This window comes from Pseudomonas imperatae, from assembly GCF_057128625.1.
The window spans coordinates 111,077-168,610 of record NZ_JBSKHP010000014.1; the positions used below are offsets into that span (position 1 = coordinate 111,077).

Here is a 57,534-nt window from a genome sequence, read left to right on the forward strand (position 1 = left end):
GCTGGGGTAGAAGTTCGGGCTGACATAGGCGTCGGCACCGCTGAATATCACCAGCGCTTCGCTGCCATTGGCCAGGTCTTGCCATTGCGGGTTGGCCCGGGCCAGGTGGCCGCGCAAGGTGCCGAACGGGCCGGCGGCACGGTCCAGCAGCAACGGCACGTGGCTGGCCTGCAGGCCGCTGTCGCCGTGAGTGACAACAATCGCCAGGCGGCAGTCTTGCATCTGCTGCTGCAGACGTTCGATGTCCTGGTCGTGGAAAGCGGCGGGTAGATACATGGCTCGAAAATCCTCGGCGTGTGTGCCTATCCTAGGCAGTGGATTGGACCTTTGTAAGATCCATTACCTGTCATTTTCATAGGACCATTAGCGTGCCAATCACCTCGCCAGCGTTGCCCTTCGACCCGGCCGGCATCCATCTGGACGCGGCCCGTGGCCTCAGCCGCGGGCTGTACCAGGCCCTGCGCGAACGGGTGCTGGATGGCCGCCTGGCCAGCGGCACGCGCATGCCTGCTACCCGCGACCTGGCCAACGCCCTGGGGGTGTCGCGCAACACCGTGGTGCGTGCCTACGACCAGTTGTACGCCGAAGGCTACCTGGAGGGCAGGGTAGGGGACGGCACCTACGTGGCGGTGTTGGAGCATCCGCCAGAAAAACTATCCACAAAACTGTCCACAGGGTTATACCGGGGTATATCCACAGGGTTATCCACAAATTCGCCTGAAAATACTGGCTTTTCATCCAGTAAAGTTATCCACAGTGAGGCCTTAAAGCTGTTGGATGAACACCACTTGTCGCCCCTGCGCAGCGGGCCGCCACGGGCGTTTCGGGTAGGCGTACCAGCGTTCGACCTGTTCCCGTTTGCCACGTGGGCCAAGCTTTACGCGGCTTTCTGGCGTGCACCCAACCCCGAGTTGCTGGGCTACGGTGATCCAGCCGGTGACCTCACGCTGCGTGGGCTGATAGCCGCCTACCTGCGCAGTTCCCGCGGCCTGAACTGCAGCGCTGAACAAATTCTGATCACCACCGGTGCACAGGAGGCCATAGCACTTTGTGCACAGTTGCTGGTGAACGCGGGCGACACCGTTGCCATCGAAAATCCAGGCTACCGGGCTGCTGGGCATGCCTTCGCCAACGCCGGTGCCAGGCTGGCCGGCGTGGCGGTGGATCAGGAGGGCCTGGTGTGCTCGGCACTGGATGGCATCGAGGGCTGCCGCATGGTCTATGTCACCCCCGCGCACCAATATCCCACGGGGGTAACCCTCAGCCTGGCGCGGCGCCTGGCCTTGCTGGAATGGGCCGAACGCACCCAGGGCTGGATCGTCGAGGACGACTACGACGGTGAGTACCGCTACAGCGGAGCGCCCCTGGCGCCGTTGGCGGCGCTGGACCGCAGTGGCCGTGTGCTCTACGTGGGCACCTTCGGCAAGGTCGCCTTCCCGGCGTTGCGCCTGGGCTACCTGGTGGTGCCGCCAGCGCTGGTGGATGCGTTCTCGCGCAAGCGCGGGGTAACGCTGCGGCACTCGGAAATTGGCACCCAGCGGGTCATGGCCCGCTTCATCGCCGACGGCCACTTCCAGCGCCACATCCGCCGCATGCGCCGTGCCGCGCTGGCGCGCAGGGACGCATTGCTGAACAACTGGCCTGTGGATATCCCCGGAATCGGCCCGCTGCCGGCTGTTTCCGCTGGCCTGCACCTCACTATCCCGGTGGATACGCTGGCGCGGGAGCAGGAGTTGGTGGCGCAAGCGGAAGCGGTGGGGGTGGAGGTGAACGCCCTGAGCCATTACTGGCTGGAAGATTCGAACGGGCCGGTGGATAACCGGGCGGGGCTGGTGCTGGGGTTTGCGGCGGTGGATGAGGCGGCCACCGTGACCGCCCTATCCCGTTTACGCCAAGCCTGGGCCCCGTAGCAGCGGCCCTGGGCCGCGTCCCAGGCGCCGCAGTGTTGGCAGTTATTGCGCGTCACGGCCGGACGCCGCCTGCGGCAGCTGCTACGGGGCTTGCTTGCGTAGCAGCGGCCCAGGCGCCGCGGTGTTGGCAGTTATTGCGCGTCACGGCCGGACGCCGCCTGCGGCAGCTGCTACGGGGGCTTGCTTGCGTAGCAGCGGCCCTGGGCCGCGTCCCGGGCGCCGCGGTGTTGGAAGTCATTGCGCGTCGCGGCCGGACGCCGCCTGCGGCAGCTGCTACGGGGGCTTGCTTGCGTAGCAGCGGCCCTGGGCCGCGTCCCAGGCGCCGCGGTGTCGGCAGTTATTGCGCGTCATGGCCGGACGCCGCCTTCGGCAGCTGCTACGGGGGTGGGGTCAGGTGCCCGACTTGATCTTGGTCCATGCCCGTGTGCGCGCCCGTTCCGCGTCGTGGGGCAATGGCTTCAGCGTATACAGCTTGGCCATCATCTCGTCAGTGGGGTACAGGTTCGGGTTGGTGCGGATGGCCTCCGAGACCTTGGCAGTAGCGTCTTTGTTGGGGTTGGGGTAGCCGACAAAGTCGCTGATAGGCGCAATCACCTGGGGCTGCAGCAGGTAGTTGATGAATTTATGCGCATCCTCGGGGTTGGCCGCGCCCTTGGGGATGGCCAGCATGTCGAACCAGATCGGCGCGCCTTCCTTGGGCAGGCGCATGTCCACCACCACACCATTCTTGGCATCGCGGGCGCGGTTGGCGGCCTGGGAGAAGCTGCCCGAGTAGCCCACGGCCACGCAGATGTCGCCGTTGGCGATGTCAGCCATGTACTTGGATGAATGGAAATAGGTGATGTACGGGCGGATCTTCATCATCAGCGCCTCGGCCTTCTTGTAGTCGGCCGGGTTGCTGGAGTTGGGGTCCAGGCCCAGGTGCTGCAAGGCCAGCGGCAGAATCTCCGAGGGCGAGTCGAGCATGGCTACGCCGCACTGCTTGAGCTTCTTGATGTTGTCCTCGTTGAACAGCAGGTCCCAGCTGTCCACCGGGGCGTTGTCGCCCAGCACCTGCTTGACCTTGGCCGGGTTGAAGCCGATCAGGATGGTGCCGTACATATACGGCACGGCGTACTTGTTGCCCGGGTCATTGAGCTCCAGCAGCTTCATCAGCTTGGGGTCCAGGTGTTCGAAGTTGGTCAGCTTGCTGCGGTCCAGCGGCTGGAACACCCCCGCCTCGATCTGCTTGGCCAGGAACACGTTGGACGGCACCACCACGTCGTAGCCGGAATTGCCGGTCAGCAGCTTGGCTTCCAGGGCCTCGTTGGTGTCGAAGATGTCGTACACCAGCTTGACGTTGTCGTCCTTCTGGAAGTCCACCAGCGTCTGCGGGGTGATGTAGTCGAACCAGTTGTACACCTTCAGGGTGCGCGGTTCGTCGGCGTGGGCTGCACCACAGGCCAAGGCCAGGGCGCACAGGGCTTGCTTGAACTTATGCATGTTGGCGTTCCTTGAGGGCGCGTTCGAAACCTTCCAGCACGTTCACGGCGTTGATGCCGATCTCTTCCACGGCATAGCCGCCTTCCATCACGAACAGCGTCGGCTTGCCCAGGGCGGCGATACGGCGGCCCATGTTCAGGTAGTCGGGGCTGTCCAGCTTGAACTGCGAGATGGGGTCATCCTTGAAGGTGTCCACGCCCAGGGACACGATGATCACGTCCGGCGCGTAGTCGTCGATGCGCTGGCAGGAGGCATCCAGGGCCGCGCCCCAGACGTCCCAGGCGCTGCCGGCGGGCAACGGGTAGTTGACGTTGAACCCTTCGCCGGCGCCTTCGCCGACCTCATCGGCATAACCCAGGAAGAACGGGAATTCGAACTCCGGGTGGCCGTGGATCGAGGCGAAGAACACGTCGCTGCGCGGGTAGAAAATGGCCTGGGTGCCGTTGCCGTGGTGGTAGTCGACATCGAGGATCGCCACGCGCTGGTGGCCCTGGTCGAGGAAGGCCTGGGCGGCGATGGCGGCGTTGTTCAGGTAGCAGTAGCCGCCCATCACGTCGCTGGCGGCGTGGTGCCCCGGTGGCCGGCACAGGGCGAAGGCGCTGTAGGCGCCGGCCTGCATGGCGGCCTGGGCGGTCAGTGCGACCTGGGCGGCGCTGTAGGCGGCTTGCCAGGTGCCGGCGGTGATCGGCGCGCCGCCGTCGAAGGAGTAGTAGCCCAGCTCGCCCAGCAGGGTGGTCGGCTTGATGGCGCGCAGGGTACGGGCCGGCCAGGTGAACGGCATGATGTCGTCCTCGCGGCCCAGCTCGGTCCAGCGCTGCCAGGCACCCTGGAAGAAGTCCAGGTAGCCCTTGTCGTGAATGCGCTCGATGGGCGCGCGGCCAAAGTCCTTGGGTGCCTGCACCGGGCCCAGCTCACGGTCCTTGACCCGCTGCAGTACATGGTCGGCGCGCGAAGGCATCTCGAAGCAGGGCATCAGTTGCCCGTCGATCAGCTCGCAGCGGCCGTGGTGCAGGTGGTGGTCGTCCGAATAAATCGTCAGCATTTTCTTGTTCTCCGGTGGCTGAATCAGGGCTCCATTCTTGATGTGCCAACGGTGAATCGGGAACGTCGGGAACGGCCAAAAGGGGATCGATATGGCCAAGCGTGCTGACCGGATTTCGCCCCCGTTTGACGCAAAGCGCACCAATCAGGCGCGGAAATGGCTCGGCGCCACGCCGCTCCAGCGTACGAACGCGTGGCGGAAACTGGCGGTTTCGCTGAAGCCCAAGGTCTCGGCAATGCGGTAGATGGGGAGCTGCTTGTCGGCCAGCAGATGCTTGGCGCGCTCGAAGCGCAGTTGGTCGAGCAGGTCCTGGTAGCTGCTGCCCACGTCGCTGAGGTGGCGGCGCAGGGTGCGCGCCGAGCAGTTCATCTGCCGCGCCAGGCCGTCCAGGCCAGGTGCATCGGCCAGCTGTGCTTCCAACAGTTGGCGAATGCGCCCCAGCCAGGCCTGGCGGCCGGTGAACTCCAGGTTCTGCACGCGGCAGCGCTCGGCCATGGCGCGGTGGGTGACCGGGTCGGCCAGGGGAAGTGGCTGGTCCAGCCAGGCCTTGTCGAAGGCAAAGGCATGGTCGCAGGCCTCGAAGTGCATCGGGCAATCGAAGGTCTCGGCATAGCCGTGGTGGTAGCGGGGGGCGGCATGGGCAAAGCGCGCGGCCAGCAAGGGCAGGGGGTGGCCCAGCAGGTCGTCGCAGATCACCTTCAGCGAGGTCATGCACAGCTCGGCGTTGAACACCGCCAGGGCGGGGCTGTCGGTGTAATGGCTGGCGCTGAACCAGATGCGTTCGCCATCGTCCTTGAGTTGCAGGTGGAAAAGTGTTCCCAGCAGTGCCGGATATTGCAGCGCCAGGCGCAGGGCGTCACCGAAAGTGGCACTGGATAGCAGTGCATAACCGAGCATGCCGTAGGCGGAAACGTGCATGCGCTGGCCCAGCTCCAGGCCGATTTCCTCGCGCAGGGCCACGGCGTTGGCGCATACCTGCATTTCCTGGCTGGTGGTGATGCGTGGGTCGGCGCGGCTCAGGTCGGCGGGGCTGATGCCGCTGCCGGCCAACAGCGCCTCACTGGTCAAACCTTCGGATTTGAAGGTGTTGAGCACCAGGGAAACTGCGTTGAGGGTGGTGAGGTGGGAATGGAGCATGCTCGATATCCGACGGGAACCTGGCGGATACCGAGCAAGGAGCGTGCCTCTCGTTACCGGTTAGGCCAACTCACCGCACAGATCCAGCTCCACCAGGCGGCGCACCTCGGCCACCGGCAGGCCAGCGCCCAGCAACGCATGCAGCTTGCCGAACGCCGCTTCGCGGGTCATGCCGCCACCTGCCAGCACGCCGGCGGTGCGCAGGCCGCTGCCGGCCTCGTAGACGTCGAACTCCACGCCGCCTTCATGGCACTGGGTCACGGCCACGATGACCACGCCGTTGGCCTGGGCGGCCTGCAGCGCGGCAATGAAGCCTGGGTTGTCGCACGGGCCGGTGCCGCTGCCGTAGCACTCCAGCACCACACCCTGCACGCCGCTGGCCAGCACCGCGTTCAGCGGTTCGGCGCCGAAGCCGGGGAACAGTGGCAGCACCGCTACCTTGGCCAGGGCCTTCGGCTGGTTGTAGCCCAGGGCTGCTGGCAGCTGCCCGGCAGCAGCCACGCCACCACGGCGCTTGAGGGCGGCGAAAGGGTTGCGGCCGAAGCTGCGGATTTTCGCGCAGCGGGTCGGCGCCAGCAGCTCGCCGTGGAAGTACAGCTGCACGCCGGCTGGCAGGCCCTGGCCCAGGGCCAGCAGGGCGCCGTTGATGTTTTCCCAGGCGTCGCTGTCAGGCACGCCGGCGGGCAGCATGGAGCCGGTGAACACCACCGGCGCCGGCAGGCCCAGCAGCTGGAAGCTCATGGCCGCCGCGCTGTAGGCCAGGGTGTCGGTGCCGTGCAGCACCAGCACTGCGTCGCAGCCATCCGCTTCCACGGCCTGGACCACGGCTTCACGCAGGCGCTGCCAGTAGTCGGGGGTCATGTTGGCGCTGTCGATCAGTGGCAGCAGCTCGCGGAAGCGCCAGGCCGGGATGGCCAGCTCGGGGTGGCCGGCCAGTTGCTCGCGCAGGCGCTGTTCGAAGCCCGAGGCAGGTGCCAGGCCGTTGGCCGTGGCCTGCATGCCGATGGTGCCACCGGTGTAGAGCACCATCACTTGACGGGCGGGTACTGCATGGGGCGAATTCATGTGCCCGGTCTCCTAGCGAATGAGGCTGTGGTCGAGCATGGCTTCGGCCACCAGCTGGGTGACATCGACCAGTTGCTTGTCGGTGTCGATATCGGCGATCAGGGGCAGCTCGGTGCACGCCAGCAACACCGTGTCCGACTCGATGCTGTCCAGCAGCCGGGCGAAACGCGGTCGCAGCTCGGGGTGCTTGGGCCCCAGCGCCTTGATGTCGTAGATCAGTTGATGCAAGGCCTGGGCCTGCACCGGTTCGAACGCCACGTGCTGGCGCAGCGAGCGGTACGGCGACCACTCGCCCAGCTCGGCCACCGGGCGTGCGCCCAGCAGGCACACGCGGGTCAGGCCGCGGCTGCGCAGGTAGTGTTCGAGCACGTCGCAGAACGAGACGAACACACTACGCAGGTTCAGCTCGCGAATGCGCTCGGCAAATAGGTTCAAGGTATTACAGGCAATGGCGAAGGCAGCGACGGTGCCGTCCAGAGCGAGGACGTCCTGGCGCAGGGCGTTCCACACTTGCTGTTCGGTCTTCTGCAATTCCATGGACAACCCCAGTTCGGGGTCGGAGATGATCGACACCGCGGGGGCATCGAGGTCGCCGCGAAACGCCTGGCCCAGGCGGCGACGGTTTTCTTCCAGCAGCTTGGCCCACATGTCCATCCCGGCTTCTGGCCCAGAGCCGGTGATGATCCCGAGCCTGGGCCGGGCGACATAGTCGCCCGGGGCCAGGTGGGTGGGCATGAATGCCCCGGCCATTTAGCGTTGTGCCTGGGCCAGGTTCACAGCCTTGTCGGCTTCGGTGCCGGCAGCCACGGCTGGCCACGACTTGGCGTCGATGTCCAGGTCCGGGAACTGGCTGGCGTCGAACACCGGGGTCTTGATGCCGGCCTTGCGCTGGGCATCGTAGTCCGCCAGCAGGCGCAGGCCGATGTTGAACAGCATGGCCAGGGCGATCAGGTTGACGAACGCCAGCATGGTCATGGTGATGTCGGCGAAGGCGAACACGGTGCTCAGGTCTTCGACCGCGCCCCACACGATCAGCGCCAGTACCAGTGCACGGTAGCCAATCAGCGCCTTGCGGTTTTCACCGACCAGGAAGCGCAGGCTGTTCTCGCCCAGGTAGTAGTTGTAGAGGATCGAGGTGAACACGAACAGCGCCAGTGCCACGCTGATGAACATGCGGCCCCAGTCACCGACCACGGCGGCCAGCGAGTTCTGGGTCAGGGCAATGCCGTCACCTTCGAAGCCCGGGGTGTAGAAGCCCGACAGCAGGATCAGCAAGGCGGTGCAGGTGCAGATCACGAAGGTGTCCAGGAACACGCTGAACGCCTGGACCACGCCCTGGGCAACCGGGTGCTCGACCTGGGCCACGGCGGCCACGTTCGGGGCGCTGCCCAGGCCGGCTTCGTTGGCGAACACGCCGCGCTTCACACCCATCACAATGGCGCTGCCCACCAGGCCACCGAAGGCCTGGTCAAGGCCGAAGGCGCTCTTGACGATGGTTTCCAGCATGGCTGGCACGTGTTCGAACTGCAGGCCGATCACGTACAGGGTCACGCCGATGTACACCAGGGTCTTCACCGGCACCAGCAGGTCCGCCACCTTGGCGATACGCTTGATGCCGCCCACGAACACCAGGCCCAGCAGCACGGCCAGGGCGATGCCGGTCTTGTGCACGTCGAGGCCGAAGGCGTTGTTCAGCGAGTGGGTCACGGCGTGCGATTGCAGGCCGTTGAAGGCGAAGCCGAAGGTTACCAGCAGCAGGATGGCCATCAGCATGCCCAGCTTGCGCTTGCCCAGGCCGTGCTGGATGTAATACGAAGGACCGCCGCGGAACTGGCCCTCGGAGTCGCAACGTTTGTACAGCTGACCCAGGGTGCACTCGAAGAAGCTGCTGGACATGCCCACCAGCGCGGTGACCCACATCCAGAACACGGCGCCAGGGCCACCCAGGGTCACGGCAATGCCGACGCCGGCGATGTTGCCCGCGCCCACGCGGCCAGCCAGGCTGAGCATCAGCGCCTGGAACGAACTCAGCTGGTCCGAGCTGCTCTTGAGGCTGTCACGGAACACCGCGAACATGTGGAAGAAGTGTCGAAGCTGGACGAAACGCGAGCGGATCGTGAAATAGCTGCCGAGGCCGACAATAAGCACGATCAGTACTTTGCCCGAGAGGAAGTCGTTGATGACTTCAAGCATGGAGTAATCCTCGCTGTTTTTTTTTTGATGGCGAATTTGACTGGTCCGGGTGCAACACGCCGCACCCAGTTACCGGGGCGCAAATGGTTGGCGATTGACCCGTGCGGAGCAATTTCGCGGGTTGATGGAAAATGACGCTACTTGATGCTACCTTCGCGCTCCTTGGCGCCATATCGACGAGCTGCACATGCGTGAATATCTCCCGGCGAACCTGCAGTTGCTGTGTCGGCACTATCCGTCCATTGCCGAGGTGTGCCGGCGGCTGGACATCAACCGTGCGCAGTTCAACAAGTACCTGAGTGGCCAGAGCCTGCCGACGCCCTACAACCTCAAGCGCATCTGCGACTTTTTCGGGGTCGAGGAATACGAGATCGGCCTGCCGGCCGAGCAATTCACGCGTCTGATCGGCGTGCGTCACCGCCACACCGTGGAACAGCCGGAAATGACCGGGCCGCAACGGGCCCTGGAGCATCTGCGCCAGCGTTCATCCCCGGACCTGGCCGCCCACCTGGGCTATTACTACGAGTACTACCACTCGATGTCGGTTCCGGGGCACATCCTGTGCTCGCTGGTACACGTGCACGAAGAGGGCGGGCACTATACCTATGAGCGCAGCGAACGTCTGCAAACGCCGGGTATCAAGGGTGAAGAATACGAGCGCTACCGCTACCTGGGGGTGGCCTATAGCCTGCAAAACCGGCTGTTCTTCGTCGATTACGAATCGCTGACCTCGAATGAAATCTGCCAGACGGTGCTCATCCCCAGCTACAAGGCGCGCATCAAGCGCCTCAATGGCCTGAAGATCGGCGTGTCTTCCGCCGACCACCGCGCCCCGGCCTGCACCCGGGTGGTGTGGGAATTCCTGGGCAAGGACATCAACCGCGTCGACGCCTACCGCCGCGTGCGCTTGTACAAGCCCGACGACCCCGAGATCGACACCGACCTGCGCGAACGCCTGGCGCAGACGCAGGTGGTGGATGGGTTGTTCCAGATCGGGTGAGCGTGCGCGGACCGCGTCGCCTGCATCGCGACCAAGGTCGGCTCCTACCACGTACCTCGTAGGAGCCGACCTTGGTCGCGATGGCGTCACCGCCGTACCTACATCAGAAGTAATACCCAATGTTCACGTTGGTCCGGTAATACCACTGGTTACTCCCGCTCGATGACGTGCTGGTCCACCCCGTGCCGTTTTCTGCCCCTCCGAACGGGTTGGCGTTCTTCGCCCAGGTGAAGTCCACCCACGCCATGATCGGCATGGCGATGAACTGCGCGCCCACGGTGAACATCTGCGAGTCGTCCCAGCCGCTCTTGTCTTTCATCATGCGGCTGTAGTCGTTGTACAGCTTGATCTTCTTCAACTGCCCCAGGCTTGGCGTATAGATGTCATAACCAACGTTGAGCGAGGCGAGGGTGGCCTTGGCCGCGATCAGGTAAGCGGGCGTCAGGCCGTTGCCGCCCATCAGCACCGAGTCGTTGCTGACGCCGGTGGGGTTCTTGGGATCGTATTCGTAGCGGATGCCCTGGCCTGTCACGGTCCACGGCCCGGTGTTGAAGATGGCGTGTACACCGGCGGCCCAGTAGCTGCCGTTGTCATCGGTGGTGGCGTTGTACAGCTGCGAGGCGGCCAACGAGGCGCCGATCTCGCTGCTCCAGTCGCTGCCACTGAACGTACGCGCCACCCGCGCGTTGACCTGGTTGCGCTTCTCGTTGTCCTGGCGCGACTGGGTGATGGCCACGGCGTTGTCCTTCAGGTCGGAATAGCGGCCGATCTCCGGCGAATAACGGATATCGGACGGCAACATGCGCGGGAAGTAACCCAGTTGCAGGTCCCAGTCCTTGTCCTTGTAGCTGTACTTCAGGCCGGTGCCGGCGCTTACCCCGTAACCCATGAAAAAGGGAATGTGGTAGCTCCAGCCGAACTGTGGATAAGGTTCCAGGCCGAACGGCTTGAACGGCGCGCCCAGTTGCAGGCTGGAGTTGCTGGTGAATTTGTAGCCAACGAAACCGTGGTCCACCGAGTGCTTGCCATCGTCCTGGAACCAATAGCCCACATCGCCATACGCCTGTTTATAAGTGGCTTTCACGTCGAGGCGGAAGGTGTCGAACAGGAAGCGCCCGTTGTTCTCGGTAGTCTTCCAGTGCTCGTCGCGGTAGTTGGTGCGCAGCGCACCGCCGATGTCCAGGCTGCTGTCGCCATCGTCACTGCGCCAGGCGATATGCGGGAACGGTTTTTTAACGTCACTGGGTACGTCGGGTGCAGCCGGGCCGGGTTCGGCGGCCAATGCGGCACAACTGCTGATAATCAAACCCAGGCCAATCACAGACTTTTTCATTGCTATCCCCAACCCTGCAAAGTTGCTGCGGTTAAAAACAATGGGCAACAGTTTTCCGTGGCTCGAATGGGCGAGCGCGGTGTTGAATCATTGAGTGACAGGGTCCACTGTTTTAAGGATGGAACGCTGTGTTATGTGTGAACCCACGATGGATTTAGCAGGAAGTGTGCCAGTGATTTAATTATGGTTTGGGCTAAATAAAACCAGCTAATTCAATGCTTTATATATAAAACAGGTTGTTTTGTGCCGCCCTTGAAACACCGCGATAGCCCGGTAACAGCGGTGTGCTTCCTTAGTGCACGGCCACCTCAATATGGGGCGCTGGGCTACGTTCATAAAAAAGCCGGCATATTCGCCGGCTCCTGGAAGTTATATATCCAATATCAATCGTCGGCTCTTGCAGCCCGATACACACACCATCATCGACTTGTTGGTCGCGCGTTCTGCCTTTGTCAGTACACCATCACGGTGATCAACATCACCTTCCACAACTTTGGTTTCACAAGAACCACACACACCCTCGCGGCAGCTGTAATCAATATCGCAGCCGGCTTCCAATAATACATCCAGCAAGTTCAACCCAGGTTCTACATTCAATGTTTTGCCCGACTTGCTGAGTTCCACGCTATAGCTGCTCTGCGCTTCCTCGCTCGGTGCGACTTCTACCGCCGCGAAGCGTTCGATGTGCGCATGTGGATAACCCAGGCTTTCGCAGGTGCTTTCAAAGGCATCCAGCATCGGCGTCGGCCCGCAGCAGTAGAAGTGCGTGTCCGCCGGCTGGCCCGCCAGGTAGTGGGCCAGGTCCGGTGGCACGCCTTTCTCGTCGTTGAAGTGGTAAACCACCTTGGCGTCCAGGCCGCCCAGCGACTCGACCAGCGCCGCCTCCTGGCGTGAGCGCGCGCAGTAGATCAGCTGCGCCGATTTACCCAGGGCCAGCAGCTGGCGGAACATGCAGTAGATCGGCGTGATACCGATGCCGCCGGCTACCAGCACGCTGTGTTTCGCGTTCAGGTCCAGGGTGAAGTTGTTGCGCGGCTGCGAGATCTTCAGCTGCATGCCCACGCGCAATTGCGCGTGCACGTATTCCGAGCCGCCGCGGCTATTGCGGTCGCGCAGGATGCCGACCACGTAGCGGCCCTGGTCGCTGGGCGCGTTCAGCAGGGAGTAGCTGCGTACCAGGCCGTTGGGCAGGTGCAGGTCAATGTGCGAGCCAGCTTCGAACGGCGCGAACACGGTGTCGCCCCACGGGCGCAGTTCGACGCTGATAATGCCTTCGGCTTCGTAGCGCAGGGTGTGTACCAGCGCGTTGATGGTGTGGTTAACGGACATGCTTGGGCTCCCCGGCGCGCTTACAGTTGCTTGGCTTCGATCAGCTCGAGTTGCGCCTTGGCCTGGCTTTTCAGGTAGCGGCGCAGGCGCACCACGCCCAGGTCATGCTGGTAGAGGTTTTCGCGCTGGTTGGCGTCCGGCTCCATGAACTCCAGCAGCACCCGATCCTGTTCCAGCACGGCCCAGTGGCGGGCTTCCAGGCGGTTCTTGTAGAGGAAGCGCCAGGTGTCGCGCTGCCAGCCGGTGAGCGGGCGGGCGCGCCAGTGGAACACCGCAGCCAGCGCGCGGCTGCTGGGGGTGTAGCTGCCGATGATGGTGAAGTTGCCGCCCGGGCCGCCGGTTTTCGGGTAAGGAATTTCCAGGCGCAGCCAGTGGCAGCCGTTGTCGAGGAACTCGGTCCAGTCGAAGTTGACGCCGCGCTGGCCTTCCTTCTCGAAGAAGAAGCCCTGGTCGGTGTCACGGGTGACGAACTTGGCGGTGGCTTCGCCTTCGCTCATGGAGTGGGACATCTTGTGCAGGTAGGTGCCGTGCATCGGGTCCATGACGTTGTCGAGCACGTAGCGGTAGTCGCCTTTCCACTCGGTGTAGCAGAGGAAACTGCTCCACTCGGGCGAAGTCAGCTGCTCGGGCAGCACCAGCGCCGGCGGCGTGTCCAGGTGCGGGTCAGTGGCGTTGAACAGGAAAATCGCGCCAGCGGCCTCGCGGGTGTGGAACATGCGGGTAGGGCGGGCGCCCTCCAGTTTGCAGCCGGGGCTGCCGGGCACCTTGGTGACGGTGCCGTCGCAGCGCACTTCGATGCCATGGTACGGGCACTGCAGGCGGTCGCCCAGCACCGGGCCTTGGGACAACGGCGCGCCACGGTGCGGGCAGTGGTCTTCCAGGGCATGAACCTGGCCGTCGTTGTCGCGCCACAGGGCAATCTTGTAGCCCAGGCGGCGCACCGACAGCGGCTTTTCGCCCAACAGTTCGGAAGGCAATACGGGGAACCACAGGTCTTTCAGGCCGTTGGCCAGCAGGTTCTCAACAGGGTCAGCGGTCACGTGCATATTCATGTTCTTCTACCTCGGGCGTCTTACGCGCCCAGCCGGGCCATCAGGGTCTTGTAGGCTTCTTCGGTCCACTCGCCGGTGGTCAGCGGGCAGGGTGGGCCGGCGTGGTTCAGGTGTGCCAGCAACGCCGGCAGGTCGGCGACGCCGCTGCCGTAGGCGCGTTCGATGGAGTCGCCCAGCAGGTCTTCGAAGGGCGTGTTGGGGCGTTTGCGCGCCTGATGGGGCTGCAGGTACGGTTCGGTGTTGTTCATGTCATTGGCCTTTGAATAGGGGAATAGGGCTCAGCGCTGGCCGCTTTCCTTGGGCTTGTCGGTGAGGAATTTGCCCTGGGGCGCTTCCACGTGCTGCTGGCGCCGAGTGTTGCCGTCGATGCCGCCGGCAATGGCCCATTCGGCGAACACCGTGGGGCCCGGTTCGAACTCCCGCGGCTGCCATTCGCCGGTCAGTTGGTCTTCGTCGGCGTAGTACTCGATCAGCGCGCCGGCGGGGTTCTTGAAGTACCAGAAGAACGCCGACGACACCGGGTGGCGGCCCGGGCCGATCTCGGTGGCCCAGCCGCTGCGCGAGATGTGCATGCCGCCGCCGAACACTTCGTGCACGTCGCGCACGGTGAAGGCCACGTGGTTCAAGCCGGCGCGCGGGGCGGGCAGTTGCAGCATGAACAGGTCGTGGTGGCCGCCTTCTTCGGCAGTGCGCAGGAAGGCGCCGCGGTTGGGGTAGCGGTCCGAGGCCTGGAAGCCGAAGCGCTCGTGGTAGAAGGCTTCGCAGGCGTTCACGTCAGTGACGAAGAACACCACGTGGCCCACTTCGATCGGCGTGGCGCGCTCGTAAATGGGTGCTGGCTTGTTGATGCGGCCCTTGGTTTGCCAGGTGTTATGGCCGCTGCATTCGATGTCCAGCTCACGCTTGCGGGTGACCTGCAGGCGAATCGCCAGGCCATTGGGGTCGGTGCAGCCAATGCGGCCGTTGCCTTCCACAAAGCCTGGGTCATTGGCGATACGCTCGCTGTACAGCGCCAGGTCAGCTTCGTTCGCCACGCCCCACACCACTTCGCGCACGGTGGAACCGGCTTCGATGGCGGGCGGCAGGCCGGGCTTGTCGATGGCGGCCAGCACTACGCGGCAGCCGTTGAGGGTTTCAAAGACTACTTCGTCGGCCTGCTCGCTGACCTTCTCAAGGCCCCAATCGCTGAAAAAGCGCGCGCAGGTGGCCAGGTCCTCGACGCCGTAGGTGACTTCATCAATACCTAAAACGCTCATCACGCTACCTCTCAGTGGCCGTTGGCCCAGGCCAATGGCTGTTCGTTCATGCCCCAGTAGAGGCTCTTCTGTTCCATGTACTGCAGAATGCCCAGACGGCCCTTTTCACGGCCCAGGCCGCTGTCGCGCCAGCCGCCGAACGGCGTGGAAATGGAGAACTGCTTGTAGGTGTTGATCCACACCGTGCCCGCCTGGATCTTGCGGCCCAGGGCCCAGGCGCGTTTGTAGTCGCGGGTCCAGATACCGGCCGCCAGGGCGTACAGGCTGTCGTTGGCCTGCTCGACCAGTTCGGCTTCGTCGTCGAAGGGCATGGCCACCAGCACCGGCCCGAAGATTTCTTCCTGGCAGGTCTGCTGGCTGTTGGTCAGGCCCTCAAGGATGGTGGGCGGGAAGAAGTAGCCATTGTCATAGATACCGCCGGTGGGGCGCTGGCCGCCCAGGCGCAGGCTGCCACCTTCGGCGAGCCCCAGGGCCACGTAGCGTTCCACCGACTCGCGGTGGCTGGCGCTGATCAGCGGGCCCATCTGCGTGCTTTCGTCCGCCGGGTCGCCCAGGCGCAGTCTGGCGGCGCCAGCCACCAGGCGTTCCATGAACGGCTCGTACAGCGAGCGCGCCACGAACAGCCGCGAACCGGCGATGCAGGCTTCGCCCGACGAACTGAAAATGCCGTACAGCACCCCGGCCACGGCGTGGTCCAGGTCGGCGTCGTCCAGCACGATGGTCGGCGACTTGCCGCCCAGCTCCAGTGACACCGGCATCATCTTGTCGGCGGCAATGTGGGCGATGTGCTTGCCGGTTCTGGTGCCGCCGGTGAACGACACGCGCTTGATCAGCGGGTGCTGGGTGAGGGCGTCACCCAGCAGCGAACCCTTGCCGGGCAGCACGCTGACCAGCCCTTTGGGCAGGCCGGCATCTTCGCAGATGCGCGCCAGTTGCAGGGCCAGCAGCGGGGTGATTTCCGCTGGCTTGATGACTACCGCATTACCCGCTGCCAAGGCTGGCGCGACTTTCTGCGCCTCGCTGGCGATGGGCGAGTTCCACGGTGTGATGGCGGCAACGACGCCCATGGGCTCATAGACGCTCATGGTGACGAAGTCGCCGCGCGACGGCGTGATGGTTTCTTCCAGGGTTTCGCAGGCCGCTGCGAAGAACTGGAACGTGCCGGCGGCGCTGGCCACCAGCGCGCGGGTCTCACCGATGGGCTTGCCGTTGTCCTGGCGTTGCAGCTGCGCCAGTTCTTCGCTGCGCTCGCGAATAAGCGCGGCGATGCGGTACAGCACGCTGGCGCGCTCATGGGGTTTGCGCTGCGCCCAGCCGCTGTGCAGGAACGCTTCATGGGCGCCGCGCACGGCGTCTTCAACATCGTCCAGGCTGGCGGCGTTGAGCCAGGCCACCGGCTCGCCGGTGGCGGGGTAGCGGGTGGCGTAGCGTTCGCCACGGCCCAGGCGCCACTGGCCGGCGATGCAGATGGGTAAGGTCTGTTCCAAGGTCATGTTCATCCCCTAGATGGAAATCGCGTGGGCGTGGTTGCCGAGGGCGCGGACCACGCTGTACACGGTAAGGGCCGAGGTCTTCGGGTTGGCCTGCAGCGGCTTGCCGCGCAGGCTCAACTCGAAACCACCGAAGGCGCCGCGGGCTTCGAACTGGTGCACGTTCTCGTCGCTGTGCGGGTCGGCGATCAGCGTCACGTGGGTGCGGTCCAGGCCGATGCCCGCCAGCGACAGGGTGGCGGCGACGTTGGCATTCTTCGGATAAAGCTGCGCGGCTTCGCGGGCGCTACCCTGGAAAATCACCGTGGCTTCGGTGATAGCGTCCAGGTCGCAGGCCAGTTCGCCGGGCGTGTTCTTCCAGGCGCGCGCCGGCTTGCGGCCGGTGTAGTTCACCGCGTCCAGGCCGCCGACCTTGGCGGCCGACAGCGCATCGATGCCGCCGATGGCGCCGGGCAGCAGCTCGATGCGCGTGTGCCCACGCTCGGCGGCCGCTTCCAGGCGCTCCACCAGGCCCACTTCCGACAGCGCGCCCACCGACACAATCAGGCAGGCGATGCCACGCTCCAGCGCCGGCAACACGTGTTCCTCGATGGCCCGGTGGCCGGCGCACTCCACCAGCAGGTCCGGGCGGGCATCAGCTGGCAGGGCGGTGAGCACTTGTGGTGGCTGGCTGAAACTGGCCAGGCGCTGGCGCACCAGGTCTTCGGAACCCGCCGAGGCGATGACGTGGTCAACGCACAGGGTCGGGTCCTTCTCCAGCAACTCCAGCACGCCGACGCCAATGGCGCCGCAGCCGATCATGGTGATATGCAGCATGGCGCGGTCCTCAGGCAGTGGCCTTCTGAGCCTTGGTTTCGCTGTTGGGCGGGCCGGCGAACTGGGTGGCAAAACCACCGACGGCAAGCATGTCCACTTCCAGCAGGAAGGGCCCCGGCTCCGCCAGCGCACCTTCGATCACACCGCCGAAGTTTTTCAGGTCGCTGACCAGCGCGTGGCGCAGGCCCATGGATTCGGCCAGCTGCGCGTAGTCCGGTGTGTGCAGTTCCACGTAGGCGTGGCGGGCGCCGTAGATGGCGTCCTGGATGTTGCGGATCACGCCGTAGCGCTGGTCGTTCATCAGCAGGATCACCACATTGGCTTTTTCCTGCACCAGGGTCGCCAGCTCACCCAGGTTGAGAATGAAGCCGCCGTCGCCGGCCAGGGCGAACACCTTGCGCTCCGGTGCGGTTTCGGCAGCCGCCACCGCTGCGCCAATGCCCATGGCCAGGGCCTGGCCGATACCGCCGCCCAAAGCGTGCACGCCGGCGCGCGGGTGGAACAGGTTGATCAGGCGGTTGCCCCAAATGCTGTTGGACAGGGTCACGTCGCGCACCCAGGAGAAGTTGCGGCCGGTGACGGCTTGCAACTGCTCCACGAGGGCGGTGTAGGGGCCCAGGTCGCTGTTGAGCTGGGCGCGGGAGTTGGTGCGCACCGCAGATAGTTCCACGTGGAACATTGGGTCTAAATTCAGGCGACCTTCCAGTCGGTTGGCCAAACCGTCCAATGCCAGCGCCGTATCACCGCACACGAACTGGTCGCTGCTGTAGCTGCGGCCTTCGATGGCCGGGTTAGCGTCGATACGCAGGGTGGTCTGCGGCAGCTTCAGTGCGTACTTGAACGTCTCGTTGGAGCGCAGGCGCGAACCGGCCACCAGCAACACGTCGCACGATTGCATGAACTGTTCCACGGCGCGGTTTTGCGAGAACGCACCCAGGCAACGCTCGTCGTCCTCGTTCACTACGCCGCGGCCTTGGGTAGAGGTGATGACACCCACGCCCATGGCCATCAGGCGCTTCACCTGCTTGCCCGCATGGCGCGCGCCACCACCGAGCCACAGCATCGGGCGCTTGGCCCCGGCCATGCGTTCGGCCAGTGCGTCTAGCGCTTCAGGTGCCGGCACCGCGACCGGGATTGGCAGCGGCGCCAGGTCAGTCGGCATGGTGATGAAGGTGGACTGGATGTCGATCGGGATCTCGACGCTGACCGGGCCGGTGGGCGCGGTGAGGGCGGTCTGCACGGCCAGCTTCATGGTGCTGAGCGCGGTCTCGACGCTGCGCACACGGAAGGCAGCTTTCGACACGGCCTTGAGCATGGTCAGCTGGTCGCGGGCCTCATGGATGTAGGCGAATTCCTGGTCCAGGTACTGGGTCTCGATTTGCCCGGTGATGTGCAGCAGCGGCGTGCCGGCGGTCTGTGCTTCCACCATGGCGCCGGCAGCGTTGCCGGCGGCAGTGCCGGTGGAGGTCAGGCACACGCCCAGGCCGCCGGTGGTGCGGGCGTAGGCGTCGGCCATGTTGGTGGCGCCGGCTTCGCCGCGGGCCATGACGAAGCGGATGTTGCCGCGCACGGCGAAGGCATCGAGGATCGGCATGTTGTGGATCGAGATGACCCCGAACGCGGCCTTCACGTCGCACTGTTCGAGGAACGCAGTAATGGCAGCACCTACGGTGACTTGGTTGTCGTTACGCATGGCGGGACAGGCCTCCAGAAACGTCGATATGGCTGCCTGTGGTGTAAGCCGACAAGGGCGAAGCCAGGAACAGGATCGCGCGGGCTGCCTCGACGGGCAGGCCCAGGCGGCCCAGGGGAATGTGTTTGCGTTGCGCCAGTTGCGCGGTCCATTGCGACCAGTCCAGGTGGCGCTCTTCACGGGCTTCGAAGCGGCGGCGCCACTGGCCCGACTCCACCAGGCCGATGAGGATGCCGTTGACCCGGATGCTCTTCTCGGCGAACTCGGTGGCCATGGAACGCACCAGGTTTTTCAGCCCGGCGCGGGCGGCGGAGGTGGCGACCATGTGCGGCTCGGGCTGGCTGGCCAGCAGCGAATTCACGCAGACGATGGCCGCACCTGGGCAGCGTTCAAGCTGGGGCATGAAGGCGCGCACCGGGTTGATCACCGAGAAGAACTTAAGGTTCAGCTCTTCGGTCCAGGCCGCGTCGGTGGTGTCGGCGAAGGTCGACATCCGCCCTTGGCCGGCGTTGTTGATCAGCATCTGCGCCGGGCCGAAGGCGGCTTCACTGGCGGCGGCAAACGCCTGCACGCTGGCGGCGTCGAGCACGTCGCACACCTGGGCCAGCAACTGAGCATGAGGAAAGCGTGCGCGCAGGTCGGCTTCGGCGCTGCGCAGGCGGTCTTCGTTGCGGCCACAGAAAGCCACCTTGGCGCCGGCTTCCAGCAGCAGTTCGACGCAGGCCAGGCCGATGCCGGAAGAGCCACCGGTGACGATCGCGGTGCTGCCTTGAATCTGATAAAGGCTCATCTCAATCCCTCATCAGCGCAGTGACGCGGCTGCCATGGCCGGGGGTGTAGTTGAGCAGGCGCGACAGTTCGTCGGCGCTGCGGCGCACCTGGGCCAGGGTTTCCTCGAAGTTGACGTGGCCGATCTGCGTGGTCGGAATGGTCACGCCCAGCGCTGCCACCACGCAGCCACTGTGGTCACGCACGGGCGCGGCAACGGTGGAGATCGCCGATTCGAAGAAGCCCTCACCGCTGACGTAGCCACGCTGGCGGTCGGCCTGCACCAGGTTGAACAGGTCCAGCACGGTCTTGGGCGTGCACAGCGAATGCTGCTCCAGGTGTTCTTCGGGGTATAGCTCGCGCAGCTCGGCCAGGCTCAGGTCTTCCAGCAGGATGCGCCCCAGCACGGTGGCGTGGGCGGGCAGGCGGGTGCCGACATTGACCGCGCTGGAGAACACCGACGGCGGCGAGACCTTGGCCACGTAGACGATGGAGCGGCCGTCGCGCACCACCAGGTTGCTGGGGTAGTTGAGCTTGTCGCACAGGCGCGCCAGCAGCGGCTGGCCCAGCTCGGTCAGTTCCAGCGACGCCAGGTATTCAAAGCCCAGGCGCAGCACCGACATGCCCAGGCGGTATTCGTTGCCGCTGCGGTTGACGAAGCCCATGGTTTCCAACGTGGTGAGCAGGCGGAAAATGGTCGAGCGCGGCAGCTCCAGGCGGCGCGCCAATTCCGGCGCCGTGAGGGTGCGGTTCTGCCGGCTGAATTCGCACAGCAGCAACAGGCCGCGCTCCAGGCCCGGGACAATGTATTTGTCCTGGGCGTCCTTGTTCAGATCTGAGTCGTTCATTGGGCACTACCTGTCAAAGATTCCTTGAGGGCGAAGGCCAGGCGGCCTGCCACCACGGCGGGTTGTTCTATAGGGCTGGCGTGGCCGGCGTCGGCGATCAGGTTGAAGCTGGCGCCCAGGGCCTTGGCCAGGGTCAGGCAGCCTTCGGGGGCAGTGATCGCGTCGGCCTCGCCGCAGTGCACTTCGCAGGGCACTGGCAGCGGGGCGTGGCGCAGCAGGTCGTCGCCGCACAGCAGCTCGATGGCCTGGCGATAACCATGTTGATTCAGGCGTGACATGTTCCAGCACACCCAGGCCAGCGCCTTGGCGGTGGGCCGTGGCGAGAGCATGGCGCTGCTGCGTTGGGCAGCCATTTGCGCGATGCCCAGGGATTCCAGGGTGCTGATGCGTTTGCTGCGGATCTGCTGGCGCTGGATTTCGCGGGCAGGGTCGCCGTAGCCGCGCGCCGGGCTCAGCAGCACCAGGCGGCTGACGCGCGTGGGGTGCAGGCGGGCAAACGCGGCGGCGGTGATGGCCCCCAGCGAATGGCCCACCAGCACGCAGCGTTCGATGTTCAGTGCAGCCAGGGTGTGCAGCAGGCGCTCGGCATAGGCTTCGGCGCGCGGCGCGGCAGGCGCCAGCGGCGTGGACTCGCCATAACCAGGGGCGTCCCAGGCGATAACCCGGGCGCCCTGGCCCAGTTGCAGCGCCACTTCCAGCCAGGAGCCCGCGCCCGAGCCGATGCCGTGCAGCAGCACCACGGCCGGGCCACTGCCGGTTGTGCGCACCGCCTGTTGGCCGCCGGGCACGCTCAGCAGTTGTTGGGGGAAGCGGCTGGCCAGCAGCCCTTGCAGTTCGGTGCTGGGGTCGAGCTGTTCAGTGGCGTGCAACATGGCGTCAACCGCGCTTGATCGAGGCCAGAGGATGCTCTGGCGGGTAGGTCGGGGTGATCGGCTTCTTGGCGCCGAGCATCACGCACATCAGCGCGTCTTCGTCGCCGATGTTGATTTCCTCGCGGTACACGCCCGGCGGCACCGAGATCACGTCGCGGTCGGTGAGGATGGTTTCGTAACGCTCGCCGTCCTTCTCGATCACCACCTTGAGCTTGCCGCGCAGCACGAAGAACACCTCTTCAACGTCGGTGTGCAGGTGCGACGGGCCTTCGTGGCCGGCAGGAATCACCATGGTGGAGAAGGTGAAGTTCTCCGAGGGAATGGTGTTCATGTCGGTGCTCACCCCGGTGCCGCCGGTGCCGATGTAGCGCATTTGCGCGCGGCGGTACTTGGGGTCGTAGTCGGCCTGGAATTTCAGCGCGTTCCAGTCGTACTTGCGCGTCTCGTAACGGGCAATGCGGGTTTGCATCCAGGCTTCCAGGCTGGCGCCTTCAGGACGTTCCCAGCTTTTCGGGGCTTGTTGTTGTGCGGCTAGATCAGTCACGGCTGTCTCCTTCTCAGGGCATGACGAACCCGCCGTTGACCGGCAGGGTTTGTCCAGTAATGAAACGGGCAAGGTCGGAAAGGGCGAAGATCACCGCGCCGCTGACGTCCTCGGGCAACTGCGCGCGCTGGATGGCGCGCTGCTCGGTGTACAGGCGGTGGCGTGCCTCGGGCACGTAGGCGGTGGCTTCCACCAGCACCAGGCCGGGGGCGATGGCGTTGACGGTGATGTTGTCCTTGCCCAGCTCGCGGGCCAGGCTGCGGGTCATGGCGATGACGGCGCCCTTGCTGGCGACATAGGCCAGCAGGTTGGTGGCGCCCCACAGCGGGGTGTCGGAGGCCAGGTTGATCACCGCGCCGTGGCCGCTCTGGCGCAAGGCCGGCAGGCAGGCCCGGGTCATCAGCCAGGTGCCGCGCACGTTGACCTTCATCACCGTGTCCCAGGTGTCGATGTCCAGCTCTTCGCAGGTCTTGCCGCCGGAGTTGGTCACCGACGCGTTGTTCACCAGGCCGTCCAGGCCGCCCAGTTGTTGGGTGGCGGCGGCCACGCAGGCGTCGATGGACGCCGGGTCTGCGAGGTCCACCACCAGGCCGGTGACGTCCAGGTCCATGGCCTGCAGCTCGGCGGCGGCCTGCTGCACGCGGTCGGCAAGAATGTCGGCGATTACCACCCGCGCGCCGGCGCGGGCAATGGCTTCGGCAAAGGCCAGGCCCAGGCCGCGGGCGCCACCGGTGACCAGCACGCGGCGGCCCTCAAGCAGTCGAATGGAAGGTTTCATCATTTGGTACTCAGCATGGCTTTGGGCAGGTAATGCAGCACGCGCTTCTCGGCCCATACCACCGCGCCGTAGGCCAGCACGCCGATCAGGGTGAGCATGACAATGGCGACGAACACGCCACTGGTGTTGCCCTGGCCTTCAGCGTCCACCAGCAGGAAGCCCAGGCCCTGGTTGCCGCCCACCAACTCGCCGACGGTGACGCCGATGACGGCCAGGGTGGAGGCGATGCGCAGGCCGGAGAACAGCGCGGCCATGGCCGAAGGGAACTCCACCAGGCGGAAGATCTGCCAGCGGCTGGCGTTCATGGTGCGCACCAGGTTGATCATGTCCGGGTCCACGGTGCGGATCGCCGACAGCACGTTGATCATCACCGGGAAGAACACGATCAGGATGGCGATCAGGATCTTGGGGTAGATGGTGTAGCCCAGCCACATCACGAACAGCGGCGCGAAGGCCACCTTCGGCGCAATCTGCAACGCCAGGATGTACGGCGACAGCATCGCCTCGGCCGACGGCGACAGGCCCAGGGACACGCCGATCATCACGCCCAGCAGCGCGCCCAGGCCGAAGCCGACGATGATTTCGAAGGCGGTGATCAGGGTGTGCTTGAGCAGGCTGCTGCTGCCCCACATGGCCAGGCTTTCCTGGGCCACGCGGCTCAGCCGGGGCAGGACGAACTCGGGCATGCCCAGCAGCCCGGGGCCGAACTGCCAGGCCAGCAAAAACACAATCAGCAGGGCGAAGCTGCCCAGCACGGAGGAATTCAGACTTCTCATCAAGGGCTACCTGTGTTTATCCCGCGGCTACTTGGCGGCCGTCGTGGTATCGATGAACTGGTTGGTGTAGAGGTCTTCGAGCTTGGGCTCCTTGGCGACGATGCCTTCGCTCACGTAGAACTGGCGCACCTTGTCCAGGCGGGCCGGGTCGACCTGGCCGAGCACGGCCTGGTGGGCATAGACGTTGTCGACGTACAGCTTGAAGGTGCGCTCCAGCGCCGCTTCCTTGCCGGCGTAGGCGGGCACCGCCTTGGCGAAGGTGACGGCGGCGGCGTGCGGGTCCTGGATGATGTCGCGCATGCCTTCCAGGGTGGCCTGCACCACGCCGCGCACCACGTCGGGGTGGTGCTTGATGGCGTCGTCAGAGGCGAGGATGGCCTGGGCCATGCTCTCGAACACCTGGTCCTGGGGGATCATCTTCACCTTCACCCCGGCGTCCTCGGCGTCCACCACCCAGTCGGCGACACCGGCCATGGCGTCGGCCTTCTTCGCCGAGAACAGCTGCCACACGCCCGCCGGGCCGGCCGCCTGCACGTCGACGTCGTCCTTGCCCAGCCCGGCCTTGCGCAGTGAGGCGAGCAGGGCGTAGTAGGTGGTGTCGGAGTAGGACATCACCGTCAGGGTCTTGCCCTTGAGGTCGGTGATCGAGTTGACGTGGGCGTCGGCGTTGGTGGCGATCATGGTCACGCCGCCCGCGCCCAGCACCGCCACCGCACGCACCGGAATGCCGTTGGCGCGCACCACGATCGGCGTATCGCCAATGGCGCCGCCCACCAGCGCGTTGCCGGCGCCGATCTGCTTGGCCACGTCGACCCCGCCCTTGGCGGCGATGAAGGTGACGTTCAGATCCTTGCTGCTGTAGTAGCCCTTTTCCTTGGCAATCACCCAGGGGGCGAAGGCTGGCAAGGTCGGCGGCGCCGGCAGCAGGTAGGTGACGTCCGTCTGCGCCTGGGCCAGGCCCGCAAGGCCCAGCCCGGCGGCGAGGATCGTGGTGGTGAACAGGGACTTGAACATGCGTGCTCCTGAATCGGGTGATGGCCGTGAGGCGTTGATCAATGCAGTTCGGTGTCTTCGCCGACCTTCAGCAGCTCCATCAGCCGCCCGGCCAGCGGGCCGATCTCCGGCAGCTTGCGGCGCTCCAGCGGATTGTTGCGGAAGGGCAGGTCCACCACGATTTCCTCGACGATGGTGCCGGGGCGGGCGCTCATCACCAGCAGGCGGTCGGACATGGCGATGGCCTCCACCAGGTCGTGGGTGATGAACAGCGCGGTCTTCTTCTCCTGGTAGAGCATCTGCGCCAGGTCCTGCTGCAGGATCATCTTGGTCTGCGCATCCAGGGCCGAGAACGGCTCATCGAGGAACAGCACCTGCGGGTCGATGGCCAGGGTGCGGGCCAGCGCCGCGCGCTGGCGCATGCCGCCCGACAGCTGGAAGGGGTAGTGGTCGGCGAAGCCTTGCAGGTGGCAGCGGTTGAGCAGATCTTCGGCGATGACCTTGCGCTGCTCCTTGGCCATGCCCTGAATCTCCAGGCCCAGCTCCACGTTGCGGCGGATGCTGCGCCAAGGCATCAGCAGGTCCTTCTGCAGCATGAACGCCACCTTGCGCACCGGCCCGGTCACCGCTTCGCCCCCCACGAAGACTTCGCCTTCGCTGGGGCGGTACAGGCCCGAACCCATATTGAGGATGGTGCTCTTGCCGCAGCCGGACGGCCCGATGATCGACACCACCTCGCCACGGCGAATCTTGAAATTCACCTGGCGGATAGCGAACGGCGCGTCAGCCTTCCCCTTGGCCGGGAAGCACTTGCCGACCTGGCGAAACTCGATCTCGGTCGGCTCCAGGTCTTCCTTGGGAGCTTGCTGGTTCCATTGCGGGGTAACGGCGTACATCTCTTTCACAGCCATTGGGGAAGCTCTCTGGTCTGTTTTATAGGTGATACGACGTTTAGTGCATGAACAATGCCAGCAGCGTTTCCCCACTAGATTTTTGAAAAAACCGTTATTTATTAGATTGTTAGATGCGTGTGGTTAATTTGTGAGCGTTCCACAGGTAAAACACGGTTTTCTATATGGCACGGATCTGCACACTGGCTGTGCGCGCGGTGTGTAACTGCGAGAAAAGAGTGCTTTTTCCGGTAACGTCGGCGATAGCGGCGTTTTGATGGCTTGTTTCGCTAATGAAATGCCGTGGCTATGGCCTGCTCGGATCGACAATTTTTGACTTGAAAATCTTCGATCAAGCTTACGTACTGGCCCTTAGAATCTTGTCGGGGCAGGCCGCAGTGGCCTGCTCATGACCGCCAAGGACGGCTTGATAAGGACAGGTAGTGCACGCATTCCAAAACCATCCCGCGCCTTTTACCCATGGAGGCGCGACCTATGATTTTGCTCATCTGGCCTCAACGGTCCTGAAATTGAATCTGGCCGACTGCCAACACATCGTTGCGGAGTGTCGTTTCAAGAGCCACTGCTACAGGCGGAAACCTGGGCATGATGAGTCGCTGGCTGGTCTCGTACCTATCCATGATGAAAGAGGCGAGTTAAGGGTCCTATGTCCCGTCCGGTACCATCTGAGTTTTTTGCTGGTGGCATGGATTTCCAAGTGGCGAGCGCAACCATGCGTTTTCGGTAAAAATTTCCGCCATGGGGTGGAGAACTGGATCGTTGTGGAGTGGCGTGAGCACCAAAGGATCAAGGTCGCTTTCAGCGTCGATAAACATGAATTGCTCGTGCCCGGAATCATGATGTGGATCAAGACCGTGCATCCCTATGACCGAAGTCGTCCCCCTGTAGCAGGAAGGGTCAACAGCATCCCATTTCAGGTGCTGGTCAAGACGGTGGCCTACACAGGGCAGTTGCCGCGCGTGAAAACCAGAAAATGAGGCATACAAAAAAGCCACTCCGAGGAGTGGCTTTTCGCAGAAGAAAGTTTCGGGTGCTCTTTAAACCAGTGGTGTCTGGAGCCCCCCGTAGGGGTCGGCCAATAGAATTCCTTGCATGACTGAGCAGCAAGTCCCCGGGCACATCTATCTGCACGCAATCCTACGGGTGGACGAAAAATAGTCAAGCCGAATCGCAATAGCGCCTCGCCGAAGGAGTAACTGACAGTTTCAACGGTCAAGCGCACGTTCCACGTGGAACACTCCGGTCTAAATCCCAAATCCCAGGTAAAGAAAAGCCCCCAGCCGCTGAAGCAGCTGGGGGCCTAGGTCTAGCCTGCGTCAGCTCAAGCCTTGCAGCTGTCCGGTGCCCAGTCGCCCATGTCCGGGCTGCTGCACACTTTGGCCATCAGGCTCTGGCCATTGGCGGCCACTTGCTTGCCTTCAGCCTGTTTGGCCTGGGCGTTCTGCAGGCTCTTCTCGGTGCTCACGGCCTGGGTAGGCACGTTGCTTGGAGCGGGCTTCTTCACTTTGACCTTGGTCTTGGCCTTGGTCGGCACTACCGAGGTGCTGTCGGCGGTGGCCACGGTGACCACGTCCTGGCGCTGCACGCCTACCTGTTGCAGGTCTTTCTCATAGGCCTGGGAGTAGGAGTCGACGTCCTGGGTGGCCTTGCCGTTGGCGGCCACGATCAACTGGTTGCTTTCACGCAGGCCCGAGACGATCTCGGCCAGGCGACGACGGCCTTCGGTGTCGCTGATGGTCTTGGCCTTGCGAGCCGAAATCAGGCGATCGAACTCGGCCTGGTAGCAGGTCTGCGAGGCCTTGGCGTAGGCGATGTTGCGGTCCAGGGATTGGGTGCTGCTGTCGACGTCAGTGGCGTAGGAGCCGATGCGCTGCTTGTCGTCGGTGATCTGCTGTTGCTTCTGGGTGTAGTAACCCACTGCGCCGCCGGCCAGTGCACCGCCGGCCACGCCGATGGCGGCGTTGCGGCCCATCTTCTCCTTGTCGCCAGCCAGGGCGCCGGTCACGCCGCCCAGCAGGCCGCCCACCACCGCGCCGGTTGCTACCGACTTGGTCATGTCCGAGTTGGTGCTGCGCAGGTGTTCTACCGGCTCGTAGCAGGTGGGGTAGTACTCGACCTTGGTGGTCTGCGCCACCTTGGAGGTTGGCGCGCTGGCGCAGCCGCCCAGTACCAGAGTGAAGCTGGTGGCGATCAGCAGTGCACTGCGGCGGGCGCTGGCGGCAGTAAAGGTGTTGAGGGTCGAACGCATGATAAGTGTCTCTTCCTTTGGTTTAGCTGTTGCGGCGGGCTGCCACCATGGCTGCCCACCCTTTGTTCGCTCGCTCGTGGGCCCGGCTTACTTCTTGCCAGCCTGGGCGAGCAGTTCCTTCAAAATCACCTCGGGGTCAGCCCGCTGTTGCTTGCGGTACTGGCCCACGTGGGTGACGAACAATGTGGCGCGTGCTACCAGGCTCTTGCCCAGTACCGGCTTGCGCCCCAGTTCTTCCTTGACTCGTTGAAACTGCGCCTGGATTACCGCGTCGGTGTAACGGGTGCCCGTGGCCAGGTTGTCGATGTAGATCGCCACGGCGCCATCCAGCGCGCTGCGGCCGTTGTCGATGGCCGAGCCGAGCAGGTCGGCGCTGGCCTGGTCCTTCATGGCCAACGCCTTTTCACGCGTGGTGCGCAGGTTGGTCAGGCGAATGTTGTAGTTATTGATGGTCTCGGCCACCAGGGCCGAGGACTGGATCAGGTTGCCGGCGGCTTCCTCGCGCTGCTTGGCGATCAGCGAGACGTTGCGCTTGAGCTCTTCGTTGACCAGCCCCAGCTCAGCCTGCAGGCGAGGGTCGACACTGGCGGCGATGATGCTGTCCAGGCGCTTGGTCGGGTCCTGGGCGTCGTCGATGGCGTCGGTCAGCGAAGCCAGCCGGCCTTCTTTTTGCCACTGGGCAAACAGCTCGCTGTAGCGCGAACGCGGCGCGGCGAGGGCGCCCAAGGCCACGCGGAAACCGGTGGTCTCGTTGCGCTGCTCGGTGCCGTCGGCGGCGAACAGCGGGTACTCGCGGCGCATGCCGGTGAACAAGGTCATCTCGCCTTCGAGGTAGTTGCCACCCTTGACCACGAAGCCGCCGTAGGTGCCCTGGCGGCGTCCGGCGCTGACCAGCTGGAAGGACTCCTGGACCATTTCGGCGGCGTTGCCGATCACATCGAACAGGCCGATGGGGTTGGGCAACTTGGTGCCAATCGGCATCAGCCGCGCGCCTTGCCCGGTGCCGCCAGCGACCTGGCTGAACACGGCATAGTCAGAAAGCGGGCCATCTTCATCGCTGCCTTCGGCGTGGCGGGGGAACAGCCGCCCCTCCAGTTCCTGGCGGCTGACCGCCTGGCCGCCACGGGCGGCATACTCCCATTCCACCTCGGTAGGCAGGCGCACGAAGCCCAGGCCGCCGTCTTCGGCGCTGGTACCGCGACCGCTCACAGGCAGCAACTCGCGGTGGTATTTCATCAGCCACGCGCTGTACACCGCGGCGAAACGTTCCGCTTCGAAGTGCGACAGGCTGACCTTGGGCAGGCGCCCGGTCATGGCAGCATCGGCCTCGCAGGCTGGGGGCGCCTCGCCGCTGGCCAGTGATTGCGCCTGTGCCATTACCTGGGCGTACTGGCGGGCAGTGACCTCGTACTTGCCGATGAAATACAGCATCGGCTTCAGCGGGTTGCCGGGGCCGTTCCTGGGCAGTAGCGGGGTGAGAGTCTTGCGCCAGTCCGCCGCCAGGTCATTGAGGGTGAACTGGCCGTTGATGTAGTCGCGGCGGTAGCCGGAAATGAACGACTGTTTGTAGCCGGCCTCGCCCTCGCTGAACGGGTAGCCGAGGTTGATCTCGCGGTCGTCCAGCGGCCCGTTGGCCAGCACGTAGACATAACGGAACACCATTTCGCCGTCGCAGGGCAGCGGCAGGCTGACGTCATCGGGCAGCGGCTTGGGGTTGTCGAACTTGTTGTCGTCGGCCATGGCTAGCGAACTGGCCACCATCAGCGCCGCGAAGGCCCAGTGTCTAAACATCGCGAATTCCTTGTGCGGCCTGCAGGCGGGTCACGCGCCAGCCGCCGGCGGTGGCCGCGAGCAGGCTGACCAGCACAATCGCCAGCAGGGCGACGGCCAGGTGGGCTGGCAGCAAGTGGCTGGCCAGTTGATCGAAAAGGTGGTTGAGCAGGCTGGCGCCCAGGCCGTAGAGCAGCGCGGCGAGCAGGGCGGCCAGCAAGGCGCTGTACAGCGCCTGCGCCAAGACGAAACCGAGCAACGCGCCGGTGCGCAGCCCCAGCAAACGAAGGACCGACAATGCCCGGCGCTTGCGCTCCACCGCTGCCAGGGTGCCGGCAGCGATGGCGGCAAAAGCGCCGGCGCAGGCGAGCCCGGCAATCAGCCAGAACACCGTGGAGAGCCGCTGGCTCAGTGCCTGGACCTGCTCGATGGCGCTGGCTTGAGTTGCCACGACCAACCCCTGGCGGGCGAAGAACTGGCGTAGCGGCTCGACGGCAGCCAGGTCCCGGGCGTACAGGCGGAACGCCGGGTAAACCCGGGCGTTGCCTGCCGCACTGCCGGGCCAGCCGAGGGCGGGCGCGGCGCGGCCATCGCGGTAATCCTCGGCGGCTTCCAGCAAGGCCAGGGGAGCAAAAATGGCGTCACGCTGGAAAGCGCTGATGGGCAGCACAGCCTTCACCAGCAGGGTCAGGCGGCGGACCTGCACCTGGCCTGCGTCCTGGCGGGTGATCAAGGCATCGACCGCTTGCCCGGCATGGACGCCGAGTTTTTGCGCGGTGGTCTGGCTCAGCAGGACATCGGTCAGGCCTGCGGGCGCCGCGATGCTGCCCAGCAACGGATCGCCCGCGCCGGTAGGGATCATCTCCACCGGCAGTGTCTTGCCCTGGGGATCAAGCAGGTCGGCGGTGGCGGCGATCTGCCGGGTGCGCGGCAAAGCGAACGCCACGTCGGGGCGCGCAGCCAGCGCAGCGATGTCCGCCGCGCTGAAGCGGCCACCGGCCAGCGGGATAATTTCGCGCGTGGCCGGGTCTTGTTGCAGGCGCTCGGTGAGCCCGCCGATCAGGCCGAACTTGAGGCCGAACAACAACAGCAAGGGGGCGATCACGGCCACCAGCGCCAGCACCGCGCACAGCGACAGCCGCCACTCGTCGCGGAAGTCCTGCCAGGCCAGCGTCATGATCAGGGCGGCGCGCATCAGCCGTGCTCCAGGCGTGCGGTCACGCCGCCGTCGCTGTCGCGCACCAGCGCCAGGCGCAACATGGGCAGGCCGCAGCGTTCGGCCAATTGTTCGTCGTGGGTGGCAATCAGGCGCGTGGCGCCTTGTGCACTGGCCTGGGCCAACAGCAGTTGCATCACCCGCTCGGCATTGAGCGGGTCGAGTGCCGCCGTCGGCTCATCGGCCAGCAGCAAGCGAGGGCCATGGGCCAGGGCGCGGGCGCAGCTGACCCGCTGGCGCTGGCCCACGGACAATTGCGCCGGCTTCTTGCCCAACTGCTCGGCAATGCCCAGCTGCTCGGCCAGGCGCTCGACGCTGCCGTCCTCGGGCAGCCCCAGCAGTGCCCGCGGCAGGCTGATGTTGCCGCGCACGCTGGTGAAGCCCAGCAGGCCGCCGGTCTGCAGCACATAGCCCAGGTGGCGGCTGCGCAGGTCTGCCAGGCGGTCCTGCTGGTTGGCGCGCCAGAGGCCGCGCACGTCCTGCCCGCAGAATTGGAAGCGCGCAGCGTGCTCCGGGGCCGCCACCAGGGCCAGCAGGTCGAGCAGGGTGCTCTTGCCGCACCCGCTGGGGCCCACCAGGGCGAACTGCTCACCCGCAGCCAGCTGCAGCCGCTCGATTTCCAGGCTGTAGCGCTGGGCGCCCTGGCCGCGCGTGGTACGCACCTCGTGCAGGTCGAGCATCATCATGGCAGCGTCGACAGTGGCACGCGGTACAGCGCGTCACCCGGCTCGGCGTCGCCGAAGCGCACCCAGTTGGCCAGGTCGTTGTGGAAGGTTTCGTAGAGCTGGATCTTCGATTCCAGCTCGTCGATGAAGTCCTGCTGCTCGGCCACCGACAGCGACAACCACAGATCCTGGGTCATGGTCAGGGCTTTGCTGCGGTAGGGCAGGCCTTGCAGGTACTCGCCCAGCACGCCGCCGTCGGCCAGGTTGGCGCCGCTGCGCAGTGCCGAGGGGTCGCGGCTCATGTAGGCGCTGGCGCTGGCGATCTCCTGGAAGAAGTCCTTGGGTGAAGTCTGGGTCTTGCGCGCAGCGTCGACGATCAGCTTCAACGACTGTTGCAGGTCGTTGAGCTGCAGCTTGGTCAGCAGCACGCACACCTGGAACGCCGGCAGCGCCGGGTTGGTCAGGTCGCGGTCGGCGGTCCAGGCGCTGACCAGCTGGGGGGCGCGGTTGGCGGCGCGGTGGCCAAGGAAATCCATGTGCATGGCGTAGCCGATGGCGGCGGATTTATCGCTCAGGCTCGGTGACTTGGCCAGCAGCGGCACTGCCGGCGATTCGCTGCGCACCTGATGCACCAGTTGCGCGAACACCGAGCCGATCTCGCTGACGCGCTCGCCGAAGCGCTGCACGTCGCCACCGGGAATGGGCACGTAGAGATCGCCGATCTGCGGGTTGGCGTCGGCGGTCAGCACCCGGTACTGCTGCTCGGCGGAGGCGTGGTTGTTCTTGCCGGCGTCGGTGCGCAGGTGCAAGGCAAAAATCTTGATCTGCTTGTTCAGCGCTGCCTGGCGGACTTCGGCCTCGTTCATGTGCGTGCTGCTCAGCGGGTCGGCCTTGCGCAGTGCGCCGGCGTCGCTTACCAGCAGGATCAGCCGGCCGCCGTACGGCGCCCAGTCCATGCCCTGCACGGCCTGCATCACCCCGGCAAAGGCGTCTTCGTTGAACGACTGGCTGGACACCGTGGTGGCTTTCACCTGCCGGGCCAGGTCCAGGAAGCGTTGCGGGTCACGGCCCTGGTCCAGGGGGATCAGGGTCTTGGCCAGATACTCCAGGCCCGGGGTCTTGCTGAGGTTGTTGCGGAAGCCCACCAGGCCGAAGCTGACGTTATCCAGCTCGCCGCGCTGGGCAATCTGGCTCTGCAGTTCGTGAACCACGGCGGTGACCTGGTCGATGTAGGGCTGCATCGACACCGAGGTGTCCACCACCAGCACCACGGCCGTGCGGAAGGCGTCGGTCTTGGCCGTGGCCGCTGGCCCGTCGTTGGTGCCCGGGTCGATGGAGGCGACGTTGAGCAGTTGTACCGGCTGGCCGTTGTCATCGAAGCTTTCCTTCGAGTCGAAGATGGGCAGCAGGTAGAACTTGTCCTGGGGGATAGCACTGGCGCCTGGCTCCAGGGCCAGCAGCAACTTGCCATCGCCCTGGCCCGCCTGGGCCTGCGTGAGGGCGCGGCGGGCGGCAGCAGGGTCGGCCAGCAGGCGTTCAACGCTGCTGGCAGCGTTGAGGAACATCACTGGCGCGCGGCCCGAACGCTCGGTGAACTTGAGCACCAGGCTCTGCTTCCAGTCGCTGACCTGGCCGGCGGCCAGCCAGCCTTCGCTGTGGCCTTCGGTGCCTGCGCCCACCCGCAGCCATTCAACGCCATCGACAGCCTTGCGCTGGTACACATAGAGCACCGAGAACGCTGGCAGCGCCTTGCCGCCCTTGGCGCCGGGTTCGGCTGCCAGGCTGGCGCCAGGCTTGCTGAGAATGCGTTGGAACAGGGTTTTCTTGCCCGCCATCAGCAGCGGTCGGTTGCCACCGTCCTGTTCGGCGGCAACGGCCGGTGGCGGGGGCGCCACCTGCGCGGCGGGCTCGGCGGCCGCCTTGGTCTTGCCGCCACCCAGCAGGGCGTAGCCACCGCCGCCGATGGCCAGCAGCACGGCCACGGCGATGGCACTCAGGGCCAGCACCGGGCGCTTGCTTTTCCCTGGCAACACGGCAGGTGGTTCGGCGGGGGCAGGGGCAGGAGCAGCCTGGGGAATGTCGATGCTCACCGGCTCCAGGCCGGCCAGCGAAGGTGCGCTGATCACCGGGCGGATGCGCGTGGCGTCGTTATCCGGCTGCCGGTCCAGTTCGTCCAGGGCGGCCAGCAGCGCATGGGCATCGGCGAAGCGCTCGGCGGGGTCCTTCGCCAGCAGGCGGCTGAGGATCGGCTGGTAACGGCCTTGGGCGATGGGCAATTCCGGCAGCGGTTGGGTCAGGTGCGCGAGCGCCGTGGACAGGGCATCGGTACCCACGTACGGCAGCTTGCCCGCCAGCATTTCATAGAGCACCACGCCCAACGCGTAGAGGTCGGCGCGGCCGTCGATCTCCTGGCCGCGCGCCTGCTCCGGGCTCATGTAGCTGGGCGTGCCCACGGCGAAACCGGCCTGGGTGAACTGGGTGCGGTCGTCCAGGGACTTGGCGATGCCGAAGTCCGAGAGCACTGCCGTGCCGTCCGCGCGGAACAGGATGTTGGCCGGTTTCACGTCGCGGTGCACCAGGCCCTGGGCGTGGGCATAGCCCAGCGCCGAGGCGATCTGGCGCAGGTACGGCAAGCCCTGCTCGGGCCCCAGGCCTTGGGCCAGGCGGTCCTTGAGAGTGCCGTTGGGCAAGTATTCCATGGCCATGTAGTACAGCTCGCCGACATTGCCGATGTCGTGGATGGTCACGGTGTTGGGGTGGGTGAGGCGTGCCAGGGTGCGGCCTTCGCGCAGGAAGCGCTCGCAGAAGGTGGCGTCGGCGGCCAGTGCCGCGGCCATGACCTTGAGCGCCACCTTGCGCTCCAGCGAACGCTGGGTCGCCAGGTACACGCTGGCCATCGCGCCTTCGCCGATTTCGCCGTGGATGTCGTAGCCAGGAATAGTGATCTGCATGGTTCAGGGTTCTTCAGCTGGCCTTGATGACGACGGCGGTGATGTTGTCGGGGGCGCCGCGGGTCAGGCCCAGGTGCACCAGGCTGCGGACCACGGCGTAGGCGTCGCTGTGGCACAGCACGTCGCGGATCTCGTGGTCTTCGGCGGTCTTGGTCAGGCCGTCGCTGCACAGCAGGTAGGTGTCGCCGGGCAGGATGTGCAGGAAGGCACTGTCCAGCTCCAGGTCATTGGCCACGCCCAGGGCGCGGGTAACGATGTTGCCGCGCGGGTGCAGGCGCGCCTCGGCTTCGCTGAGCAGGCCGCTGTCCACCAGCGCCTGCACGTAGCTGTGGTCGCGGGAAATACTGCTCAACTGGCCACCGCGCAGGCGGTACAGGCGGCTGTCGCCAGCCCACAGGCACATGCCCTGGCTACCACGCATGGCCAGGGTGACGACGGTGCTGCCCATCATGCCCACGCCACGCAGCTGCGCCTGGTCGCGCACCAGGGTGTTGACCTCGGCCAGTGCCTGGCGCAGGGCGTTGCAGTACACCGGCAGCGATGGCGAACCGGGAATGCGCCGCAGGGCGTCGATGATCAGGCTGCTGACATAGTCGCCCGCGGCGTGGCCACCCATGCCGTCGGCCACCGCCCACAGGCCACTGTCGGGCAGGTCCAGGCAGGCGTCTTCGTTCACCTGGCGCACCATGCCCACATGGCTGTAGCTGGCGCTTTGAATGTGCTGGACGGGAAGGGCGGCCATCTACAGCGCGCCTCCCTGGCTGTGCAGGAAGCGGGTGAACACCTCGCTGGCCGGCATGCCCTGGCAGCGCAGCAGGCCTGGGGCCACCCGCTGCGAACCGTTGCCCCACCACAGGCTGGCGCCCAGGCAGGCCCATTGCCCGAGCGTGGCCTGGCGCGCCTGCGGCGTGTCAGCGTGGCTGCGGCGCAGGCCGGCGAAGTCGTTGTCAGGCAGCGACGGGGTCAGTGCCAGTGGCGGCAGTGCGGCCAGCGCGGCTTCGAAATGCTGCGGTTCCGCGTGCGGTTCCAGGGTGTCGAGCAGGGCGTTTTCCACCTGTTCATGCCAGCCCTGCTCGCCGCCGACCACGGCGGCCAGGTCGGTATCGCCGGGCAGCGCCATGGCCACCGTCAGCGGGAAATAGCGGCCTACGCGGTCGACGCTGGGCATCAGCACGCCGGTCATTGCCTGTTCGCCACACACGCCGGGCGCCAGCAGGAAGCGCCACAGCGGGCTGACCAGGTACGCGTCCAGCCAGCCTTCGCCCAGCTCGGCCTGGCTGGCGCGCAGGCCAGCGGCCAGCCACGCGTCCCAGGCGCTGATGAAAGCGGGCGGCAGGGCGCGGCTGATGAAGTCACCGCGGCTGGCCAGCTTGCCGTAGAAGCCCACTGGGTTCATAGCCGCTCCGGCAGGTTGAAGCCTGCGACCAGGCGGTTGTTGAACGGGTTGAAGGCGCTGTTGGCGCGCAGTTCATAGGAGATGCTGGCGCCGTCCACGCGCAGGCGCAGGGTGAAGCGGTCGGGCGAACCGGCGCTGCTCAGGTCCGATTGCTCCAGCAGGCGGAACCACGCCCATGGCCCGTCCAGGGTCATGCCCGAACGGCCGCTGGCGGCAGGCGGCTCGATGGCCAGGCGCACCACGCCAACGCTGTTGGGGTTCGGCCATTGCAGCGCGGTGGGGCGGCTGGGGCCGTGGTCGTAGCTGAGCTGCTGGCCATCCAGGTCGAGGTTGAACTGGGTGATGCTGCTGTCCATGGCCACCGGTTTGAGCTCGAAGCGCACCACCGGCTGGGTGCCGCCGGCGCGGAAGTAGGCATCACGAATCGACGCCGCGCGCTGGAAGGTCTGCAACACGCCCGGCGTGATGCCCAGGCGCTGCGCCGCGCCCGGCTGCCAGCGCCAGGTGGCTGCGGAGGTGTCGACGTAGGGTTGCAGGTACTTGCGGAAGTAGCTGTCCATGACCCCGCCGACGCCGAAGAACTGGCCGAAGTCGTCGAGCGTGGCGTCGCGGCTGCTGGCGGTCACCAGCGGGTAGCGCCCGGCCAGGGACTGGCGGTACACGTTCACCACCTCACTGGCCCAGGCGGCGTTGAGTTGGTTGCGCACGCCACCCATCATGCTGTTGGTGGTGGCGCTGACCACCGACTTGACCAGCCCCTGTACCACCGGCGGCTCACGCTCGGCAGTCAGGCTGACCCGTGCGGCCGCAGCGCTGGCCTGGTTCTTGGCCTCGCCCAGCAGCGCGTCGCCGCTGGCGCCGACCATGGCGCTGACCTGCACGTACAGGGCGTTGAGGTCGGCCAGCAGGACATCGATGGCGGCGGGGTCGCCATTGCCCTTGCCCACCAGGGCATTGAGTTCGGCGAAGTGCGCGGTCACCAGGTCTTCCTGTGCCGCGGGCGCTTGCGGGGTCGTTGCAGGTGCCTGGCCCACCAGCGAGCCGAGCTTCTGCTTGAGCTTGTCGACGTTGTTTTCCACCGGTGCGGCCTGCGCGGCCACGGCCTTGTCCAGCTGGCCGAGGTCGGTTTCACGGGCTACGGCCTGCAGCAGCTTTTTCAGTGGCGAGGTAGGCCCCGAGATCACTCGCAGTACGTCTGCGGCCTGGGCGACGTTGGTCACCGGCACGAAGTCGATGTCAGCCAGCAGGGCATCCCATTGGCGGATGTAGTCCTGCAGGTACAGCCGGCGCACCTCGCCGGCCAGGCCGATGGCGTCCTGCTGCTGCCCCGGGTCCAGGCCCAGCACCCATTGCTCCTCGGCCAGGGCATTGGACTGGTTCAGGCTGCTGAGCAGGAAGGCCTGCTGGTAGCCCTTGGCGGTGAAGAACCCGCTCAAGGGCTCGCCCAGGGGCTTGCCGCTCTTGCGCACCAGCACCAGGGCGGCATCGCGCCCGGCCGCATCACTCAGGCGGAAATCACTGACCCCGGCAGGCAGTGGCTGGCGCTTGACCCGGTCGTACACGCGCTGGGCTACGGGCAGCTGTTGCAGTTGGCGACGCAGGTCGTCGATCAGTCGCGCGTCCAGGCGGGCATCGGGCGGCTGGCGCTCGAACAGGGCTTGCAGGTGCTCATTGAGCGCCTGGCGCTGGTCGGCGGCCAGGTCGCGTGGCAGGTGCTGCTCCCAGTCCAGGCTGACCCAGGCCTTGATGAAGGCAGGATCGTAGTGGGCATGGTCGCCCAGCATCAGGTAGGCCTTGAGCCCCTCGTAGAGAAAGTCTGAAGTGCCGCCGCTGCGCAGTTGCTCTTCAACCCGGCTCACCAGGCGCGGGGCGAACACCGCGACCATCAGCTTGCGGTAGAGGCTGCTGGCTTCGCTTTCCAGCATGTCACCCTGGTACAGGCCAAGGCCACGCGCCCAGTTGGGTGGGTCGTCGGCCAGGTGGCGCGTGGCGTTGAGCAGTGGCAGCACCGCCAGCACCTCGCGTTGTGCCGGTGTCAGCGCCTGCACGGCCTGGCCCAGCGGGGCCACGCGGGCATCGACCTGGGCGATGTAGGCCTGGTTCGCCCGGTAGCTGGCAACCCACAGGCCGCCTACCACCAGTACCAGCGCCACGCTGGCGGCCAGCGCACCACGGGCCAGCCATTTGCGTCGTCGTTCCACGGCCGGGTTGCTGCCGACCAGGCCGCGCTCGGCAAAGGCCACGTCGGTGAACAGGCGCTGGATGAAGTAGCTGCGCCCCGTGCCGGTCTGGCGCGCCAGATGCTGGCGGTCCAGGTTCATGCTCTGGGCCATGGCGCCAATCAGGCGGTCGATGGGGCTGCCTTCCTGGGTGCCGCTGGTGAAGTACACGCCGCGCAGCAGCACGCGAGCTTCGTAGGGGTTGGGACGGAACACCGCCTGCAGGAAGTCTCGCAACGTAGCCTTGAGCGCACCGAACTGCTGGGGGAAGCCATAGATCAGGTCGCGGCGCGCGGGGTCGCGTTCTTGTTGCAGGCGCTCCACCAGGCGCTGGTTCAGGCGCAGCTCCAGGCCCTGGAACTCGCTGTCCAGCTGGCTCAATGGGCCGTCGCCGCTGCTGCCGTCGTCCAGCGCGAAAGTCATGCCCCACACCTGGGTGCGCTCTTCCTTGCTCAGGTTGTCGAAGAACTCCATGAAGCCCGGCACCAGGTCGAGCTTGGTCAGGGTCAGGTAGATGGGCAGGCGCACGCCCAGCTGGCTGTACAGCTCCTGGATGCGCGTGCGAATGGCCGCGGCGTGGGCGGCGCGCTCGGCCTCGCTGGCCAGCAGCAGGTCGGACAGGCTGATGGCAATGAAGGCGCCATCCACCGGCCGCCGTGGCCGCTGGGTCTTGAGCAGGTCGAGGAAGCCCAGCCAGGCGGCCTTGTCGACCGCGGCGTGGCTGTCCTGGGTGGTGTAGCGGCCAGCGGTGTCCAGCAGCACGGCCTGGTCGGTGAACCACCAATCGCAGTTACGCGTGCCACCCACACCCTGCACAGCGCCGGCGCCCAGCTGCGCGGCCAGGGGGAAATTCAGCCCGGAGTTGAGCAGGGCGGTAGTCTTGCCCGAGCCGGGCGGGCCGATGATCACGTACCAGGGCAGCTCGTACAGGCTGCGCTTCTCGTCGCCGCCCAGGCGAGCTTTCTTCAGCAGCGCCAGGGCTTCGGCCATGCGCGCCTTCAGCGTCGCCAGTTCTTCGGCGGTGGCCACGCTGGCCGGGTCTGGCGCGGTGTCGGCGGCCAGGCTGGCAAGCACCTTGGCGGCCTGGCGCCGGGCCTGCACCAGGCGCCAGGTACGGTACGCCAGCCACGCGGCAAACAGCAGGATGATCAGCGCCCAGCGCCGGCCTTCAGGCACCAGCCACTCCAGCAGCGGGCCGACGAACCAGATCACCAGGCTCAAGGCCAGCAGGCCCAGCACCGGGATGACCCAGCGCACTACAAACGCAAGCACGGCCTTCACTCGACCCCCTCCGCAAACACAGTGATTTCTACCCGGCGGTTACGCGCTCGGCCCTCGGCGGTGGCGTTGGAGGCCAGCGGCTCGGTGTCGCTGCGGCCTTCGGCGCTGAAGCGTTCGGGCTGGCCGGTGCGCGCGGCCAGCAGTTGGCGGACTTCTTCGGCACGGGCCTGGGACAGCTTCCAGTTGGATGGGAAGCGCAGGGTAGCGATAGGCCGGTTGTCACTGTGGCCGGTGACCAGCACGCGGCCCTTGACCTTGCCGATGGCCTCGGCGATGCGCAGCATCAGCGGCTGGAAATCGTCCTTGATGCTGGCGCTGGCCGACGGGAACAGTTCGTCGCCGCGAATGGTGACGATGGAGCGGTCTACCGCATCCTCCACGGCCACCCGGCCGGCGCGCACGTCGTCGGCCAGGAAGCCGGCCAGGCGCGGCCGTTCCACCACCTTGGGCTGCTGGGCCGGGCGGTCGATGGCCTGCACCGGGATTTCGCCCAGGGCGTGGATATGCTTGAACACTGGCTCCGCGTCGGCGGCTAGCATCAGGCGCAGGCCCAGCAGCAACAGCAGCAGCACGGCCACGGCAATGGCCAGGCCCACCCACGGCGGCAGGAACTGCGCCAGACGGTCGCGGCTGGCCGGGGCGCCGCGCCAGTGCGGCGACAGCTCGCGCTCGTGCTCGCCACGGGCGCTGCGGATGGCGGCGCTGGTGCGCTCGCGCAGGGCGTCGAGCTGGCTGCGCCCGTCATGCATCACCCGGTAGCGGCCTTCGAAACCCAGGCACAGGCACAGGTACAGCAGCTCCAGCAGCGGCAGGCGCTCGCGCGGGCTTTGCAGGCAGTGGTCCAGCAGCTGGAACACCTTCTCGCCGCCCCAGGCTTCGTTGTGCACGGTGATCAGCAGGCTCTGCTTGCCCCAGTCACTGGCGCTGCCCCATGGCGTGCTCAGCACCGCTTCGTCCAGCGCCGTGCACAGCACGTAGCGGGCCAGCAACACGTCGTTGCGCGGCACGCCTGCCGCTTGCGCGCGCTCTTCGAATTGGCGCAGGCAGGTCAGCAGCTGCGCGCGCAGGCTGGCGGGCGCCGGGTGGGCGATGGTGTTGCGCAGGCGCGTCAGCAGCGTCAGCAGCGGGCCGGCGGCCTGCTCCAGGGGGTTGAGCCCCTGGGCCTGGGCGTCGAGTATCGGCGCGCTGGGCACTTGCAGCGCCGGCGGTTCCTGGCCGCCTGCGGGCGCGCCGCGGCCACCGGGGCGCGGCATGATCATGGTGCGGTCGTCGTGCATGGCCGGTTAACCTCGAATCGCCCAGAAGGCCAGGTCCAGGCCAGGGAACTGCCCGGCAATATGGAACGCGAAGCCGCCCGACTGGCGCAGTTGCTGCCAGTGCTCGCTGCCACGATCCAGTTCGTAGTAGGTGGAACCGGCGTGGTAGGGCAGTTGGCGTGGCGCCACCGGCAACGGCAACAGGCCGATGCCTGGCAGTTGCAGGTTGACCAGGTCGCGGATGTGCTCCACCGAGCCCACCTTGCTCTGTTGGGCGAAACGTCCACGCAGGGTCTCGCCGGGTACGTCGGCGCGCACCACCAGGATGAAGCTGGCGTTGTCGATCAGGGTGCGGTCGGCCAGCATGGCCACGTGCACGCCGTAGGCTTTCTCGACGATCGGGATAGGCGTGGCCTTGCTGTCCATCAGCATCGACAGCGCCGCGCGCAGCGCCTGCATCACCGGCTCGAAGCTCAAGGCCAGGTTGTCGTGCTGGTACAGCGCGAATTCCTGCGGGCGCCGGGCCTCGCTGGCGAAGGTGGCGAACTCACCGGCCAGGCTCACCAGTTCACTGAACAGGCGCTCGGGGTGCAGCGGGCTCAGGCGCGCCAGGTGGGCAATCAATGGCTGGGCGCGGTTCACCAGTTGCAGCAGCATGAAGTCGGCGATTTCCGAGGCGCCGCCGGCGTTGCTGGCCACCACGCGGCCGGCCAGGGCTTCGGCGCGCTGGTGCAGCAGGCCCAGCAACTCGCGGGTGAAGCCGCCCAGCACCTTGCTGGCGGCCACGTCCAGCACCGGCGGTATGTAGCGCTCGTCCAGCACCAGCGCGCGGTCGGCGCGCTTTTCCACCACGCGCACCACGCCGATGGCGGCATGGTCGTCGAGGCCGTCCTGGGCGGTCAGCAGGCGCAGGGCACGGCTGCCCACGGCCACCGGGGCGCGGTTCTCGAACGGCGAGTTGTCGTCACGCACCTCGCGCACCTGGCTCTGGTAGCGGGCCGCCACGCTGCTCTCGCCTTCGTCGACAGTGTCGCGCACGCCGGCGCGCTTGAGTGGCAGGGCCAGGTACACGAGGCCGTCGCGCAGTTGTTCGTCGATGTCCAGCGGCGCCGGGGCCGGGTCATCGGCGGGTATGTTGAACGGCGTGCCGTCGGGCAGCAGGCCGCGGGCACTGAGGATTGCCAGCTTGCCCTGGCCCAGCAACGCTTGGTCCACCAGCAGTTCGGAAAAGCCCCAGCTGCCTGCCACGAAGGGCCGGCTGCGGGCGTCGATCAGGGTTTCCAGGTAGCGGTCGTGCTGCTGGAAATGCTGCGGGCGCAGGAACATCCCCTCCGACCACACCACTCGATTGTTCCAGGACATGGGTACTCCTTCGGATTAAGGGACGACGGCGGCGCTGCGCACCGCGTTGACGTCGAGGCTGATCTGCAACTCGCCGCCGGCGCCGGGCGCCACGGCGATCACCTCGCGCCATTGCGCCTGGTCGAGCGCGCGGTAGCCCACCACCAGGCCGAGCTGGCGGGTTGCAGGGTTGAGCTGGCGGGTCACCTTGCGGTATTCACCGGGCTGCACCAGCACCTCGTCCTGGTCCAGCAGGTCGCCACCCAGGGTGGCCTGGGCGCGGTCGGCGAGCGCGAAGTAGTCGGCACGGCTGAACACCGCGGCGTTTTTCAGCTCGTACAGGCGCACGCGGACCGGCGCGGGCGTACCGTCAGCACCAGGGTTGAGCACGGCGATGGCCTGCAGGTGCAGTACCAGGGGCGCGGCAGCCTTGTCCGCAATAGCGGGGGCGGGGGCCGGGTCCCTGGCACAGGCCGCCAGCAGCAAGATCGCCGCAGCAGCCAGTAAAACGCTGATCCTCATCCTGTGTCCTCAATGACAACGTCGTATCCGTGTGATCCTGGTGTTGCTCAGCGCCGACGCGAGCGGCTGCTGTGTTCCTCGTAGGCGCGGCTGAATTCGCGGCCGAACAGGTCTTGAAAATCGTCCTCGGCCTCGCCGGCAATCTGCTGGTAAAGCTCGGTGAATTGCTGCCAGTAGCGCGCCTGCCGCGAGCCCGCCAGCAGCCCCGCCAGGCCGCCGGGATTTTCCAGGCGGGCCTCCAGCGCGGCAGGTTCGAAGCGTTTGAGCAGCTGGCTGATAGCCGCCTGCACGCCGGCCATCACCGCCAGCTGGTGGGCGCGCAGGTCGTCGAAGCTGTCGGCGATAGCCTGGTCCGGCGCCATGAACGCTTGGTTGCCGTGGCGCAGCAGCAACAGCAGCGCCTCGTCGGCGTTGGGGGCGAACTTGAGCGGGTTGTTTTCCAACGGCTGGATCAGTGTCTGCTGCATGCGGAATTCGCCCTTGAGGCTGGCCCGGGCGCGCAGCACATCGATCAGGCCTTCCACCATCAGGCGGTAGCTACGGCCCAGGCTTTCCATCTGCGCTGCGGCTTGCTGGGGGTCTATGCGCAGGTGGGCCAGGCCGGCGCCCTGCAGGAAGGCTTGCAGCAGGTCAGAAGCGGTGGCCGGCGCAACGTCGTTGTTCGGTACGGGGGCTACAGCTTCAGGCTGTGGCGCGGGTGCAGGCGCCGTGCCCAGCAGATCCCAGTCCTCGGGAATCAGCGCCGCCGGTTGTGCAGGCGCTGGTGGCGTGGGGGCCGGGGGGCGGAAGTCATGCTGCTGGGCCGGTACATGGTCCGGTTGCGTGGCCGCTGCCACCGGTGCCGGTGCAAGAAAATCGAACAGGTCGGGCAAAGTGTCGCTGGCTGCCGCATGCTCGAATTGCGGCGGCACCCGCACGGCTGCCGCAGGCTGCGCCTGGGCGCCCAGCAGGGCCTCAAAGCTCAGTGGCTCGGCACCAGGGGAAACACTTCCACTGTTCCGTGGAGGTTCATGGGTGATAGTTGCCAGTATTTCATAGTCACCAATACGGATAACTTCGCCATCACTCAGGCGTTCACTGTTTCCTCTGCGCAAACGGATGGATGAGGTTGCAAGTTCCACTCCGTTTGTACTGTTATCAGTGATGAAGTAATGGCCCTCTCTATATTGCACGCAGCAGTGGCTAGATGATATCAGTCGCTCGGGGTCCGGTAATATCCAGTCATTATCTACTGCGCGGCCAATCTTCAAGACGCCACTGTCCAGCATCACTTCCGAACATTGTCCCGGCGTGATCTTGTGATAACTGGTAATAGTTAACCGTAGTGGCATTATGGCTCCATGCTGCCGTGCGCGCTGCATCCGTGCGTTGGGAAAACGCGCATTTTTCGGCGAAAAAATCGCTTTATTGCGCGAAAAATCCGCATTTTGTGTCAGTTTTGATTCTTATCGGCCCTGCCAAACTGCATGACGGCTAGTAGCGAGGCGCCATAGCTTACCTTGACAACGCCTATTAACTACACCAAAAATGTCGGACTTTCTACAATGTGGTAGTGGCTCGGTGATATCGCCGAGTTCATATTGGTGCAGAACAGTTCGATTTCGATACTGGAACTTCCGTGCCATTAACCCGCACACCAGCGGGCGATAAGGAGATCAAACTTGGTGGATGTCGCGCGCCTGCTCACCCCTGTTTCCGAGGAATTCCCCTGTGGGGAAGACCTGGAGTACGACCCGCAATTCCTGCAATTGGAACGGGCCGCACTTGGGCAACCCGAGCGCATCATGGGCGACGCCGTACTTGCCGCCGAGCCGCCTCAATGGCGTGAACTGAGCCAACAAAGCGAACAACTTCTGCAGCGCAGCAAAGACCTGCGCATCTGCCATTTCCTGCTCCAGGGCGCGCTTGCCGTGGAAGGGCTGCGCGGCCTGGCCGACGTGCTCGAACTGGTGCAGCGGCTGCTGGCGGACCACTGGCTGCAACTGCACCCGCTGCTGGACGCCGACGACGACAATGACCCCACCCTGCGCCTGAATGCGCTGATGGGGCTGGCCAGCGACACCACCCTGAACCTGCTGCGCGATACCCCCCTGGTGCGCTCCCGCGCGTTCGGCAGCATCAGCCTGCGCGCCGCCGCCAATGCCAGCGGCCTCCAGCATTTCCAGGGCGAGAGCCTGGGCGCCGACCAGTTGCGCGGCGCCTTGCAGGACAGTGATGCCGAACAGCTGCAGGCCACCCGCCAGGCGCTGGATGATGCGCGCCAGGCCCTGGCTGGCATCGAGCAGCAGGTAGCGGACCAGTTGGGCGTGGCCCAGGGTGTCGACCTGGGCGCCCTCGATCGGCCGCTGAAACTGGCGCAACAGATTCTGGGTGGCACGCCGCAGCAAGCGCCAGACGCCGCTGAAGCGGACGGCCCGGCCACCAGCGCCCAGGTGCATCACCTGCCAGCGGCGCCTCGCGCCAATGCCGACATCACCACCCGCGACGACGTGCTGCAAAGCCTGCAGCGCATCCTCGACTACTACGCCCGCCATGAGCCTTCCAGCCCGGTGCCGGTGCTGTTGAACCGTGCGCGGCAGCTGGTCAGCGCGGACTTCGCGGCCATCGTGCGCAACCTGATTCCCGACGGCATGTCCCAGTTCGAAAATTTGCGCGGTCCCGACGCCGAGTAGCGTCGTCGACCTCGTCGTATCGTCAGTGGCCGGCTGCCTTGGCAGGCCATGACCTCAACACATCGCCCAGGCGACCAGGAGGAGCAACGTGGCCACTACCAGTTCCCAGAAGTTCATTGCGCGCAACCGCGCCCCGCGCGTGCAGATCGAATACGACGTCGAGCTGTACGGCGCCGAGAAAAAGGTCCAGCTGCCGTTCGTGATGGGCGTGATGGCCGACCTCGCCGGCAAGCCCGAGGAACCCCTGGCGCCGGTCGCCGAGCGCAAGTTCCTGGAAATCGACGTCGACAATTTCGACTCGCGCCTCAAGGCCATGAAGCCGCGCGTGGCGTTCCACGTGCCCAACGAGCTGACCGGCGAGGGCAACCTGAGCCTGGACATCACCTTCGAAAGCATGGATGACTTCAGCCCCGCCGCCGTGGCGCGCAAGGTCGATGCCCTGAACCAGCTGCTGGAGGCCCGCACCCAACTGGCCAACCTGCTGACCTACATGGACGGCAAGACCGGCGCCGAAGACGTGATCATGAAGGCCATCCAGGACCCGGCGCTGCTGCAGGCCCTGGCCAGTGCGCCGAAGCCCAGCGACTCCGAGCCCAACACCTGATCAGGAAGATCCCCATGTCCGAGTTGATGAAAGACAGTCAGCCGCAGCCGGCGGTGACCGAGCAGGCCAGCGAGTTCGCCAACCTGCTGCTGCAGGAATTCAAACCCAAGACCGAGCGCGCCCGCGAGGCGGTCGAGACCGCCGTGCGCACCCTGGCCGAGCAGGCCCTGGCGCAGACCAACCTGGTGTCCAACGACGCCATCAAGTCGATCGAATCGATCATCGCGGCCATCGACGCCAAGCTGACCGCCCAGGTCAACCAGGTCATCCATCACCCTGAGTTCCAGAAGCTGGAAAGCGCCTGGCGCGGCCTGCACTACCTGGTCAACAACACCGAATCCGACGAGCAACTGAAGATCCGCGTGCTCAATATCGCCAAGCCGGAGCTGCACAAGACCCTGAAGAAATTCAAGGGCACGGCCTGGGACCAGAGCCCGATCTTCAAGAAAATGTACGAGGAAGAGTACGGCCAGTTCGGCGGCGAGCCTTACGGCTGCCTGGTGGGCGACTACTACTTCGACCAGTCGCCACCCGACGTGGAGCTGCTGGGCGAGCTGTCCAAGGTGTGCGCGGCCATGCACGCGCCGTTCATTGCCGCCGCGTCGCCGACGGTGATGGGCATGGGTTCGTGGCAGGAGCTGTCCAACCCGCGCGACCTGACCAAGATCTTCACCACGCCCGAGTACGCCGGTTGGCGCTCGCTGCGCGAGTCGGAAGATTCGCGCTACATCGGCCTGACCATGCCGCGCTTCCTGGCGCGCCTGCCGTACGGCGCCAAGACTGACCCGGTGGAAGCCTTCGCCTTCGAGGAGAACACCGACGGCGCCGACAGCAGCAAGTACACCTGGGCCAACGCCGCCTACGCCATGGCCGTGAACATCAACCGCTCGTTCAAGCACTACGGCTGGTGCTCGCGTATCCGCGGCGTGGAGTCGGGCGGTGAAGTGCAGAACCTGCCGGCACACACGTTCCCCACCGACGATGGTGGCGTGGACATGAAGTGCCCGACCGAGATCGCCATCTCCGACCGCCGCGAGGCCGAGCTGGCGAAGAACGGCTTCATGCCGCTGCTGCACAAGAAGAACACTGACTTCGCCGCATTCATCGGCGCCCAGTCGCTGCAGAAACCGGCCGAATACGACGACCCGGACGCCACCGCCAACGCCAACCTGGCCGCGCGCCTGCCGTACCTGTTCGCCACCTGCCGTTTCGCCCATTACCTGAAGTGCATCGTGCGCGACAAGATCGGCTCGTTCAAGGAAAAGGACGACATGCAGCGCTGGCTGCAGGACTGGATCCTGAACTACGTCGACGGCGACCCGGCGCACTCCACCGAGACCACCAAGGCCCAGCACCCGCTGGCCGCCGCCGAGGTGGTGGTGGAAGAAGTGGAAGGCAACCCGGGTTACTACAACTCGAAATTCTTCCTGCGCCCGCACTACCAGCTCGAAGGCCTGACCGTCTCCCTGCGCCTGGTTTCCAAGCTGCCATCGGCCAAGGGCGCCTGACCCCGATACACAGCGATGCGGCGCCCCGGGCGCCGCGTCATCGCCACTAACGCATTCCAGGAGGAATCATGGCAGTAGACATGTTCATCAAGATCGGTGACATCAAGGGCGAGTCCCAGGACTCGGCGCACAAGGACGAAATCGACGTCCAAGGCTGGAGCTGGGGCATGTCCCAGAGCGGCAGCATGCACCTGGGCAGCGGCGGCGGTGCCGGCAAGGTCAACGTTCAGGACCTGTCCATCACCAAGTTCATCGACAAGTCCAGCCCGAACCTGATGATGGCCTGCTCCAGCGGCAAGCACTACCCCGAAGCCAAGCTGGTCATTCGCAAGGCCGGCGGCGAGAGCCAGGTCGAGTATATGATCATCACCCTCAAGGAAGTGCTGATCTCGTCGCTGAGCACCGGCGGCACCAGCCACGATGACCGCCTGACCGAGAACGTCACCCTCAACTTCGCCCAGGTGCTGGTCGACTACCAGCCGCAGAAAGCCGACGGCACCAAGGACGGCGGCCCGGTCAAGTACGGCTGGAACATCCGCCAGAACGTCAAGCTCTGACCGCCCCCGGCAGTGGCGCCTGCGCGCCGCTGCCCTTGTCTGCCCTTGCCCCTTCGGTGCCTGAACCATGGCCACGCCTTCCAATGTCCTCAACCCGCGCGAGCGCCTGCAGCCGTCGCTGCTTGACCGCCTGAGCGATGACCGGCCTGGCGTGCTCGAGGAGCCGGCCGAGCAGCGCGCGCTGTCGCTCAACCAGCTCAAGGAGTCGGTGTTGCGCGACCTCACCTGGCTGCTCAACAGCACTTGCCTGCTGGACGCCGACGCCACGCGCGACACCCCGGCGGGCTCTTCGGTGCTCAACTACGGGCTGCCGGCGCTGGCGGGCAACAGCGTCTCCAACGTCGACATCCAGGCGCTGGAGCAGGTGATCCGGCAGACCATCATCACCTTCGAGCCGCGCATCCTCGCCGCCAGTGTGCGGGTCAAGGCCTGCCTGGCGCCAAGCGAGATGGACCACAATGCCCTGAGCTTCGCCATCGAAGGCGACCTGTGGGCGCAGCCGGTGCCGTTGCGCCTGCTGCTGCAGACCGACCTGGACCTGGAATCGGGCCATGTGCGTGTGGTGCAGGCCGAACGGAGGCGCCCATGAACCCGCGCCTGCTGGAGTTCTACAACCAGGAACTGCAACACATCCGCGACGGCGCCGCCGAGTTCGCCCAGCAGTACCCGAAGATCGCCGGGCGCCTGTCGCTGAGCGGCATCGAGTGCGCCGATCCCTACGTGGAGCGCCTGCTGGAGGGCTTTGCCTACCTGACCGCGCGGGTGCAGCTCAAGCTGGACGCCGAGTACCCGACCTTCACCCACAACCTGCTGGAGATCGCGTACCCGCACTACCTGGCGCCCACGCCGTCGATGACCGTGGTGCAGTTCAACCCGGACCCCGAGGAGGGCGCCCTGGGCGCCGGCTTCACCCTCAAGCGCGGCACCGCCCTGCGGGCCACCCTGGGGCGCGACAGCCAGACCTGCTGTGAATACCGCACCGCCCATGACGTCACCTTGTGGCCCCTGGCGTTGGCCCAGGCGGAATACTTCGGCAACCCCCAGGCCGTGCTGGGGCGCCTGGCGGCCAGCGAGCCCAAGGCCCGTGCCGGCCTGCGCCTGACCCTGCGCACCAGCGCCGGGCAGCCGTTCAGCGAGCTGGCCCTGGACGCGCTGCCGCTGTACCTGCACGGTGCCGGTGAACAGCCGTCGCGGCTGCTTGAGCAGCTGCTGGGCAACGCCTGCGCGGTGTTCGTGCGAGAGCCGGGGACCGAAAGGGTCGCGCGCCTGGCGGCGGATGCGCTGCGCCCCCGTGGTTTCGATGACGCTGACGCAGCCTTGCCCGTGGTGCCCAGGGCGTTCCAGGGTTACCGCCTGCTGCAGGAATATTTCGCCCTGCCGCAGCGCTTCCTGTTCGTCGAGTTCAGCGGCCTGCAGGGCGCCGTGCGCCAATGCCAGGGCCAGGCGCTGGAACTGATCGTGCTGTTCAACAGCCACGACAAGGCCTTGGAAGGGCAGGTGGACGCCAGCCATTTCAAGCCGTTCTGCGCGCCGGCGATCAACCTGTTCCCACGGCGCCTGGACCGTATTCACCTGTCCGACCGGGTCAACGAGCACCACGTGATCGCCGACCGCACCCGGCCGATGGACTTCGAAGTGCATTCGCTGACCGAACTCAGTGGCCACGGCACCGGGCCGGACCAGCCGTTCCTGCCGTTCTACGCCGTGCGCGACCCGTCGCGCTACGGCCGCGACCAGGCCTATTACGTGGTGCGCCGCGAGCCGCGAGTGCTGTCCAGCAACCAGCGGCGCCTGGGCCCGCGTTCCAACTACGTGGGCAGCGAGACCTTTGTCAGCCTGGTGGACGCCAACCAGGCGCCCCACCGCCATGACCTGCGCCAGCTGGGCGTGGGCGCGCTGTGCACCAACCGCGACCTGCCGCTGTTCATGACCCTGGGCAGCGGCAGCACCGATTTCACCCTGTCCGACAGCGCCCCGGTGCTTTCGGTGCGCTGCCTGGCCGGGCCCAGCCGCCCGCGCGCCAGCCACGCCCACGACGGCAAGGCCTGGCGCCTGATCAGCCAGCTGTCGCTCAACTACCTGTCGCTGACCGAACAGGGGCAGGGCGCGGCGGCCTTGCGCGAACTGTTGCGCCTCTACGGCGACGACCATGACCCGGCCCTGCAATTGCAGATCGAGGGCCTGCGCGACGTCAGCGCCAGCCCCTGCACCCGGCGCCTGCCCATGCCGGGCCCGATCGTGTTCGGGCGCGGCCTGGAGATCACCCTGACGTTCGATGAAAACGCCTTCCGGGGCGCTGGCGTGTTCCTGCTGGGCGCGGTGTTCCAGCGTTTCCTGGCGCGCTATGTGTCGATCAACAGCTTCACCGAGACCGTCATCAAGACCACCGAACGCGGCGAGATCATGCGATGGAAAGCCCAGCCCGGCTGCCGGCCGACCCTGTGAGCAGCCAACCGGCCATGCAGGCGGCGCCCTGGGAGTTTGACTTCTTCCAGGCGCTGCGCCGCCTGCAATGCGAAGCGCCGCAGCTGCCACGCCTGGGCCATTCGCGGCGGCTGAGCGAGGACGCCCTGCGCCTGGGCCAGCGTGCCGACTGCACCTTCGCACCTTCGACCCTGGCCGCGCTGACACCGGCCGAGGAGGGCAGGGCCGCGCGCCTGGAGCAGTTCTTCTTCGGCCTGGGCGGCCCCAACGGGCCCATGCCGCTGCCGATGACCGAATACGTGCGCGACCGCGAGCGCAACCAGGGCGACAGCACCACCAAGCATTTCCTCGACATGTTCCACCACCGCTTGCTGAGCCTGTTCTACCGCGCCTGGGCCGAAGCCCGGCCCACGGTGAGCCACGACCGCCCCGACGACGACTACTGGTCGGCGCGCCTGGCGGCCCTGTGCGGCCGTGGCATGGACAGCCTGCTGGGCCAGGGCCCGATCAGCGACAGCGCCACCTTCCACTACAGCGGCCACCTGGCCGCGCAGACTCGCTACCCGGATGGCCTGCGCGCGATCCTCGGCGAATATTTCGGCGTACCGGTGGCCGTCGAGGAGTACGTGGGCCAGTGGCTGCAGCTGCCCGACCGCAACCGTCTGGGCGTGGAACATTGCCGCCTGGGCGAAGACCTGTGCCTGGGCAGCCATGCCTGGGACCGCCAGCATAAATTCCGCCTGCGCCTGGGGCCCTTGTCGCTGGAGCGCTACATGGCCCTGCTGCCGGGCGGCGCGCTGTTCATCGAGCTGGCCGCCTGGGTGCGCGAATACCAGGGCGACGAGCTGGACTGGGACTTGAACCTGGTGCTGGAGCAGGCCCAGGTACCCCCTGTCACCCTGGGTGGCGACAGCCGCCTGGGCTTCAACACCTGGCTTGGCAGCCCCGGCGCGGATGCCGCCGACCTGCTGCTGTCACGGCATTACGCCGACCCTCACATTGCAAAGGACTTGACCCATGGGTGAAATCAGCCGCGCCGCGCTGTTCGGCAAGCTCAACAGCGTGGCCTACAAGGCCATCGAAGCCGCCACGGTATTCTGCAAGTTGCGCGGCAACCCCTATGTGGAGCTGGCGCACTGGTTCCATCAGTTGCTGCAACTGCAGGACAGCGACCTGCACCGCATCATCCGCCAGTTCAACCTCGACCCGGCGCGGGTCGCCAAGGGCCTGACCGAGGCGCTGGACCGGCTGCCGCGTGGCTCCACCTCGATCACCGACCTGTCCTCGCAGGTGGAGGAGAGCGTGGAACGCGGCTGGGTCTACGGCAGCCTGATGTTCGGCGCAAGCCAGGTGCGCAGCGGCTACCTGCTGATCGGCATCCTCAAGACCCCCAGCCTGCGCCATGCGCTGCTGAATCTGAGCCCCGAGTTCGACAAGCTGAAGGCGGAGGCGCTGACCGAGCGCTTCGACGAATACGTGGGCGACTCGCCGGAAAACGCCTTGGCTGCCACCGACGGTTTCGACGCCGGCGCGGTGCCGGGCGAGGCCAGCAGTGCGCTCGCGCCCAGCGCCCTGGGCAAGCAGGAGGCGCTCAAGCGCTTCACCGTCGACCTTACCGAGCAGGCCCGCAGCGGCAAGCTGGACCCTATCGTCGGCCGCGACGACGAGATCCGCCAGCTGGTGGACATCCTCATGCGCCGTCGCCAGAACAACCCGATCCTCACCGGCGAAGCCGGGGTGGGCAAGACCGCGGTGGTGGAAGGCTTCGCCCTGCGCATCGTCGCCGGCGACGTGCCGCCGGCGCTCAAGGACGTGGAGCTGCGCAGCCTCGACGTCGGCCTGCTGCAGGCCGGCGCCAGCATGAAAGGCGAGTTCGAGCAGCGCCTGCGCCAGGTCATCGAGGACGTGCAGGCGTCGCCCAAGCCGATCATCCTGTTCATCGACGAAGCCCACACCCTGGTAGGCGCCGGTGGCGCGGCCGGTACCGGCGATGCGGCCAACCTGCTCAAGCCGGCCCTGGCCCGTGGCACCCTGCGCACCGTGGCCGCCACTACCTGGGCGGAGTACAAGAAGCACATCGAGAAAGACCCGGCCCTGACCCGTCGTTTCCAGGTGGTGCAGGTGCCCGAGCCGTCGGAAGCCAAGGCGCTGCTGATGATGCGCGGCGTGGCCTCGACCATGGAGCGCCACCATCAGGTGCAGGTGCTCGACGAGGCGCTGGAAGCGGCGGTCAAGCTGTCCCACCGCTACATTCCGGCGCGCCAGTTGCCGGACAAGTCCGTGAGCCTGCTGGACACTGCCTGCGCCCGCGTGGCCATCAGCCTCCACGCGGTGCCGGCCGAGGTCGATGACAGCCGCCGGCGCATCGAGGCGCTGGAAACCGAGCTGGGCATCATCGCCCGCGAGCATGCCATCGGCGTCGATGTGTCGAGCCGCCAGGGCGGCGTCGAGGATGCCTTGGGCACCGAGCGTGCGCGGCTGGCCGAGCTGGAAGGACGTTGGAGCGACGAAAAGGTGCTGGTCGAAGAGTTGCTGATGCTGCGCGCCAGCCTGCGCGAAAGCCTGGGCAGCGTGGACGCGGAGGAAGGCGGCGCCCAGGACCACGCCCAGCGCGCGCAGCTGCGCGACGTGCAGAAGCGCCTGGCCGACTTGCAAGGTGAGGCGCCGCTGATCCTGCCCACCGTCGACTACCAGGCGGTGGCCGCGGTGGTCGCCGACTGGACCGGCATTCCGGTGGGGCGCATGGCGCGCAACGAAATCGAGACCGTGCTCAAGCTCGACCAGCTCATGGCCAAGCGCATCATTGGCCAGGACCACGCCCTGAAGATGATCGCCAAGCGCATCCAGACCTCCCGCGCCGGCCTCGACAACCCCAGCAAGCCCATCGGCGTGTTCATGCTGGCTGGGACCTCGGGCGTGGGCAAGACCGAGACCGCCCTGGCCCTGGCCGAGGCGCTGTATGGCGGCGAGCAGAACATCATCACCATCAACATGAGTGAATTCCAGGAAGCCCACACCGTGTCCACCCTCAAGGGCGCGCCGCCCGGCTACGTGGGCTATGGCGAAGGCGGCGTGCTGACTGAGGCGGTGCGGCGCAAGCCCTACAGCGTGGTACTGCTGGACGAAGTGGAAAAAGCCCACCCCGACGTGCACGAAATCTTCTTCCAGGTGTTCGACAAGGGCGTGATGGAGGACGGCGAAGGCCGGCTCATCGACTTCAAGAACACCCTGATCCTGCTGACCACCAACGCCGGCACCGAGATGATTGCCAGGTTGTGCCAGGCGGGCCTCACTGCGCCCGATCCAGAGGCGATCGCCAAGGCGCTGCGCCAGCCGTTGCTGGACATCTTCCCGCCGGCGCTGCTGGGACGGTTGGTGACCATTCCGTACTACCCGCTCAACGACGACATGCTCAAGGCCATCACCCGCCTGCAGCTGGAGCGTATCAAGCGGCGAGTCGAGGGTAGCCACAAGGTGGCCTTCGACTACGACGACGCCGTGGTGGCGCTGATCGTCTCGCGCTGCACCGAGCACGAGAGCGGCGGGCGCATGATCGACGCCATCCTCACCAACAGCCTGCTGCCGGACATGAGCCGCGAGTTCCTGACCCGGATGCTCGACGGGCAACCCCTGGCCGGCGTGCGCATCAGCGTGCGCGACCAGGCCCTGCACTACGACTTCGGCAGCGCCCACTGACCATGTTCTTCAGCCAAAGCACGCGCCTGGTCCAGGTGTTCAGCCCACTCGCCGACGACACCCTGCTGCTCAAGGACATGGGCGGCGTGGAAGAGCTGGGGCGGTTGTACGCCTACGACGTGCAGCTGACTTCCCGGGACGCGGACATTGATCTCAACCTGCTGCTGGGCAAGCCCATGGCCCTGGGCCTGCAGCTGGACGACGGCGGCACCCGTTACTTCCATGGCGTGGTGGCGCGCTGCAGCCAGAACAATGGCCGCGGCCAGTTCGCCAGCTATCAGGTGACCCTGCGGCCGTGGTTGTGGCTGCTGACCCGGACCTCGGACTGCCGAATTTTCCAGCACATGAGCGTGCCGCAGATCGTCAAGCAGGTGTTCCGCGACCTGGGCTTTTCCGACTTCGAGGACCTGCTCAGCCGCAGCTACCGCGAGTGGGAATACTGCGTGCAGTACCGGGAGAACAGCTTCGACTTCGTCAGCCGGCTGCTGGAGAAGGAAGGCATCTACTACTACTTCCGCCACGCAAAGGAGCGCCACGTGCTGGTGCTCGCTGACGCCTATGGCGCCCACGCAAGCGCGGCGGGCTACGGCGTGGTGCCGTTCTACCCGCCCGATGGCCAGCAGCGCGAGCGCGACCACCTCTACGACTGGCGCCTGGCCCAAGAGGTGCAGTCGGGCTCGGTGGAACTCAACGATTACGATTTCCAGCGCCCCAGCGCACGCATCGACGTGCGCGCCGAGGTGCCGCGGCCCCACGACTACGCCGACTACCCGCTGTACGACTACCCCGGCGCCTACGTGCAGAGCCAGGATGGCGAGCATTATTCGCGCACCCGGGTCGAGGCCCTGCAAAGCCTGCACGAGCGCGTGGAGCTGACCGGCAACGCCCGTGGGTTGGGCGCCGGCCTGTTGTTCAGCCTGAGCAACTTCGCCCGCCAGGACCAGAACCGCGAATACCTGATCGTCGCCAGCCGCTACTTCATCACCCAGGAAGACCTGGAAAGCGGGCAGGGCGCCGGCCAGTTGCAGTTCGAAAGCCACCTGAGCTGCATCGACGCCCAGCAGAGCTTTCGCCCGCTGGCGCTGACCCACCGGCCTATCGTGCGTGGCCCGCAGACCGCCGTGGTGGTGGGCCCGGCCAACGAGGAAATCTGGACCGACCAATATGGCCGGGTGAAGGTGCATTTCCACTGGGACCGCCACGACCAATCCAACGAAAACAGTTCGTGCTGGATTCGCGTGTCCCAGACCTGGGCCGGCAAGAACTGGGGCTCCATGCAGATTCCGCGCATCGGCCAGGAGGTCATCGTCAGCTTCCTGGAAGGCGATCCCGACCGGCCGATCATCACCGGCCGCGTCTACAACGCCGAGCAGCCGGTGCCCTACGACCTGCCCGCCAACGCCACCCAGAGCGGTACCAAGAGCCGCTCCAGCAAGGGCGGCACGCCGGCCAACTTCAATGAAATCCGCATGGAGGACAAGAAGGGCGCCGAGCAGCTGTTCATCCATGCCGAGCGCAACCAGGACATCGAGGTGGAGCATGACGAAACCCACTGGGTGGGCCACAACCGCACCAGCACCGTCGACCTCAATGAACGGGTGACCATCGGCGCCAACCGGGTGCGGGCGGTGAAGCAGGACGACGTGCTGATGGTGGGCGCCAGCAAGCGCGACAGCGTCAGCGTCAGCTACCTGCTGGAAGTGGGCGAGAACCTGCGGCTGGTGTGCGGCGACAGCGTGCTCGAACTCAACGCCAGTGGCCAGATCAATCTCACCGGCAAGGCCATCAACTTCTTCGCCAGCAAGGACGCGCAGTTCAACACCGGCGGCAACCTCAACCTCAATATCGGCGGCGATGCCGGTGCCACCCCTGAAGGCCAAGGGGTCAAGGGCAGCATCGACAGCGCAGTGGCCGCCATGTTTCCCAAGCCCCAAGGCAGTGCCTCATGACTTACCGTACCGAGCAATTGCAATTCCAGCTGCCTGACGCCGACGTGCAGGATGCGTCCATCAACATCCTCAAGTTTCCCGCCCTGGGCACTTCGCTGATCATCAGCCGCAGCTTGCTGGCCGATGGCGAAACCCTGCAAAGCAACTTCGAGGGCCAGCTCAAGCGCATGGAACAGCAGATCCAGGACCTGCGCTTCCAGCCACCCGCCGCGGTGCAGGTGGGCCGGGCGCATGACGTGCCGGCGTTCGAGCTGCGCAGCCAGTTCAGCAAGGGCGCCGAGAAGGTCTTCCAGTACCAGCTGGCGCTGGTGGTGCCCGGCACCCGCCAGATGCTTGCGCTCAGCTACGTGAAGCCGCAGCCGCTGGGCGAGGCCGAGGCCGCGCACTGGCAGGCGATCAAGCAGACGCTTGCCCTGCAGCCTCCCGCCTGAGTTCGCCCGAGCATGTCTGATGCCCTGTGGGCCGCCCGCCAGGGCGATGCGCTGATGCACTCGTCGATGATGGCCGACATCCTCGGTGGCGTGCTGGAGGTGGCTGCCTATGGCGTCATTGGCGCCGTGGCCACGGCGGCCGTGGTCGCCGCCACGGGCATCACCGTCGCCACCGGCGGCCTGGGCGCGTGCGTGTTCGGCGCGGTCATGGGCGCGGCGGTCGGCATGGGCATGAGCGCCACCGGCCTGGACAAGGGCCTCACGAACCTGTGCGACGGCATCGCCAACGCGCTGTTTCCGCCAGTGGTGGAAGCCAACATTCTCACCGGTTCCGGCAACGTCTTCATCAACGGCAAGCCGGCTGCCCGCGCCGCCGGCAAGCTGGGCAGCGCTGCCGAGGCCGCCGGCACCGACCTCAGCCAGGCCGAGGCGGAGCCGGAGCCTGAACCGGAGGAAGGCAGCTTCCTGGACATGGCCAAGGGCTTCTTCTCGCAGCTGTGGCAGCCCACGGTGGCCATGGCATCGCCCCTGGCGGTGCCGTGCCCGGACGACATGATTGCCTGCATGAAGCACCCGCCGGGAGCGCCGCAGTTTCTCGCCGAGGGCTCCAGCAAGGTCAGCATCAACGGCCAGCCGGCGGTGCGCAGCGGTGATCGCAGTACCTGCGAGGCCACGGTGGTGGGCGCCGGGCTGATCTCTTCCAACGTGCGCATTGGCGGCGGCTCGGTGGTGGTGCGCGACATTCGCAGCGGCAAGACCCCGGGCGTGGGGCTGGCCATCAGCGTGCTGCTGGCGCTGCGCGGCGGCAAGGGCAAGTTTTTCAGCCGCCTACCGTGCATGGCCCTGGGCATGGTGCGCGGCTTCATGGTCGACCAGGCCATCGGCGCGGCCGCCAACGCCATCATCGGCTCGCCGCATCCGGTGCACGCGGCCACGGGTGCCAAGGTGCTCAACGGCGATGACGACACCGACTTCGTCCTGCCGGGAATCATCCCGCTGGAGTGGCGACGCTTCTACAGCAGCGCCGACCTGCGCCAGGACGGGCTGTTCGGCGCGGGCTGGAGCCTGGCCTTCGAGGTGCAGGTCGAGGTGCTGGCGCACCCCGATGGCGGCGATCAGCTGGTGTACACCGACGAGCAGGGCCGGCGCATCGAGATGGGCGCCATACCCCTGGGTGGCGCGGTGTTCAGTGCCGGGGAGGGCTTGAGCGTGCGGCGCCACGCCAGCGGCCAGTTGCTGATCGAGAGCGTGGACGGGCTGTACCGGCTGTTCGAGCCGGTGGCCGGCGGCAGGCTGCGGCTGGCGCAACTGGGTGACCGCAACGACAACCGCCTCTACCTCAGCTACGACGACCGGGGGCGGTTGGCGCGCCTGCATGACGGCCTGGAAGTGGTGCAGGCCGAGCTGCTGTACGACCCGGTCTGGCCCCGCCGCGTGGCGGCCGTCGATCGCGTTTACCCTGACCAGAGCCGCGAGCGCCTGGCCCAGTACCGCTATGACCAGGCCGGGGACCTGGCGGCCGTCAGCAACGCCGAGGGCC

The 57,534-nt window shown here is 66.1% G+C and carries 49 protein-coding genes (2 of these 49 only partly in view); 14 read left to right on the forward strand and 35 right to left on the reverse strand.

All coding sequences use genetic code 11. The features are described from left to right. A protein-coding gene (locus ACWKWX_RS18790; protein WP_416421615.1) for an FMN-binding negative transcriptional regulator crosses the window boundary here: on the reverse strand, positions 1 to 276 show its 5' portion. Its footprint begins 351 nt before the window's first position; 276 of the gene's 627 nt are visible here — the first part of the coding sequence; it begins with the start codon at positions 274 to 276; its stop codon lies off the left edge, out of view. Between the two features lie 98 nt (positions 277 to 374). Here ACWKWX_RS18790 and pdxR point away from each other — a divergent pair, with 98 nt between their 5' ends. Continuing rightward, positions 375 to 1,910 carry a MocR-like pyridoxine biosynthesis transcription factor PdxR gene (gene pdxR / locus ACWKWX_RS18795; protein WP_483828578.1) on the forward strand — a complete coding sequence of 512 codons (1,536 nt, stop codon included), beginning with the start codon at positions 375 to 377 and terminating at the stop codon, positions 1,908 to 1,910. A 390-nt stretch (positions 1,911 to 2,300) separates the two neighbouring features. Here the strand turns inward: pdxR and ACWKWX_RS18800 are convergent, their stop codons facing one another. The 6 genes from ACWKWX_RS18800 to ACWKWX_RS18825 form a co-directional block, all read right to left on the reverse strand. Then, entirely contained in the window at positions 2,301 to 3,392 is a 1,092-nt protein-coding gene (locus tag ACWKWX_RS18800; protein WP_416421614.1) for a polyamine ABC transporter substrate-binding protein, read from the reverse strand. Then, on the reverse strand, positions 3,385 to 4,434 hold the full coding sequence (locus ACWKWX_RS18805; RefSeq protein WP_483828540.1) for a histone deacetylase family protein: 1,050 nt from the start codon (positions 4,432 to 4,434) through the stop codon (positions 3,385 to 3,387). The genes ACWKWX_RS18800 and ACWKWX_RS18805 overlap by 8 nt, the downstream gene beginning before the upstream one ends. Before the next feature lie 144 nt (positions 4,435 to 4,578). Next, complete coding sequence (locus ACWKWX_RS18810; protein WP_483828541.1) at positions 4,579 to 5,571, reverse strand: AraC family transcriptional regulator; 993 nt, start codon at positions 5,569 to 5,571, stop codon at positions 4,579 to 4,581. A gap of 60 nt (positions 5,572 to 5,631) precedes the next feature. Then, a complete protein-coding gene (locus ACWKWX_RS18815) occupies positions 5,632 to 6,636 on the reverse strand; it encodes an asparaginase (RefSeq protein ID WP_483828542.1) in 1,005 nt (334 codons plus the stop codon). Positions 6,637 to 6,648: 12 nt separating this feature from the next. After that, entirely contained in the window at positions 6,649 to 7,371 is a 723-nt protein-coding gene (locus ACWKWX_RS18820; RefSeq protein WP_476296696.1) for an aspartate/glutamate racemase family protein, read from the reverse strand. 15 nt (positions 7,372 to 7,386) lie between these two features. After that, positions 7,387 to 8,829, reverse strand: coding sequence for an alanine/glycine:cation symporter family protein (locus ACWKWX_RS18825; RefSeq protein WP_476296698.1), 1,443 nt, complete (start codon positions 8,827 to 8,829; stop codon positions 7,387 to 7,389). A 187-nt stretch (positions 8,830 to 9,016) separates the two neighbouring features. On the opposite strand from ACWKWX_RS18825, the gene ACWKWX_RS18830 reads away from it, so the two are divergent. After that, on the forward strand, positions 9,017 to 9,829 hold the full coding sequence (locus ACWKWX_RS18830) for a helix-turn-helix domain-containing protein (RefSeq protein ID WP_416421608.1): 813 nt from the start codon (positions 9,017 to 9,019) through the stop codon (positions 9,827 to 9,829). Between the two features lie 103 nt (positions 9,830 to 9,932). On the opposite strand, the gene ACWKWX_RS18835 is transcribed toward ACWKWX_RS18830, so the two are convergent. From ACWKWX_RS18835 to ACWKWX_RS18910, 16 genes are all read right to left on the reverse strand, one after another. After that, the gene (locus tag ACWKWX_RS18835) at positions 9,933 to 11,162 is read right to left on the reverse strand and encodes a hypothetical protein (protein ID WP_483828543.1); all 1,230 of its coding nucleotides are present in this window, start codon (positions 11,160 to 11,162) and stop codon (positions 9,933 to 9,935) included. 369 nt (positions 11,163 to 11,531) lie between these two features. Further along, on the reverse strand, positions 11,532 to 12,491 hold the full coding sequence (locus tag ACWKWX_RS18840) for a PDR/VanB family oxidoreductase (protein WP_483828544.1): 960 nt from the start codon (positions 12,489 to 12,491) through the stop codon (positions 11,532 to 11,534). A 20-nt stretch (positions 12,492 to 12,511) separates the two neighbouring features. Continuing rightward, a complete protein-coding gene (locus tag ACWKWX_RS18845) occupies positions 12,512 to 13,543 on the reverse strand; it encodes a Rieske 2Fe-2S domain-containing protein (protein WP_483828545.1) in 1,032 nt (343 codons plus the stop codon). Positions 13,544 to 13,563: 20 nt separating this feature from the next. Further along, a complete protein-coding gene (locus ACWKWX_RS18850) occupies positions 13,564 to 13,791 on the reverse strand; it encodes a recombinase-like helix-turn-helix domain-containing protein (protein WP_476296705.1) in 228 nt (75 codons plus the stop codon). A gap of 30 nt (positions 13,792 to 13,821) precedes the next feature. Continuing rightward, positions 13,822 to 14,799: a VOC family protein gene (locus ACWKWX_RS18855; protein WP_483828546.1), complete on the reverse strand. Its 978-nt coding sequence runs from the start codon at positions 14,797 to 14,799 to the stop codon at positions 13,822 to 13,824. Between the two features lie 11 nt (positions 14,800 to 14,810). Next, positions 14,811 to 16,292 (reverse strand): aldehyde dehydrogenase, encoded by a 1,482-nt coding sequence (locus tag ACWKWX_RS18860; RefSeq protein ID WP_483828547.1) that lies wholly within the window; start codon positions 16,290 to 16,292, stop codon positions 14,811 to 14,813. Between the two features lie 9 nt (positions 16,293 to 16,301). Next, positions 16,302 to 17,105 (reverse strand): aspartate dehydrogenase, encoded by an 804-nt coding sequence (locus ACWKWX_RS18865; protein WP_483828548.1) that lies wholly within the window; start codon positions 17,103 to 17,105, stop codon positions 16,302 to 16,304. 10 nt (positions 17,106 to 17,115) lie between these two features. Next, entirely contained in the window at positions 17,116 to 18,798 is a 1,683-nt protein-coding gene (locus ACWKWX_RS18870) for a thiamine pyrophosphate-binding protein (RefSeq protein WP_483828549.1), read from the reverse strand. Beyond that, positions 18,791 to 19,588, reverse strand: a complete 798-nt coding sequence (locus ACWKWX_RS18875) for an SDR family oxidoreductase (protein WP_483828550.1) — start codon at positions 19,586 to 19,588, stop codon at positions 18,791 to 18,793. The genes ACWKWX_RS18870 and ACWKWX_RS18875 overlap by 8 nt, the downstream gene beginning before the upstream one ends. Position 19,589: 1 nt before the next feature. After that, positions 19,590 to 20,414, reverse strand: coding sequence for an IclR family transcriptional regulator (locus ACWKWX_RS18880; protein ID WP_416421596.1), 825 nt, complete (start codon positions 20,412 to 20,414; stop codon positions 19,590 to 19,592). After that, the gene (locus tag ACWKWX_RS18885; protein ID WP_483828551.1) at positions 20,411 to 21,286 is read right to left on the reverse strand and encodes an alpha/beta fold hydrolase; all 876 of its coding nucleotides are present in this window, start codon (positions 21,284 to 21,286) and stop codon (positions 20,411 to 20,413) included. Before ACWKWX_RS18885 ends, ACWKWX_RS18880 begins: the two co-directional genes overlap by 4 nt. Before the next feature lie 4 nt (positions 21,287 to 21,290). Beyond that, positions 21,291 to 21,830 carry a cupin domain-containing protein gene (locus ACWKWX_RS18890; RefSeq protein ID WP_416421594.1) on the reverse strand — a complete coding sequence of 180 codons (540 nt, stop codon included), beginning with the start codon at positions 21,828 to 21,830 and terminating at the stop codon, positions 21,291 to 21,293. 13 nt (positions 21,831 to 21,843) lie between these two features. Next, complete coding sequence (locus tag ACWKWX_RS18895) at positions 21,844 to 22,608, reverse strand: SDR family oxidoreductase (RefSeq protein ID WP_483828579.1); 765 nt, start codon at positions 22,606 to 22,608, stop codon at positions 21,844 to 21,846. After that, positions 22,608 to 23,384, reverse strand: coding sequence for an ABC transporter permease (locus ACWKWX_RS18900; RefSeq protein WP_416421592.1), 777 nt, complete (start codon positions 23,382 to 23,384; stop codon positions 22,608 to 22,610). Before ACWKWX_RS18900 ends, ACWKWX_RS18895 begins: the two co-directional genes overlap by 1 nt. A 27-nt stretch (positions 23,385 to 23,411) precedes the next feature. Next, on the reverse strand, positions 23,412 to 24,398 hold the full coding sequence (locus ACWKWX_RS18905) for an ABC transporter substrate-binding protein (RefSeq protein ID WP_483828552.1): 987 nt from the start codon (positions 24,396 to 24,398) through the stop codon (positions 23,412 to 23,414). A 38-nt stretch (positions 24,399 to 24,436) separates the two neighbouring features. Continuing rightward, a complete protein-coding gene (locus ACWKWX_RS18910) occupies positions 24,437 to 25,273 on the reverse strand; it encodes an ABC transporter ATP-binding protein (protein WP_483828580.1) in 837 nt (278 codons plus the stop codon). A 437-nt stretch (positions 25,274 to 25,710) separates the two neighbouring features. Here ACWKWX_RS18910 and ACWKWX_RS18915 point away from each other — a divergent pair, with 437 nt between their 5' ends. Then, positions 25,711 to 26,265 carry a hypothetical protein gene (locus tag ACWKWX_RS18915; RefSeq protein WP_483828553.1) on the forward strand — a complete coding sequence of 185 codons (555 nt, stop codon included), beginning with the start codon at positions 25,711 to 25,713 and terminating at the stop codon, positions 26,263 to 26,265. 344 nt (positions 26,266 to 26,609) lie between these two features. On the opposite strand, the gene tagQ is transcribed toward ACWKWX_RS18915, so the two are convergent. From tagQ to tagH, 12 genes are all read right to left on the reverse strand, one after another. After that, positions 26,610 to 27,536 (reverse strand): type VI secretion system-associated lipoprotein TagQ, encoded by a 927-nt coding sequence (tagQ, locus tag ACWKWX_RS18920; protein WP_416421589.1) that lies wholly within the window; start codon positions 27,534 to 27,536, stop codon positions 26,610 to 26,612. An 87-nt stretch (positions 27,537 to 27,623) separates the two neighbouring features. Continuing rightward, positions 27,624 to 29,297, reverse strand: a complete 1,674-nt coding sequence (locus ACWKWX_RS18925; RefSeq protein ID WP_483828581.1) for a formylglycine-generating enzyme family protein — start codon at positions 29,295 to 29,297, stop codon at positions 27,624 to 27,626. A gap of 22 nt (positions 29,298 to 29,319) precedes the next feature. Next, entirely contained in the window at positions 29,320 to 30,501 is a 1,182-nt protein-coding gene (locus ACWKWX_RS18930) for an FtsX-like permease family protein (protein ID WP_483828554.1), read from the reverse strand. Then, entirely contained in the window at positions 30,501 to 31,202 is a 702-nt protein-coding gene (locus ACWKWX_RS18935) for an ABC transporter ATP-binding protein (RefSeq protein ID WP_416427501.1), read from the reverse strand. The genes ACWKWX_RS18930 and ACWKWX_RS18935 overlap by 1 nt, the downstream gene beginning before the upstream one ends. A gap of 2 nt (positions 31,203 to 31,204) precedes the next feature. Next, positions 31,205 to 34,138, reverse strand: a complete 2,934-nt coding sequence (locus tag ACWKWX_RS18940) for a serine/threonine-protein kinase (protein WP_483828555.1) — start codon at positions 34,136 to 34,138, stop codon at positions 31,205 to 31,207. A 13-nt stretch (positions 34,139 to 34,151) separates the two neighbouring features. Continuing rightward, positions 34,152 to 34,880: a PP2C family protein-serine/threonine phosphatase gene (locus tag ACWKWX_RS18945; protein ID WP_483828556.1), complete on the reverse strand. Its 729-nt coding sequence runs from the start codon at positions 34,878 to 34,880 to the stop codon at positions 34,152 to 34,154. Further along, positions 34,881 to 35,534, reverse strand: coding sequence for a type VI secretion system-associated protein TagF (tagF, locus tag ACWKWX_RS18950; protein ID WP_483828557.1), 654 nt, complete (start codon positions 35,532 to 35,534; stop codon positions 34,881 to 34,883). Next, positions 35,531 to 39,034: a type VI secretion system membrane subunit TssM gene (tssM, locus tag ACWKWX_RS18955; protein ID WP_483828558.1), complete on the reverse strand. Its 3,504-nt coding sequence runs from the start codon at positions 39,032 to 39,034 to the stop codon at positions 35,531 to 35,533. Before tssM ends, tagF begins: the two co-directional genes overlap by 4 nt. Then, positions 39,031 to 40,311, reverse strand: coding sequence for a DotU family type VI secretion system protein (locus tag ACWKWX_RS18960; RefSeq protein WP_483828559.1), 1,281 nt, complete (start codon positions 40,309 to 40,311; stop codon positions 39,031 to 39,033). The genes tssM and ACWKWX_RS18960 overlap by 4 nt, the downstream gene beginning before the upstream one ends. Before the next feature lie 6 nt (positions 40,312 to 40,317). Then, the gene (gene tssK / locus ACWKWX_RS18965; protein ID WP_483828560.1) at positions 40,318 to 41,652 is read right to left on the reverse strand and encodes a type VI secretion system baseplate subunit TssK; all 1,335 of its coding nucleotides are present in this window, start codon (positions 41,650 to 41,652) and stop codon (positions 40,318 to 40,320) included. Positions 41,653 to 41,667: 15 nt separating this feature from the next. Further along, positions 41,668 to 42,153 (reverse strand): type VI secretion system lipoprotein TssJ, encoded by a 486-nt coding sequence (gene tssJ, locus ACWKWX_RS18970; protein ID WP_483828561.1) that lies wholly within the window; start codon positions 42,151 to 42,153, stop codon positions 41,668 to 41,670. A 47-nt stretch (positions 42,154 to 42,200) separates the two neighbouring features. After that, positions 42,201 to 43,484: a type VI secretion system-associated FHA domain protein TagH gene (gene tagH / locus ACWKWX_RS18975; RefSeq protein ID WP_483828562.1), complete on the reverse strand. Its 1,284-nt coding sequence runs from the start codon at positions 43,482 to 43,484 to the stop codon at positions 42,201 to 42,203. A gap of 333 nt (positions 43,485 to 43,817) precedes the next feature. Here tagH and tssA point away from each other — a divergent pair, with 333 nt between their 5' ends. From tssA to ACWKWX_RS19030, 11 genes are all read left to right on the forward strand, one after another. Further along, entirely contained in the window at positions 43,818 to 44,825 is a 1,008-nt protein-coding gene (gene tssA / locus ACWKWX_RS18980) for a type VI secretion system protein TssA (protein WP_416421580.1), read from the forward strand. Between the two features lie 88 nt (positions 44,826 to 44,913). Continuing rightward, positions 44,914 to 45,429 carry a type VI secretion system contractile sheath small subunit gene (tssB, locus tag ACWKWX_RS18985; RefSeq protein WP_483828563.1) on the forward strand — a complete coding sequence of 172 codons (516 nt, stop codon included), beginning with the start codon at positions 44,914 to 44,916 and terminating at the stop codon, positions 45,427 to 45,429. Between the two features lie 14 nt (positions 45,430 to 45,443). Then, positions 45,444 to 46,937 carry a type VI secretion system contractile sheath large subunit gene (gene tssC, locus ACWKWX_RS18990; protein WP_416421578.1) on the forward strand — a complete coding sequence of 498 codons (1,494 nt, stop codon included), beginning with the start codon at positions 45,444 to 45,446 and terminating at the stop codon, positions 46,935 to 46,937. 68 nt (positions 46,938 to 47,005) lie between these two features. After that, entirely contained in the window at positions 47,006 to 47,494 is a 489-nt protein-coding gene (locus ACWKWX_RS18995; RefSeq protein ID WP_416421577.1) for an Hcp family type VI secretion system effector, read from the forward strand. A gap of 67 nt (positions 47,495 to 47,561) precedes the next feature. Continuing rightward, positions 47,562 to 48,083 (forward strand): type VI secretion system baseplate subunit TssE, encoded by a 522-nt coding sequence (gene tssE, locus ACWKWX_RS19000; protein ID WP_416421576.1) that lies wholly within the window; start codon positions 47,562 to 47,564, stop codon positions 48,081 to 48,083. Continuing rightward, entirely contained in the window at positions 48,080 to 49,939 is a 1,860-nt protein-coding gene (gene tssF, locus ACWKWX_RS19005; protein WP_483828564.1) for a type VI secretion system baseplate subunit TssF, read from the forward strand. Before tssE ends, tssF begins: the two co-directional genes overlap by 4 nt. Further along, entirely contained in the window at positions 49,903 to 50,943 is a 1,041-nt protein-coding gene (tssG, locus tag ACWKWX_RS19010) for a type VI secretion system baseplate subunit TssG (protein WP_416421574.1), read from the forward strand. Before tssF ends, tssG begins: the two co-directional genes overlap by 37 nt. Continuing rightward, positions 50,936 to 53,614, forward strand: coding sequence for a type VI secretion system ATPase TssH (gene tssH, locus ACWKWX_RS19015; RefSeq protein WP_483828565.1), 2,679 nt, complete (start codon positions 50,936 to 50,938; stop codon positions 53,612 to 53,614). The genes tssG and tssH overlap by 8 nt, the downstream gene beginning before the upstream one ends. 2 nt (positions 53,615 to 53,616) lie before the next feature. Then, entirely contained in the window at positions 53,617 to 55,563 is a 1,947-nt protein-coding gene (locus ACWKWX_RS19020) for a type VI secretion system Vgr family protein (protein WP_483828566.1), read from the forward strand. Beyond that, a complete protein-coding gene (locus tag ACWKWX_RS19025) occupies positions 55,560 to 55,994 on the forward strand; it encodes a DcrB-related protein (RefSeq protein ID WP_416421571.1) in 435 nt (144 codons plus the stop codon). Before ACWKWX_RS19020 ends, ACWKWX_RS19025 begins: the two co-directional genes overlap by 4 nt. Before the next feature lie 12 nt (positions 55,995 to 56,006). Beyond that, on the forward strand, positions 56,007 to 57,534 hold the beginning of the coding sequence (locus ACWKWX_RS19030; RefSeq protein ID WP_483828567.1) for an RHS repeat-associated core domain-containing protein. The gene runs 2,924 nt beyond the window's last position; 1,528 of the gene's 4,452 nt are visible here — the first part of the coding sequence; it begins with the start codon at positions 56,007 to 56,009; its stop codon lies off the right edge, out of view.

Bases quoted from the DNA above. Each gene is read 5' to 3' on its own strand.
- ACWKWX_RS18800 (WP_416421614.1), bottom strand. From the start codon at position 3,392: ATGCATAAGTTCAAGCAAGCCCTGTGCGCCCTGGCCTTGGCCTGTGGT.
- ACWKWX_RS18805 (WP_483828540.1), bottom strand. From the start codon at position 4,434: ATGCTGACGATTTATTCGGACGACCACCACCTGCACCACGGCCGCTGC.
- ACWKWX_RS18810 (WP_483828541.1), bottom strand. From the start codon at position 5,571: ATGCTCCATTCCCACCTCACCACCCTCAACGCAGTTTCCCTGGTGCTC.
- ACWKWX_RS18815 (WP_483828542.1), bottom strand. From the start codon at position 6,636: ATGAATTCGCCCCATGCAGTACCCGCCCGTCAAGTGATGGTGCTCTAC.
- ACWKWX_RS18820 (WP_476296696.1), bottom strand. From the start codon at position 7,371: ATGCCCACCCACCTGGCCCCGGGCGACTATGTCGCCCGGCCCAGGCTC.
- ACWKWX_RS18825 (WP_476296698.1), bottom strand. From the start codon at position 8,829: ATGCTTGAAGTCATCAACGACTTCCTCTCGGGCAAAGTACTGATCGTG.
- ACWKWX_RS18830 (WP_416421608.1), top strand. From the start codon at position 9,017: ATGCGTGAATATCTCCCGGCGAACCTGCAGTTGCTGTGTCGGCACTAT.
- ACWKWX_RS18835 (WP_483828543.1), bottom strand. From the start codon at position 11,162: ATGAAAAAGTCTGTGATTGGCCTGGGTTTGATTATCAGCAGTTGTGCC.
- ACWKWX_RS18840 (WP_483828544.1), bottom strand. From the start codon at position 12,491: ATGTCCGTTAACCACACCATCAACGCGCTGGTACACACCCTGCGCTAC.
- ACWKWX_RS18845 (WP_483828545.1), bottom strand. From the start codon at position 13,543: ATGAATATGCACGTGACCGCTGACCCTGTTGAGAACCTGCTGGCCAAC.
- ACWKWX_RS18850 (WP_476296705.1), bottom strand. From the start codon at position 13,791: ATGAACAACACCGAACCGTACCTGCAGCCCCATCAGGCGCGCAAACGC.
- ACWKWX_RS18855 (WP_483828546.1), bottom strand. From the start codon at position 14,799: ATGAGCGTTTTAGGTATTGATGAAGTCACCTACGGCGTCGAGGACCTG.
- ACWKWX_RS18860 (WP_483828547.1), bottom strand. From the start codon at position 16,292: ATGACCTTGGAACAGACCTTACCCATCTGCATCGCCGGCCAGTGGCGC.
- ACWKWX_RS18865 (WP_483828548.1), bottom strand. From the start codon at position 17,105: ATGCTGCATATCACCATGATCGGCTGCGGCGCCATTGGCGTCGGCGTG.
- ACWKWX_RS18870 (WP_483828549.1), bottom strand. From the start codon at position 18,798: ATGCGTAACGACAACCAAGTCACCGTAGGTGCTGCCATTACTGCGTTC.
- ACWKWX_RS18875 (WP_483828550.1), bottom strand. From the start codon at position 19,588: ATGAGCCTTTATCAGATTCAAGGCAGCACCGCGATCGTCACCGGTGGC.
- ACWKWX_RS18880 (WP_416421596.1), bottom strand. From the start codon at position 20,414: ATGAACGACTCAGATCTGAACAAGGACGCCCAGGACAAATACATTGTC.
- ACWKWX_RS18885 (WP_483828551.1), bottom strand. From the start codon at position 21,286: ATGTTGCACGCCACTGAACAGCTCGACCCCAGCACCGAACTGCAAGGG.
- ACWKWX_RS18895 (WP_483828579.1), bottom strand. From the start codon at position 22,608: ATGAAACCTTCCATTCGACTGCTTGAGGGCCGCCGCGTGCTGGTCACC.
- ACWKWX_RS18900 (WP_416421592.1), bottom strand. From the start codon at position 23,384: ATGAGAAGTCTGAATTCCTCCGTGCTGGGCAGCTTCGCCCTGCTGATT.
- ACWKWX_RS18905 (WP_483828552.1), bottom strand. From the start codon at position 24,398: ATGTTCAAGTCCCTGTTCACCACCACGATCCTCGCCGCCGGGCTGGGC.
- ACWKWX_RS18910 (WP_483828580.1), bottom strand. From the start codon at position 25,273: ATGTACGCCGTTACCCCGCAATGGAACCAGCAAGCTCCCAAGGAAGAC.
- tagQ (WP_416421589.1), bottom strand. From the start codon at position 27,536: ATGCGTTCGACCCTCAACACCTTTACTGCCGCCAGCGCCCGCCGCAGT.
- ACWKWX_RS18925 (WP_483828581.1), bottom strand. From the start codon at position 29,297: ATGGTGGCCAGTTCGCTAGCCATGGCCGACGACAACAAGTTCGACAAC.
- ACWKWX_RS18930 (WP_483828554.1), bottom strand. From the start codon at position 30,501: ATGCGCGCCGCCCTGATCATGACGCTGGCCTGGCAGGACTTCCGCGAC.
- ACWKWX_RS18935 (WP_416427501.1), bottom strand. From the start codon at position 31,202: ATGCTCGACCTGCACGAGGTGCGTACCACGCGCGGCCAGGGCGCCCAG.
- ACWKWX_RS18940 (WP_483828555.1), bottom strand. From the start codon at position 34,138: ATGCAGATCACTATTCCTGGCTACGACATCCACGGCGAAATCGGCGAA.
- ACWKWX_RS18945 (WP_483828556.1), bottom strand. From the start codon at position 34,880: ATGGCCGCCCTTCCCGTCCAGCACATTCAAAGCGCCAGCTACAGCCAT.
- tagF (WP_483828557.1), bottom strand. From the start codon at position 35,534: ATGAACCCAGTGGGCTTCTACGGCAAGCTGGCCAGCCGCGGTGACTTC.
- ACWKWX_RS18960 (WP_483828559.1), bottom strand. From the start codon at position 40,311: ATGCACGACGACCGCACCATGATCATGCCGCGCCCCGGTGGCCGCGGC.
- tssK (WP_483828560.1), bottom strand. From the start codon at position 41,652: ATGTCCTGGAACAATCGAGTGGTGTGGTCGGAGGGGATGTTCCTGCGC.
- tssJ (WP_483828561.1), bottom strand. From the start codon at position 42,153: ATGAGGATCAGCGTTTTACTGGCTGCTGCGGCGATCTTGCTGCTGGCG.
- tagH (WP_483828562.1), bottom strand. From the start codon at position 43,484: ATGCCACTACGGTTAACTATTACCAGTTATCACAAGATCACGCCGGGA.
- tssC (WP_416421578.1), top strand. From the start codon at position 45,444: ATGTCCGAGTTGATGAAAGACAGTCAGCCGCAGCCGGCGGTGACCGAG.
- ACWKWX_RS18995 (WP_416421577.1), top strand. From the start codon at position 47,006: ATGGCAGTAGACATGTTCATCAAGATCGGTGACATCAAGGGCGAGTCC.
- tssE (WP_416421576.1), top strand. From the start codon at position 47,562: ATGGCCACGCCTTCCAATGTCCTCAACCCGCGCGAGCGCCTGCAGCCG.
- tssF (WP_483828564.1), top strand. From the start codon at position 48,080: ATGAACCCGCGCCTGCTGGAGTTCTACAACCAGGAACTGCAACACATC.
- tssG (WP_416421574.1), top strand. From the start codon at position 49,903: ATGGAAAGCCCAGCCCGGCTGCCGGCCGACCCTGTGAGCAGCCAACCG.
- tssH (WP_483828565.1), top strand. From the start codon at position 50,936: ATGGGTGAAATCAGCCGCGCCGCGCTGTTCGGCAAGCTCAACAGCGTG.
- ACWKWX_RS19020 (WP_483828566.1), top strand. From the start codon at position 53,617: ATGTTCTTCAGCCAAAGCACGCGCCTGGTCCAGGTGTTCAGCCCACTC.
- ACWKWX_RS19025 (WP_416421571.1), top strand. From the start codon at position 55,560: ATGACTTACCGTACCGAGCAATTGCAATTCCAGCTGCCTGACGCCGAC.